Below are 57,671 nucleotides of genomic sequence, written 5' to 3' on the forward strand. Positions count from 1 at the left end.
CTTCACCTGTTTCGCCACTTGTTCAATCACCGCAGCGAGATCAATCGCATTTTGCTGAGTAATTACCGGTTTGCCGGTCTCTGCTTCCAAACTTTCTCTAGCCACTTTTGCAACATTTCCGCCCCGTTTGGCAACGGTTTTATTTTCTTCTAAGCCCTGTGGGTGGTTGATTTGAGCGATGTCTTTGGTGGCAGCCTCGGCAAGCATATTCAGTACCAACTCAGTAGTGGTCATATTGTCTCGTAGGCTTTCTTTTTTCAGCCCTTTGAAATCCTTGTATTGGCGGGTGGTCATACCGCTCCACGCCTGTGTGATTTCATTGGTGAGAATCGCAAATTCTCTGCCCGCTTGCACACCGTGATCTTGCCAAGTATCCGTCAGTTCTTTTCGCACCTGAATGGCTTGCAAGCGTTGGTTAATCCACTCACGGGAATATCCCTTTTTCAAGTAAGTAGCTAAGGCTCGGTCAATGGTCAATTCAGGATCGATAATTTCATCAATCCGCTCTTTGCCTACCTCTGCCAGCCACATTTTCAACGGCTCGGCTTTCGGGCTTGGTACAGACTGAATAATACGGAAAATGCCTTGTAAATCCGTGGCATCGGTTTCCCGCATTTTTCCGTCTGGGGCTTTTAATTTCAACTGTACGATTTTTTCGTACAGTTCAATTCCGCCCTCTTCGTCCTTGATTTTCCGCTTTAAATCACTCCAATAACGGCGTGGATTGCTACTTTGCGTCAGCACCTCGATGATGTCCACCACCGAGAAAAACCACTCTTCTTTTTCGCTATCCCACACCGAGCGGATTTGGCTGTTTTCAAATAGTTTGATTTCGTTCATTTCTCACCTTCTTTCACTGGTTAAATTAACAGTAATTTTGTCGAAATAAAGCGAGAAATCAAGCCCTATTTTCAAACTTTGCGATCCAGATCGCAAAATCAGACATTCTCCACAAAATTCTTGAGCAACTTTGCCCCAGCCTCGCCCGAACGCTCGGGGTGGAACTGTACGCCGTAGAAGTTTTGGCTGGCAATGGCAGCGGAAAACGGCACGCCGTAGTCGCAGGTGGCGATGGTGTTTTCATTCGGTAGCACGCCGTAGCTATGCACAAAATAGAAATGGCTGCCTTGCTCAATGTCGTGAAATAGCGGATGGTCGGCTTGGTATTGCACCTTGTTCCAGCCCATATGTGGCAACGGCAAACCGCATTCAGGCAAGCGTTCGGTTTTGCCACGCATCAGGTTCAGTGTTACCACATCGCCCTCGTGGGAAAATTCGGTCATTAACTGCATACCCAAACAAATGCCAAGCATCGGCTGAGTAGCGTTGCGAATGGTGTCAATAAGCTGGCGATCGTGCAAAATCGCCATCGCCGCCGCTGCCGTTCCCACACCGGGGAGCAGCAATTTATCGGCAGATTGGATTTTGTTGAGATCTCGCGAGATCTCAGCCCGAATGCCAAGGCGGTCAAAAGCAAATTTGACCGAAGACAGGTTGGCACAGCCTGTGTCGATGATGGTTAAGTCTAACATTTACTTACCTTTACATTGATTAATATTTTCAATCCTTGAAATTATAAAAATTATCCCTATTAAACTAAATTAAGTATATAGTAATAATAGTTCTATATATGAAGACACATAAGCAAATTAACAAAACTTTCTAAGGATAAATACTCATGAAATATATTTCTGGGCAAACTGTTCCAAAATCCGGAATTTATGGATTATTTTCACATACAGGTAAACAAGAAAACAGAGTAACTTGTGTAAAAGGTGAGCCATTCCCACCTACACCACGTTCCAATATGTACTATAAATTATTAGTAGCTGCTTGATTATTCATATAAATGGCTAGGTTATTCTAGCCATTCATTTTTCCTCTATTAAAATCGATCGAAATCCCGCAAAACTTTGCAAAATTCAACCGCGCTTTTGCACTCTCCCTCCAAAAATCCTTCGGATTTTTTCCACCCAAGACTCGCTACGCTTGCCTCCTTCGGAGCCGTTGGCAAAGCCAACGTTCAAATGCAAGCATTTGTCCCGAGCGGGCGAGGGGAAGATATGAGATTATAAAACCCCTTTGGAACTCGGCAACTCATTCCCTTCAATACGAATGCACTGTCTAAGCGTTCTGCCGAAGACTTTAAACAGGCTTTCGATTTTGTGGTGGTCATTGTCGCCTTTTGCCTTGATGTGTAGGGTAGCGAGCATCGTGAAGGCAATGGATTGGAAGAAGTGTTCCGTGAGTTCGGTGCTGAAATCGCCCACTTTGTCACGTTTGAAATCGGCTTTGAACTTGATGAACGGTCTGCCCGATAAGTCCATCGCACATTCTGCACGGCTTTCGTCCATCGGCAACACGAAGCCGAAACGGGCGATGCCGCGTTTGTCACCAATCGCTTGTTTTAATGCGGTGCCGAGGGCGAGGGCGGTGTCTTCCACCGTGTGATGTTCGTCAATCCACAAGTCGCCTTTGGTGGTGATGTTCATTCTAAAACCGCCGTGGGTGGCGATTTGGTCGAGCATATGGTCGAAAAAGCCCACGCCGGTGCTGATTTCGTTGTTGCCCGTTTCGTCCAGCCATACTTGCACTTTGATGTCGGTCTCTTTAGTTTTACGGATAACTTCGGCAAAGCGCTTTGGTCGCTCGCCAATGTTGGTCACGGCTTCGCCCAGCAGTTTTTCGGCAATCAAATCCCAATTCAGCTTTTCAGGGTGATATTGCAACGCCCGAATGCCAAGGTTTTCCGCCAGTTGCACATCGGTGGCACGGTCGCCAATCACAAAGCTGTTGGCAGGGTCGAACAGTTGGCGGTCGATGTATTTTTGCAGCAGTTTGGTGTGCGGTTTGCGGCAATCGCAGCCGTCTTCCGGCTTGTGCGGACAAATCAGCACATCATCAAATTCAATCCCTTGCGAGTTGAACAACGCCATCATCGCATTGTGCGGTTTGTCGAAATCTGCCTGTGGGAACGAACTCGTGCCTAAGCCGTCTTGGTTCGAGACCATTACAAAGCGGTATTTGCCCTTGAGTTTGAGCAGGGCTGGAATGACGTTTTTCTCGAATTTGAGCTTTTCAAGGCAGTCGATTTGAAAATCGGTTTTCGGCTCGTCAATCAAGGTGCCGTCACGGTCGATAAAAAGGGTGGGTTGCATATTTTTCTCCTGTATTCATTGTGTCAGTCGCGGAGCGACTGGGTTTATCGAGCCTAGGACGGCTCGTCCTAGGCACCCCGTACGAGCCGTACGGGGTTCTTTAATCCGAGCTACTCCGTAGCTCTGCAATACGATTAATTACCCTCAAATTCTCCTCTCTCGTCCCCACCGTAATCCGAATGCAATTTTGCAATCCTAACGCTTTGTGTTGGTCACGCAAAATAATGCCTTGCTCCCAAAGCGCTTTGAAGACTTTTTGTCCGTCTTGACACTTGAATAGGAGGTAGTTGGCTTCGCTGTCAAAAACTTGTTCTACAAGCGGTAAGTTTTCCAGATTTTTTTGCAATTCAGCACGCAGAGTGATCACTTCCGCCACTCGGGTTTTCATTTGCTCAATGCCTTGTGGCGAAAGAGCTTGGGCGGCGATGTCGGAAACAGGCACAGGCAGCGGATACGGGGCAATCACTTTTTGTAACACGCCAATCAGTTCCGCATTGGCAAGGGTGAAACCACAACGCAAGCCCGCTAAAGCAAAGGCTTTGGAAAGGGTGCGGATAATCGCCAAGTGTGGGAAGTTCGCCAGCTCGCTAACCAAGCTCGCTTCAGGGCAAAATTCGATGTAGGCTTCGTCCACCACCACAATCGCTTTGCCTGCGGTGATTTGCAAAAGTTCGAGCAAATCCGACCGCTTGATCAGGTTGCCTGTCGGGTTGTTCGGGCTGCACACAAACACCACTTTCACGCCTTCTAGGTTAGCTTTGATTTGGGCTAAGTCCAGCTGGAAATCGGCGGTTAAAGGCACGGTTTTGGTGGCAATGCCACAGGTATCGGCACTCACGGCGTACATTCCGTAGGTCGGTGGGCAGTAGAGAATGCTGTCGTTCGCCTCGCAAAAGGCTCGGATAATCAGCTCAATACTCTCATCGCCCCCACGAGACACCAGCACGTTTTCAGGTGCAACGCCTGCATATCGGGCGTAACCTTCAATCACCGCCTGTGGTTGCGGCTCAGGGTAGCGGTTAAAAGTGCGGTCGATTAAATCAAAGTTTGGCGAAAGGGCATATTCATTGGCATTCAGCCACACATCGCCACTGCCCCCCAAACGCCGTGCCGATTGGTAAGGGGTGAGAGCTTGAATGTTTTTGCGAGAGAGTTGTGAAATTGTCATATGGTGTTCCTGTATAATTTATACATAGTTTAGAAATTTTTTCGATATTGAATAATACCGCTATCATTAGCTAATTTATTATAAAGCTGTTGTGCTCGATGATTGTTTTTATCTGTTACCCAATATACTCGGTTATATCCTTTTTCCTGTGCATATCGATAAATATATTCAATTAATTCTTTTCCTATGCCTTGGTTGCGATATTCAGCTAAAACAAATAAATCTTCCAAATAACAGCATTCAGTTAAATTCCAAGTATTTGGGTGAATCACAATATGAACAAAACCAACCATTCTGTTATCAACAAAAGCCCCAAATCCCTTTACATTTTCACTCTCTGAAACTTTCTGCCAAGTTGATTGAATAATATCATCTGCTAAATTCACTTGATAAAAATCTAAATATTGTTGCCACAATAATTTCCATTCAGTGAGATTTTTGGAGGCTAACGGCGAAATATTAATACTCATATTTTTTCCTGTTATGCTTTTAATAAAATAAAGTGTTCAATCAGTTTAATCATCAGTTCTTTTTGTTCAGGCAAACTTTCTGCCACCAACAAGGCTAAGGCAACCAGTGTATTGACTGAGCAACCCAATCACCTGTTCAAACTCAATACCTCGCTCCTGCAAACGGCGTTCGTTGAGAGCATAGCCTTTTACCAGATAATCTTTTAGGCGAGCGGTTGCCCAAATACGAAACTGAGTGCCAGCCTTGGAATTCACCCGATAGCCAACAGAAATAATCGCATCTAGATTATAAAATTCCACTTGGCGGACGACTTCTCTAGCACCTTCAATTTGAACTGTTGCATTTTTTGCAACAGTTGCCTCACGATCCAGTTCACCTTCTTGGTAGATATTTCGTAAGTGCCGAGAAATGACAGATTTGTCTCGTCCAAAAATATCTGCCATTTGCTGTAAACTTAGCCATACCGTTTCCTTATCAAACTGCACGGAAACTTGGGTTTTGCCGTCTTGGCTTTGGTAAATTTCAATCGGGTTTTTCATATTATTCCCAAATTTTATCTATAAAAAAATCTCTCGAAAGTTGCCTTCCGAGAGATCTTTATTGATTTGCTACACTTGCTCGGAAGAGTTATCTTCCGCACACACCAAATGCCCGAAAGATATCAGGTTAAAGTGTGGTGGTGATGTAAAGTGTAGTTTAAATTCATTGCATTACTCCAAAACAGTATGAACAGAATTTACGTCAAGCCGGCAGAAATAGCAAGCACTTTTTTAAGCAAATATCGGCTTTTTTATAACCGTTTGTTCCGCCTATTATGCTCTTGCGGAATACACCTTAAACTTGGTGGATTTTGCCAGCACGTCGTGTTTGCCGAAGGCTTTATCGAGCAAATCAGGGTAAGGTAAGAACGCGTTTGCAACAATCCGCAGTTCACCGCCTTTGGTTAGGTGATTTTTAGCTTGGAAAATCAACTCCTCCACCGCTCGGTAGGCGGTATCGACCCCGTCGTGGAATGGTGGGTTGGAGACAATTAAATCAAACCGTTCATTAATGTGAGAGAACACATCACTTGCTACCACTTCCCCCTCTAACTGATTTTCCGCCAAAGTACGTCTGCCGGATTCCAACGCCATTGCGTGAATATCGCTCATCGTCAGTTTGATTTTCGGAAATTGTTGTTTGAGCGTTGCCCCAATCACGCCAGCCCCACAGCCTAAATCTAACACTTTGCCTTTTAGCCTGTCTGCTTTGTCAAAGGTTGAAAGCAATAATTTTGTGCCGTTATCCAGCTCTGCCGAGCTAAAAACTGCCGGCAGAGCGAACACATCTAAGGCTTGCAAGCGGTAGGATTTCCAGAATTTTTTGTAATCAAATGTCGGCACGCTTTGTAATTCAAAATGGTATAAACCACAACGGCGGGCAGAATCGATTTTGGCGATACTGCCGAAAGGTTCGAGCAGTTTTTCCACCGAACGCACACCTGCTCGATTTTCACCGATAATCAACATTTCTTGCCCCGCTTGGCATTGCGACAGCCATTGTAGCAGTTGGAATTGGCATTCCTGCTTGTTCTTCGTCCAATAAAACACGGCTAACTCGGCTTTTAAATTACATTCTAAGCCAAATTCAACCTCACTATGGTGGCGGGCGTAGTCAAAATAGCTACTGAATACCGCAACCTTTTCCGCACTAGATTGCAGTTGGCGGGCGAAATCATCTCGCACATCGCCAAACAATAGCACAGACTTGTTTTCAAACAACGCCAGGTGGCGTTCAAGCACTTCGCTTTCTAAAGAGAGCATTTTCTTACCTTATCTAAAAAATTTAGCGTGAATATACCGAATTTAAGTACAGAAATCTTGAATTTTTTGAAAAAAGTTTCTGTTCAAGCGGAGTTTTGATACTATTTGCAAAATTTGATGAGGTTTTAAATGAATCGTCGTGATTTACTGTTACAGGAAATGGGCATTTCACAATGGGTGCTAACCAAGCCCCAAGTGCTAAAAGGCGATGCTCAAATCCGCCTAAACAATGCGGTAAAATTGGTGGTAGTGTGTGAGGAAGATCACCAACACAGCCGGCTCTTTGCTGATATTCTGCGTGCTTTAAAGTTAAAAAACAGCGAATATCAATGGCTGACTGGCGAACAATCACAACGTTTGGTGTTTGAGCATTCGCCGATCTTTTGGCTGATTCAAGCGGAAGAACAAGCGGTCAAAATGGCAAAAAATTTTACTAATCAGACCGCTTGGAAAAACGAGTCTTGGCAAGATTTAGCCAAATCTACGCACAAACGCCAACTTTGGCAACAAATGGATACTTTTTCGGCGCAATTTGGAGAACAGCGTGATTGAGCAAATTCAAGCGGAAGATTTTGAGCAGTTATTTGAAATTGAGCAACAAGCCCATTTGGTGCCGTGGTCAAAGGGGACGTTATTAAATAATCAGGGTGAAAAATACCTGAATTTAAAAGTGGTAGAGCAAAACAAAATTGTGGCTTTTGCCATTAGTCATATCGTGCTAGATGAAGCAACCTTATTTAACATTGCAGTTGCTCCTGATTTTCAAGGCAAAGGCATTGGCAAGCGGTTACTTTCCGAATTAATTTTGCAACTGCAACAACGGAAACTCACCACCCTGTGGTTGGAAGTGCGGGAATCCAACCATTCTGCCAGAAAACTCTACGATTCACTCGGTTTTAATGAAGTTACCATCCGCAAAAACTATTACCCCACCCCAACCGGTAGCAAAGAAAATGCGGTGGTAATGGCGTTATATTTGTAGGGAATTTAAGACCAAAAGAGCGACCTCAGTCGCTCTTTTTTATCAGTTAGTGCGTGCTGGTACTGGTTGTAGTACGGCTTGCACGTTTACGGTCGTTTTCAGTTAATAAACGTTTACGAATACGCACCGATTGTGGTGTTACTTCCACTAATTCGTCATCGTCAATAAACTCTAACGCTTGTTCTAGAGTGAAACGCACCGGTGTGGTTAAAACGATGGCATCGTCTTTACCTGATGCACGCATATTAGTTAATTTCTTACCCTGTAAGCAGTTTACAGTTAAATCGTTTGAACGGCTGTGAATCCCGATAATTTGCCCTTCATATACATCAACACCGTGGTCGATCATTAATTTTCCACGCTCTTGTAAGCCGAATAAAGCATAAGCTAAGGCTTTACCAGTAGCATTTGAAATAAGTACCCCGTTTTTACGCTGACCGATTTCACCTGGTTTAACATCATCATAGTGGCTGAAAGTTGAATAGAGTAAGCCGGTTCCTGACGTCATTGTCATAAATTCATTACGGAAACCGATTAAACCACGGCTTGGAATCACATATTCTAAACGGGTACGTCCTTTGCCGTCTGGGATCATATCACGCACTTCGCCTTTACGAATACCGAGTGCTTCCATCACTGAACCTTGATGTTGCTCTTCAATATCAATGGTTACTTGTTCAAACGGCTCTTGTTTTTTGCCGTTTTCTTCACGGTAGATTACTTTCGGGCGAGAAACCGCAAGCTCATAGCCCTCACGACGCATATTCTCGATTAATACCGATAAGTGTAATTCTCCACGACCGGAAACACGGAATTCGTCCGGGTTTGGTGTTTCTTCTACACGAAGTGCCACGTTGTGAACTAACTCTTTGTTTAAACGCTCAAGAATTTGGCGAGAAGTAACAAATTTACCTTCCTGACCGCAGAATGGCGAGGTGTTTACACAGAAGAACATCGTTACCGTTGGCTCATCTACGCTTAATGCAGGTAAGGCTTCTACCGCATTAATATCACAAATCGTATCTGAAATATTTAATTCGCCTAAACCGGTAATCGCCACGATATCGCCGGCAAATGCCTCTGTTGCCTCAAAACGTTGTAAACCTAAATGCCCTAACACCTGACCGATACGGCCTTGGCGGGTTTTACCTTCGCTATCGACAATAGTAACCGCTTGGTTAGGTTTTACCGAACCACGTTTGATACGACCGATACCGATAACGCCTACATAGTTGTTATAGTCTAATTGCGAGATCTGCATTTGGAACGGAGCCTCTAATTCCACTTGTGGCGGCTGAACGTGTTCAACAATCGCCTCGTAAAGTGGAGTCATATCTTCCGCTAACTCTTCGTGTTCTAAACCGGCCACACCGTTTAACGCAGAAGCGTAAATGATTGGGAAATCTAATTGCTCGTCTGTTGCACCTAAATTTACGAAGAGATCGAACACCTGATCAACCACCCAATCAGGGCGAGCACCCGGACGGTCCACTTTATTGATCACTACGATTGGTTTTAAACCGTGAGCGAACGCTTTTTGCGTTACGAAACGGGTTTGTGGCATCGGGCCGTCAAATGCATCAACCACTAAAAGCACAGAATCTACCATTGAAAGTACACGCTCAACTTCACCACCGAAATCAGCGTGTCCCGGAGTATCTACGATATTGATATGATAGCCGTTCCAGTTAATCGCTGTGTTTTTGGCAAGAATGGTAATACCACGCTCTTTTTCCAAATCGTTGGAGTCCATCACACGCTCGTCCACGTCGCCTCGGGTGTCGCCAAAGGTGCCGGATTGTTGTAAAAGTTTATCAACCAGCGTTGTTTTACCGTGGTCAACGTGAGCAATAATTGCAATGTTACGCAATTTATTAATATCTACATTTTGCATTGGAATATCTTTTTTTATTGAGTGAAAATAAAAACTCTCGCCCATCAAAACCGGCGAGAGTCTAGAAATTGGAGGTCGAATTATACAGAGTTTTTCAGAATTTGGCTACAAAACAAGCGGTCTAAATTTGCAAAAATTTTACAATTTAAAACTGCTTGCCAGAATCATTCCTTTGTTATGCCGATAAATTTTAGCCATAATCCCTCGCCCCAAAAATCGCCGTGCCGATTCTCACCATCGTAGAACCACATTCAATAGCGGCTTGCATATCGTCAGACATTCCCATTGAAAGAGTGTCAATGCCCTCAAATTCTGCTTGCAAGCGGTGAAAAAGTTGCTGCATTTTGCAAAGAGCGATTTTTTGTTGCTCCGGCTCACTTTCCGGTTTTGGAATTGCCATTAAACCACGTAATTTCAAATTAGGTAATTGAGAAATCGCTTGGGCTAAAGATAACATTTCGCTTGGCTCAATGCCTGATTTTGAGGCTTCATCGCTGATATTAATTTGAATCAATACATTAAGAGGTGCTTTTCCTTTCGGGCGTTGTTCGCTTAAACGCTCGGCAATTTTGAGCCTATCCACCGTTTGAATCCAATCAAAATGAGTGGCAACCAGCTTGGTTTTATTCGATTGCAGTGGGCCGATAAAATGCCATTCCAAGTCAGCACGATTTGCAAAAAATTCGATTTTTTCGACCGCTTCCTGCACATAATTCTCGCCAAACGCACGCTGACCGCCCTCTATCGCCTCTTGAATGGCTTCTACCGGCTTGGTTTTAGAAACGGCAAGTAGCCGCACATTATCACGTTGGTGTTGTTGGGAAATTTGCTGAATTTGTTGATGGATTTGCGATAAATTCTCGGCAATCGACATTTCGGTTCCTTTGGTAAACGGAGGTAAAAAAGCTATAATGGCAAAATCATACCATATTTGAGGCAAAAAAATGTTAGATCTGACCAAGATTAAATTAGTGATTACCGATGTGGACGGTGTACTAACCGATGGCGGAATGTACTACACCGACCAAGGCGAAGTGATGAAACGTTTCCACGTTCACGATGGTTTAGGCGTTAAGATGTTGCAAAGTTGTGGCATTAAAGTGGCTGTACTCTCGGGCGGCGATACGGCTTTGCTCCGCAAACGGTTAGAGGTGCTGAAAATCGATCTGGCTTTATTAGGCAAAATGGAAAAACGCTCCGCCTGCTTTGAGCTAATGCAACAAGCCGGTGTTACCCCTGAGCAAACGGCTTACATTGGTGATGATACCTTAGATTTACCGGCTTTTGAGGTGTGTGGCATTGCGATTGCAACCCGTAACGCCCACGATTACATCAAAGAAAAAGCAGATTGGGTATTGCAAAAAGCCGGTGGTGAGGGGGCATTTCGTGAAGTCTCCGACCAAATTTTGGAGGCTCAAGGCTTCGGTGAAATTTTTAAAACCGCAGATGGTTTTTTAGCCATTGCACAGAAAATGGCTCAGTAGCCCCAATAAAGCCAAAGGCGGTTTAATCCGCCTTTTTCCCTTCAATATATCGCTCAAAATTTTGGATATACTCTTCTAAATTCGCCGTGAGCATTTCTTTGTATTGCTCCACAAAATACTGAATGACCTCATCTTTAGAATCGACCAACTGTTGCTTATATTCCGCTTTGCTGGCAGCAACATAGGCGTTAAATCTGGCACAGCCAAACAACATCGCATTGCTGACTTGGTTTGGGGCAATGTTTTTTAAATGAGCGTTGGCAACGTTAATAAAGCCATCAGCACGCTGGTAGAAAGTTGGGTCAATTTGTTTATCGGTAATGTTAATCATCGTATCCTCATTTTTAGTCAAAATACAAGCGGTACTTTTTGCGTAAAATTTTGCACAAACGCTTGCGTTTGAACGTCGGCTCTGCCGACGGCACGAAGTGCGAGCGTAGCGAGTAAAAAAATCACCGCTTGTAGGCATTTCTAGTCATCTAATGAAATCGCTTCCTTGATTTTCTTCAATGCAGCATTTTCAAGCTGTCTTACCCGCTCTGCCGAGATGTTATATTTATCAGCTAAATCTTGCAGTGTGGCTTTATTGTCATCTAACCAACGGGTTTTGATGATATCTTGGCTACGCTCATCAAGGGTGGCTAACGCATAGGCAAGTTGAGCGGTTGCCTGCCCATTATGTTGTTCGTCTTCCAAGTCATCGGCGAAATTGGAGCTGCTATCTTCAATATACATAGAAGGAGCGTAGCTGTCTTCATCGTCGTCACCGGCAGGTAAGTCAAAACCTAAATCTTGCCCGGTCATTCGAGATTCCATTTCTCGCACTTCTTCCACTGACACACCTAAATCATCGGCAACTTTTTTGATCTCTTCTTCATTAAACCACGCCAAGCGGTTTTTATTTTTGCGTAAATTAAAGAATAATTTACGTTGAGCTTTGGTAGTCGCTACTTTCACAATTCGCCAGTTTTTCAGCACATATTCGTGAATTTCCGCTTTCACCCAATGCACCGCAAAAGAAACTAAACGCACGCCCACATTAGGATCAAACCGTTTTACCGCTTTCATCAAGCCGATATTACCCTCTTGAATCAGATCCGCCAGCGGTAAACCATAGCCCAAATAGCCACGAGCAATGTGGATCACAAACCGCATATGGGAAAGGATCAGCTGTTTTGCTGCCTCAACATCTTCATCATAATAATAACGCTCCGCCAGTTCTTTTTCCTGCTCGGCGGTGAGAATCGGATACTGATTTGCCATTCGGATATAGCTATCCAAATTGCCCTGCGGCACAGGCATTGAGCCGGAAACCAAAGCCGGGTGCATTGCCTCTACCGATGTTTCTTCTTCATCTATCTCATCAACATCAATCGGTTCGGCATCAACAATTTCAGCATCTTCAATCTCGTTTTCGTTAAATTTTTTCATTCTATTTCTCTTCACTCTCAGCAAGGTTTACATTATAACAGCGTTAAATCTATCTGGTGTGGGATTTGTATGATTTTATTTCGAGCTATTCAATACCGCTAAGTTCCGCCACTTGCAAAACTTTTTGCAAATTCGACCGCTTTCCTTTAGAATACCGCTACTTTTGGGGCTGATTTTGGATTCGACGGGATTGGCGAAGCCCAAGGTGCATGTCGAGGTGCGGTAGGCCTCGTAAACAAACCGCAAAATAATAGTCGCAAACGACGAACAATACGCTTTAGCAGCTTAATAACCTGCTTTAAAGCCTTATCTCCTCAGCTTCCGCTCGTAAGACGAGGGCAAAGATAAGTCACCCAAAACGAGATCGTGTGGACGCCGCCGCTTTAGGATCGAAACACTAAATTAAATAAAGCTAGTTTATTCATTGCGTGTCTGTCCGCTGTGAATAAGCGAAATTAAAGACTAGACTAAACATGTAGTACTGAAGGTAGAGAAATTTCGGACGGGGGTTCAAATCCCCCCAGCTCCACCAAATTATAATCCTATACGGTTCAACCGATACCTAAAAAGCCTTGAAAATCAATGTTTCAAGGCTTTTTTAGTAACATTATGTTTGAACCGATTCAAGTGTAGCTTCAGGTTACATAAAGCTTACCACTCATATCCAACTTTGAGTGAAATGAATTTTTGTTCTTGCAATGTATTTCCTTTTGTAAAGCCAGCATGCATCGAACTTGATACCCCTTTATAATGGAGTCTAATCCCTACTTCTTGCTTAAAATAACGACCTATATTTTGATTTAAGGAAAATTCATTTAACTTAGTTTTAAGTGTTCCGTGGCTTGCATCAACAAAATAGCTCCCTAATTCAGGTTTTACCTTTAATTCATTAAAGGTAAAAGTTTTATTTAATGCTAAACCAGCTTGAATAGCCAAAAGATCTACCCTATCAGTCTCAAATTTTGTGTTCTCTAATTGAGCATTTGCAGCTGTTAAATGGTGATAGCGCATACCAAATGACGGTTGTAGGTTAAAACTTGCAACTTCCAACGTTTTACCTACCGTTAATCCTAAAGAATATACATTTCTGGCTAGTTTTATCGTCTGGCTTTGATGGCTTAATTTGTTATTCGCACGCCCAATGCTACCATCAACCCCTACATAAATGCCATTTTCCCATGTTTTCTTACCATAAAAAGAGAGCATAGTTAAATCCCCTTTACCATTATAGTAGTTCTGAAAATCATTATTCGCTCTGGATTGAGATAAGATAGTACCAATAACTAGGTTATGATCATCCAAATATTTCTCTGCTCCAACTTGTACCAAGCTGAAATCTTGTTTGAAAGCACTGTTTCCAGACTGATATTTTGTTGTTTGATACTCATATTTCGACCAAACATTAGCTCGCTCATCTTTATCTTTACGAACTAAAAGATCTAATGCAGAAGTCACACCTAAAACAGCATTAATTTGTGCAGCAAGTTCTGAACTAAGAGATACAGCTCTAGCTTTTCCCGCTTCTTCTGCAGCTTTACGTGCAGCTTCTTCTTGCGCAAGGCGCGCTTTTTCTGCCTCTTCTGCAGCTTTGCGTGCAGCTTCTTCTTGCGCAAGACGGGCTTTTTCTGCCTCTTCTGCAGCTTTACGAGCGGCTTCTTCTTGCGCCAGACGAGCTTTTTCTGCCTCTTCTGCGGCTTTGCGTGCAGCTTCTTCCTGCGCAAGACGGGCTTTTTCTGCCTCTTCTGCGGCTTTACGTGCAGCTTCTTCTTGCGCCAGACGAGCTTTTTCTGCCTCTTCTGCAGCTTTACGTGCTGCTTCTTCTTGCGCAAGGCGTGCTTTTTCTGCCTCTTCTGCGGCTTTACGTGCTGCTTCTTCTTGCGCCAAACGAGCTTTTTCCGCCTCTTCTACTGCTTTACGAGCGGCTTCTTCTTGCACCAGACGAGCTTTTTCTGCCTCTTCTGCGGCTTTACGTGCAGCTTCTTCTTGCGCCAGACGAGCTTTTTCTGCCTCTTCTGCAGCTTTACGTGCTGCTTCTTCTTGCGCAAGGCGTGCTTTTTCTGCCTCTTCTGCGGCTTTACGTGCTGCTTCTTCTTGCGCCAAACGAGCTTTTTCCGCCTCTTCTGCTGCTTTACGTGCTGCTTCTTCTTGCGCAAGACGGGCTTTTTCTGCCTCTTCTGCGGCTTTACGTGCGGCTTCTTCTCTTGCTTTAGCCTCTTCTGTTTTTTCTGGGCTTAAATAGTAAGCTAGCCCCTCTTTTTTTAATGTATAACGAAAATCTCCCCTCACAATATCAGAGTCATCTAAAGTAAAATTAAAGTTATTCTCTGATTTTGCTTCTAATAATTTGATTTTCTGATCATTAGTGGGTGTGCCAATTTGGGAAATTTTTGCCTTAAAAGCACCGCTTGCATGCTCTACATTTATCAAATCACTTATTGTTTGAGCAAAGTAAGTGATAAAGTTAATAACCCCACTTCCGCTAAGACTATTAATATTTAAAGTATTTGGCTCACCCACATTATTGTCTAAGGTGATTGTCGCATTATCTACATTCAATTTATTGACATTGCTGTTTCCTGTCATTACCCAGCTAGAACCATTTTGCAAGTTTATTTGGCTATCGCCATTGCTTTCAATTGTCCCAATAAGATCAGCCTTACTACCTAATTCAAAACGTGCATTCTGAGTTAATTTAATATCACTATTGACTGTAGTACGTTGCCAGCTATGTAAATCCTTATCAGATAACACAGATAAATTACAACTTGCTATGCCAGTACGATCTGAACGAATACACGATTGAGATTTCCCTTGTGTGAAACCTACTTGTGCTGTTGCATTGTCACTCAAATTAAAATTACCGTTTACTTCAACTACATTACGGCTAACTTCAATTTTCCCATTATCCTTAGCTTGAAAGGTTGTTGCGCTAAAGGTTCGATTAATCCATTCACCTTCTTTTATAATTTCCTTATTAATTGTTTTTTTATTTTCATCAAGAACTTGGCGTGCATATGGAATCGGGCGGCCGGATAAAATAATTTCAGCATCATTTTCTGCCGACAAAATCCCATCTAATGCGGTCCCCCCAGTTAAAAGAAGCTTCCCTCCTGCATTAATAGGCTTGAAGTGAATATTTAACTTTCCGTTCTCTCTGCTTGAGTCAGATTCGCCAAAATAGCCATTGTAAGCATAAAGTTGATTTTCTAGTGCTTTATTTTTCTTTTCAACGACATACTTTTTAGCATCATCATGATTCCAACTTATAAACTTCCACGCATTGTTCTCAAGCACAAAATAGGCGCCTTGGCTACGAAACAGATCAGCATTATAGCCTTCTCCAAAATTAATTGTACGAACATCATTATCTGTAAATACTTGGCCTACCAAAGAAATATTCGCAGCAACACCAGCATTATTATTAACAATTCTCGCTCCATCATCGACATTCTGGATCCGATTAAATGTTAAGCTGTTACCGTTTAAATCTAAACGACCGCCACGATAACCAAAATAAATACTGTTAGGATCTACTTGATCAGCGCTATTTAGAATTACAGTTGGTCGTCCACTAACGATCCCAACTTCACTAAATGCAGATTTTTCACCATTTTCGCCCGCTTGTTGGTTAAGAATCACTGTGCCATCTCCAACACTAATTGATCCTAAATTCTTGCCTTTACCAGAAACAGTTAGCGTTCCTTCTCCAATTTTAGATAATCTATCTCCCACCGGATTATGAACTTGCCATTCTACATTCTTATTTTTATCTACAGATATCCCAGCCCCAAGCCACGTTGTCATTTCATTAGCACCGGTTACAACCGCATTACCTGAAAAATATAGCGCTCCGGCTCCCTGATTAATATTATTAGCTAAATTAAGGGTATTTCCATCTCCGGAAATTTTAAGCGTTTTCCCATGGTGTAAAGATGGCTTATGTGGCTTACCTGTTGTTGGGTCAGGCAATGAGGTATCAGCTAAATCAACTACTAATTCAGCCGTGGCCCCCGTAATCTTGCTACTATTTCCAAGTGCAGTCCAAGTGAGAGTCTTTCCACTATCACTTATAGTACCTGCCGTATCTTCTTGCTCTAGTAAATCACCATATTCAGGATGGTTTACAACTGACACGGTAAAATCATCATTACCTGATTGTAATGTAGCAATATATACCCAACGATTCAGACGATTATCCCATGCAAACATGCCTGAGCCACTATCGCCTTGCTGTGGATGAGAGCTAAGAGGGCTGTAACTATCATCAAATACATTGCCTTTAAAAACAAAGGTATTAGCATTATTGCTCGTTAACTTTAATGTGGTTCCACCAATTAGGTAAGCATACGGATCCGCAAGTTTTTCCTTTACAGCATTCTTTTCAGCTAAAATGTATTGTGTACCTGAACCTGCACGAATAAACATTGGAAAAATACTTGCATCACGATACAGATCATAATTTTTCTCTTGGGATTGCTCTGCTGGTGCTGTTTCTGTTACTAGTTTATGCAAACGAGGCGTTTGATAGTCATTATGCGTAAATCCCTGAATGGCTTTACTCCCTTTTGGGTCATAATCATTGCGTGAAACCAATTGATAATTAAAATGGTGATTATCTGGGTTTTCACTACCAGAATCACCAAACTGCACTGTTCGATAGCCTCTGTTGTGCTCTACACTCACAATATATTGTGGTTTAGTCAGGGTTGCATAACCTCCCCCCCGTGTAATCACAGAGAAGTCAATCATGGGAATATTTTCTAAAGCAATACCTATCTTGTCACCTTGCTTATTAAATATTTCAACATTTTTCGCTCCGACATAAAATTTTCCTTTATTTTCCGCAAGATCTCGGAAATATTGGTAATCTATATCGCCACGAACAGTAGAACTGTAACTAAGCTGTGCCAATGACAGCCCTACGAATGCAGAAATTAAAGAGAGTTTAAAAGAGGCTGGTTTCATATATTTATCATCCAAAAAATAGAATTTGGCGAATTCTAGCACTAATTGATGACAAAATAAGCATTCAATTACAACGATAGGAAATACATAGCAAATAGTGAAAATAGTAAGCCCGCTTAAGAGCGGGCAAAACATTTGAATAAAGGTTAATTGCAACTTGTACTTAGCAATGTCTAAATCATAAATTAAAGGAATAACTCTTACCTAAATCCCATCACCACATAAACCTTGCTCATCTTCAAAGTATTGATTCATATCGAAAGCCGGTTTTTGTTCGGAGGATTTGCCAATAATGCGAGCCGGCACACCTGCTGCGGTGGCGTGATCAGGCACAGGTTGTAACACCACTGAATTTGCCCCGATTTTAGAATAGCGTCCGATTTCAATATTACCGAGAATTTTTGCACCGGCTCCAATCATCACGCCTTCACGGATTTTCGGGTGACGATCGCCATTTTCTTTACCTGTGCCGCCTAGTGTTACACCTTGTAAAATCGAAACATCATTTTCGATTACAGAGGTTTCGCCCACCACAATTCCGGTGGCGTGGTCAAACATAATCCCACAACCGACTTTTGCTGCAGGGTGAATATCCACATCAAAGGCAACGGAAATTTCATTTTGTAAATAAACCGCTAATGCTTTTCTGCCTTGATTCCAAAGATAATGTGTCACCCGATAACTTTGGAGGGCGTGAAATCCCTTTAAGTACAGCAATGGCGTACTCCATTTATCCACCGCCGGATCTCGAGTTCTAACCGCATTAATGTCACAAGCTGCACTGGCGATAATTTGTGGGTCGGCTTGATAAGCCTCCTCGATGATCTCTTTTAATGCAATTGCCGGCATAATCGGGTTGGCTAATTTATTCGCCAAAATATAGCTTAACGCATCACCTAGATGATGATGTTTTAAAATTGTGGCGTGGAAAAAGCTTGCTAACATAGGTTCACAATTCGCCAGCTCTTTGGCTTCATCTCGAATTGCTTGCCAAATCTGATTAATTTCACTCTGCTGCATTTTATTCTCCTTTCTTTATTCGCCTTTTCGTTCACGCCCCAACAAGGTTTTCACCACATCCGAAGCCTGTTTGCCACAAAATAACATTTGGTAAATTTGTTCTACAATCGGCATTTCAACGCCCTGTGTTTGAGCGAGCAAATAGGCTTCTTTGGTATTATAAAATCCTTCTACCACTTGACCGATTTCCGCAATCGCGACTTCTGCCGATTTTCCTTGCCCTAACGCCAAACCAAATCGGCGGTTTCGGGATTGGTTATCGGTACACGTCAGCACTAAATCACCAAGCCCCGCCATTCCGGTAAAGGTTTTCGGATCTGCCCCGAGTGAAACACCTAAACGGCTAATCTCAGCCAGCCCTCGAGTAATCAAAGCAGTGCGAGCATTTGCCCCGAACCCCATTCCGTCTGAAATACCTGCACCAATCGCAATCACATTTTTAATAGCCCCACCGAGTTGCACGCCGATAATATCATTGTTGAGGTAAACTCGGAACGCTTTGGAACAGTGAATCCGTTGTTGCATTTGATCGGCGAAAACAGGATCGGTTGATGCAAGGGAAATGGCTGTCGGTAAGCCAGCTGCCAGTTCTTTGGCAAAAGTCGGACCGGAAAGCACCGCAAGCGGGTAAATTTCCCCCAAAATTTCCTTAGCTACCGTTTGCAACAAACGCCCGGTATCCCGCTCCAGCCCTTTGGTTGCCCACATTATACGGTGATCTTGGGACAAAAAAGGCTTGATTTGAGCCAATACTTCAGAGAATACATGACTTGGCACCACAATCAGCAGATCTTTCGATTTTTGTACCGCTGTAGCAAGATCTGCGACAATTTCTAAGGCTTCTGGGAATACAATATCAGGCAGAAAATCTTGGTTCATTCGCTCTGATGCCAAAACGGCCATTTTGTCGGGATTATGCCCCCATAAATAGGTTTTGTGACCATTTCGAGAAAGGGCAATGGCTAAAGCTGTTCCATAAGAACCTGCACCTAATACCGTGATTGGGGCAGAATAGATTTCACTCATATTTCCTCTGTTCGGCTTATTTAGAAAATTGCAAAAAATAGTAGAAAAATAACCGCTTGTAAAAAAATAGGTATGCCTTGCATACCTATTTTCTATCTAAAATGCTTAGTTCGCTAAAGCCGGCTCTTCTGCACTTTCTTCTTGGCGTTGGAGGTAATCCATAAATAACGCATCAAAGTTCACCGGTGAAAGATTTAATGCCGGGAAAGTACCACGATTCACAAGACTTGAGATTAGCTCACGAGCATAAGGATAAAGCACATTCGGGCATTGTGAAGCTAGGCAGTGAGCAAGTTGAATGCCTTCTAAACCTTTAATAGTGAACACACCTGCTTGTTTTACTTCACAAATGAAAGCGACATCATTACTGTCTTCTAACGTAGTTTGCACCGTAATGTGTAAGGTAACTTCGTATAGATCTTCACCAATTTCTTTGGTTTCAGTATCTAACTCAAAGCCTAATTGTGGTTTCCACTCTTGTTGGAAAATAGTCGGTAAATTTGGTGCTTCAAATGAAACATCTTTTACATAAATGCGTTGAATTTGAAGCTCAAAAGGGGTTTGTGTAGCTTCTTCTGTTGATGCAACTTGATTTTCTTCTGACATAAAATTTCCTTAATAATAGATTATTTATGTTTTTTAATAGTTGGTAGGCTTGCTGCACGCCAGCCGCCAATCCCTTCTTTTAATACATAAACTCTGCTAAAGCCTTGTTTAGCAAGATCTGCCGCAACACCACCTGAAGTGAAGCCATTAGTATCTACTACAATTACCGGGCGAGCTTTGTATTTATCAATCTGATTGATTTTAGCTGCTTTAATGTCTGACGGTAACATGTGAATGCTATCAATAATATGACCGGCACGGAACTCTTCATCAGAGCGCAAATCAATCACTACCGCATCTTCTTTATTGATTAGCTGTGTAGCTTGTGCGTTATCAACAATCTTATATTTTTGCGTTGCACTTTTATAAAAACTAAAAATCACCGCAATCAATAATGCGACCCAAGCAAAAACCATCAAGGTATGATTGGCAAAAAATTGCTCCAATTGTTGAGCAAAAGTCAGTTGTTCCATAATTCAATTTCCTTAAAATTAAAAATAAGCGATCTTTTTATGCAAATTTAACCGCTTGTAAAAGTAATAAAAGGTGAGCATTAGCCCACCTTATAAGGAAATTATTGAGCTTGTTGTGACATTACTTCGTCAAATGACATTGTTTTTTCAGTCACTTTTGCTTTCGCTAATACCGCATCAACCGCTTGCTCTTCTAATACCACATTGCGGATATTTTCAGTTAATTGACGGTTTTTCGCATAGTGAGCAACCACTTCAGCCGGTTGTTCGTAAGCAGAAGCGATATCTGCGATCATATCTTCAACACGTTTTTCATCTACTTTTAATTCATTAGAACCGATGATTGACGATAATAATAAACCTACTTGAACACGGCGTTTAGCTTCTGCTTCAAATAATTCAGCCGGTAATTGAGCAGCCATTTCAGGCTTACCACCAAAACGTTGCACCGCTTGTTGGCGTAACACGTTGATTTCTTCTTCAACCGCAGCAGCCGGTACTTCAACATCATTTTGAGCAATTAAGCCGTTGATTACTTGAGTTTTCACGCGTGAAGTTACCGCATTTTTAAGCTCACGTTGCATATTTTTCTTGATTTCTGCACGTAATTCTTCCACTGATTTTGCATTACCGAATTTTTTCACAAACTCTTCTGTTAATTCAGGTAATACCATCTCTTCTACTTTTTTCAAGGTAATTGCAAATTTAGCTGCTTTACCTTTTAAGTTTTCAGCGTGGTATTCTTCCGGGAAAGTTACATCAATGTCGAATTGCTCACCCGCTTTACGACCTACGATTCCGTCTTCGAAGCCTGGGATCATACGACCTTGACCCATAAATAATACGAAGTCTGATGCTTTACCGCCTTCAAATTCTTCGCCATCTACTGAACCAACGAAATCAATGGTTACACGAGATTCGGCTTTTGCAGCCTCTTGGCTTTCTGCCCAAGTCGCTTGTTGTTTGCGTAATACATCTACCATTTTGTCTAAATCAGCGTCTGCGATTTCAACAACCGGTTTTTCTACTTCGATATTCTCTAAACCTTTTAATTCCACTTCTGGGAAAACTTCAAATTCTGCAGTAAAGCTGAAATCTTGACCTGGCTGGTAGTTGTTTGGCGTGAAAGTAGGGCGACCTGCCAAGTTAATTTTTTCAGCAATAACTGCTTCAAAGAATGCACGTTGCATTTCATCAAATAACACATCTTGACGAGCTGCAATACCAAAACGTTGCTCGATAATTGAGTGTGGCACTTTACCTTTACGGAAGCCATCTACACGAGCATTTTTCGCATAGCCTTTTAATTGTTCTTTGTATGCTGCTTCGATTTTATCAGCTGGTACGTTAATAGTAACACGGCGTTTTAAGCCTTCTAATGTTTCAATTGAAAATGACATTCTTAAACCTCGGTTTAGGGATATAAAAAAGATATACAAATAGACGGTTATTGTAGCGTTCTATCAAGAAACTGTCGAGAAGAAACTCATTCGCAAATAAACAGTTTTGTAAAAAATCCCTAAAATCTGACAGTTTGTCAATGGGCTTGCCTACAAGCGGTCTTTTTTCACCGATTTTTTGCAAATGAAATGATATGGCTAGCTTAATCGGCATAAAAGCAAAAGAGGCATACCTTTCGATATGCCTCTTTCTTTGTGTTTAGCTTTTCGCTTATCAAACAATCTTAATTATTTGATGATTTTCGCTACAACGCCCGCACCTACTGTACGACCACCTTCACGAATCGCAAAACGTAAACCTTCGTCCATCGCGATTGGGTGAATTAGGCTAACAGTCATTTTGATGTTGTCTCCAGGCATTACCATCTCTACACCTTCCGGTAATTCGATTGTACCTGTTACGTCCGTTGTACGGAAGTAGAACTGTGGACGGTAACCTTTGAAGAATGGAGTGTGACGACCACCTTCTTCTTTTGATAATACGTAAACTTCTGATTCGAAGTCTGTGTGTGGAGTGATTGAACCCGGTTTCGCTAATACTTGACCACGTTCGATTTCTTCACGTTTAGTACCACGTAATAATGCACCTACGTTCTCACCCGCACGACCTTCGTCTAATAATTTACGGAACATCTCAACACCTGTTACGGTTGTTTTCGCTGTATCTTTGATACCTACGATTTCAACTTCATCACCAGTGCGGATGATACCACGCTCAACACGACCTGTTACTACTGTACCACGACCTGAGATTGAGAATACGTCTTCGATTGGTAATAAGAATGGTTTATCAATCGCACGCTCAGGCTCTGGAATGTATGTGTCTAAGTGATTTGCTAATTCAAGGATTTTCTCTTCCCACTCTGCTACGCCGTTTAACGCTTGTAACGCTGAACCACGTACGATTGGAGTGTCATCACCCGGGAAGTCGTATTGTGAAAGAAGTTCACGCACTTCCATTTCAACTAATTCTAATAACTCTTCGTCATCAACCATATCGCATTTGTTTAAGAATACGATGATGTATGGAACGCCTACTTGGCGACCTAATAAGATGTGCTCACGAGTTTGTGGCATTGGACCGTCAGTTGCTGCTACTACTAAGATAGCGCCGTCCATTTGTGCCGCACCGGTGATCATGTTTTTAACATAGTCCGCGTGTCCCGGGCAGTCAACGTGTGCGTAGTGACGAGTTGCTGTATCGTACTCAACGTGTGAAGTGTTGATAGTGATACCACGCGCTTTTTCTTCCGGTGCATTGTCGATTTGGTCAAATGCACGAGCTGCACCACCGAAGTGTTTTGCTAATACGGTAGTGATTGCTGCTGTTAAAGTTGTTTTACCATGGTCAACGTGGCCGATTGTACCCACATTAACGTGCGGTTTTGTACGTTCAAATTTTTCTTTAGACACTTTAATATCTTCCTAAAAAATGAGCCATAGCCCTATTGCTATGGCTCAGGTTAAACAAATTATTTTCTACGAGCTTCAATAATTGCATCAGCAACGTTTTTCGGTGCTTCAGCATATTTTAAAGGTTCCATAGAGTATGATGCACGACCTTGAGTTTGTGAACGTAAGTCTGTTGCATAACCAAACATTTCTGAAAGTGGAACTTCAGCATTGATCTTAACAACGAACTCGTTCGCTTCTTGACCGTTAACCATTGCACGACGACGGCTTAAGTCACCGATTACATCACCCACGTAATCCGGTGGAGTTTCAACTTCCACTTTCATGATTGGCTCAAGTAATACCGGGCTTGCTTTTGCGAACGCCGCTTTAAATGCTAATGATGCAGCAAGTTTAAACGCAAGTTCAGATGAGTCAACATCGTGGTATGAACCGAAGTGTAAACGCACACCTAAATCTACTACCGGGTAACCTGCTAACGGACCAGATTTAAGCTGTTCTTGGATACCTTTATCAACCGCAGGAATGTATTCACCAGGGATTACACCACCTTTGATTTCGTTCACGAACTCGTAGCCTGGACCTTCAGCATCTAATGGGTATAAGTCGATAACAACGTGACCGTACTGACCGCGACCACCAGATTGTTTTGCGTGTTTACCTTCAACATCGTTAACACGAGTGCGGATAGTTTCACGGTAAGATACTTGTGGTTTACCGATGTTTGCTTCCACTTTGAACTCACGTTTCATACGGTCAACGATGATGTCTAAGTGTAACTCACCCATACCTGAAATGATCGTTTCGCCAGATTCTTCATCGGTGTGAACACGGAATGAAGGGTCTTCTTGTGCTAAACGACCTAAAGCTAAGCCCATTTTTTCTTGGTCAGCTTTGGTTTTTGGTTCAACCGCAACAGAGATTACCGGCTCAGGGAATTCCATACGCTCAAGAATGATTGGTGCATCGATTGCACATAATGTGTCACCTGTACCAACATCTTTTAAACCGATTGCTGCAGCGATATCACCCGCACGAACTTCTTTGATCTCTTCACGTTTGTTTGCGTGCATCTGTACGATACGACCAAAACGTTCACGTTTTTGTTTTACTGAGTTGTAAACTGTATCACCAGAGTTAATTACACCAGAGTAAACACGGAAGAAGGTTAAGTTACCTACGAATGGGTCTGTTGCAATTTTGAATGCTAATGAAGCAAATGGCTCATCGTCGCTTGCGTGACGCTCGCCTTCAGTTTCATCTTCATTGATACCTTTAATTGCAGGAATATCAGTTGGTGCCGGTAAGTAATCAATTACCGCATCAAGCATTGCTTGTACACCTTTGTTTTTGAATGCAGAACCACAGCATACAGGGATTACTTCACCTGCTAATACGCGTTGACGTAACGCTGCTTTGATTTCATCTTCAGTTAATTCTTCACCAGAGAAGAATTTTTCCATTAATTCTTCAGACGCTTCAGCTGCTGCTTCAACAAGCATTGCACGGTGTTCTTCACAAGCATCAAGCATCTCTGCAGGAATATCTTCGTAAGTGAAGGTCATACCTTGGTCAGCTTCATTCCAGTTGATTGCTTTCATTTTGATTAAATCAACAACACCTTTGAAACTGTCTTCTGCACCGATTGGAAGTTGTAATGCAACTGAGTTACCACCTAAACGGGTTTTGATTTGCTCAACAACACGTAGGAAGTTTGCACCTGTACGGTCCATTTTGTTTACGAACGCAATACGTGGTACTTTATATTTGTTAGCTTGGCGCCATACAGTTTCAGATTGTGGTTGAACACCACCTACTGCACAGTAAACCATTACCGCACCATCAAGTACACGCATTGAACGTTCTACTTCGATAGTAAAGTCAACGTGTCCCGGAGTATCGATAACGTTGATACGGTGTTGTGGATATTGTTGTGACATACCAGACCAGAATGCTGTTGTTGCAGCAGATGTGATCGTGATACCACGCTCTTGTTCTTGTTCCATCCAGTCCATTGTTGCAGCACCATCGTGAACTTCACCGATTTTGTGACTTACGCCTGTATAGAACAAGATACGCTCTGTAGTAGTTGTTTTACCCGCATCGATGTGCGCACTGATACCGATGTTACGGTAAAGTGAAATAGGGGTTGTACGAGCCATTTTTATTTATTACCTTGTTTGGGGTTTAAATTAAAATTCTTAATAAGGGTAAGGCTTCACCGCAAACTGAGATGAAGCCTTCTATAAGCTTACTTAAACGATTACCAACGGAAGTGAGCAAACGCTTTGTTAGCTTCAGCCATACGGTGAACGTCTTCACGTTTCTTCACTGCTGAACCTTTGTTGTCTGCTGCATCCGATAATTCGTTAGCTAAACGTAATGCCATTGATTTGTCACCACGTTTACGAGCGGCTTCTACGATCCAACGCATTGCTAAAGCATTACGACGGGTTGGGCGAACTTCTACAGGAACTTGGTAAGTAGAACCACCCACACGGCGAGATTTAACCTCAACAGTTGGACGTACGTTTTCTAATGCGATTTCGAAAGCTTCTAACGCTTCTTTACCAGAACGTTGTGCTAAAGTTTCTAATGCACCGTAAACGATTTTTTCTGCAGTAGATTTTTTACCATCTACCATTAACACGTTAATAAATTTTGCAAGTAATTCTGAACCGAACTTCGGATCTGGAAGAATTTTGCGTGGTTCAATACTACGACGACGTGGCATTGGAAATTTCTCCGTATATTAAATCTTCAGGATATCCAAAACTCATCTAATCTGCCTTAAGGCATCTTGACTGGAGTTTATGGTTTAAATATTAAAATTTAGACGTTTGGCCTTACTCAACGGAGAACCATTAAGCTTTAGGACGTTTAACGCCGTATTTAGAACGACCTTGTTTACGATCTTTAACGCCTGCACAGTCAAGTGCACCACGTACAGTATGGTAACGAACACCCGGTAAGTCTTTAACACGACCACCACGGATTAATACAACACTGTGTTCTTGAAGGTTGTGACCTTCACCACCGATGTATGAAGTTACTTCAAAGCCATTTGTTAAACGAATACGACATACTTTACGTAATGCTGAGTTCGGTTTTTTAGGTGTAGTAGTGTATACACGAGTACACACGCCACGTTTCTGCGGGCAAGCCTCTAATGCAGGAACGTTACTTTTTACAACCTTTTTCACACGCGGTTTGCGTACTAGCTGGTTGATAGTTGCCATTAAAAAAGCTCCAGTTAAAATTATTAAAAATAAAATTAAAAACATCCTTTCACACGAAAGGACGGTAAATTTTAAATTGAACGTGGATAAAAGTCAAGCACAGTAAGAGAACAACAATGATCATTTGTTAATCAATGGAAGTAATTTTTCTAGCACTTGTGAAGAGGTAATATTTTCCATTTTATCCGCTTTTAGATAAAACTGATTTTGCCCGTAAGCCCCTATTAATTGAGGATCGGTTGCTCCGTATAAAATCACATTTGGCTTATCTAACGCAGCCGCCAAATGGCTCAAGCCGGTATCCACCGATACCACTGCCGCTGCTCCCGCAAGTTGAGTAGCAATATCGGTTAAGCTCATTTTTGGTAATACCTTAGCATTATTCGCCACACTCGCTAAACGCTTAGCCCGTTCTTTTTCGGCTTGGTTTCCCCAAGGCAATCTGACTTCCAAATTGAGTTTACTTAACGCTTGAATCAGCTCAGCCCAATAGGCTTCTTTCCAATGTTTATCCTCTCGGGTTGTGGCATGAATCAGCATAATGTAAGCGGTCGTTTTTGTCGCATTTTTTGCAAAATGTTGTGCAATGCGGTAATCGCCTTTCTCTTCAGGTAAAGCATAACCCAATGATTTTGCACATAATTTCCTGATACGTTCTACAGCGTGTTGTTGGTAAGGGATATCAAACTTTTCATCGTAAAATAGACTACTTAGGCCTTCACGAGCAGAGCTTTTATCATAACCTAACTTTTTGCCATTTGCTTGGCGAGTTACTAACACCGCACTTTTAATCAGCCCTTGAGCATCAATTACCGCATCATACTGCTCACTTTTTAGCTGTTTTAAAAACTGCTGCCATTCTACCCAAGTCTGTCTTTGGCAAAGGTTTTTCCGCCAGCGGCGAATAGCCACCGGAATTACTTTATTTACCGCTGAATGCCATGCAGGAATTTCGGTAAAATTCTCCTCCACCACCCAATCTACTTTTAAATCGGGAATAGCATTTTGCATATCGGTTATGGCTGGAAGCGTATGTAATACATCTCCCATTGATGAGGTTTTAACGATTAAAATTTTCATCTTTTATAAACAAACAAGCGGTCTTTTTTTGCAAAAAATTGGCAAAATTCAACCGCTTGTTATCCATTTAAACTAACAGTTCAGCTAATTTGTCCATCACCATTTCAGGCTGAATATCAATTAAACTTTGGTGATAGCCCTCTGCCCCTTCGCCTTTGCGGATTTTAATCAAACCGCCTTCAATTAAGCGAATGATCTCGGCATTTTGGGATAACGGCGGCGTATATTGTGGGCTGGTCGGTCCATATAAGGCGACCAGCGGTTTATTTAGTGCTGCGGCAATGTGCATTAAGCCGGAGTCATTGCTCACGACTGCATTACAATCTGCAATCAAATCTACCGCTTGGTTTAAATCGGTTTGCCCGGCTAAATTCAGGCAATAGCGTTGTAAATTTTCAGGTAATGCCAAGCGAATTTGCTCACCGGCGGCTTCATCTTTTTTCGAGCCAAATAACCGTACCGAATAACCTTGCTCAATCAACATTTTTGCCAATGTTGCATAATGATAATGCGGCCAACGTTTTGCCGGTCCAAATTCAGCCCCCGGACAAAAGCCGATGGCAGGACGGTTTTCCGCATAAGCCAACTGTTTTTCAAATTTCGCTTTGGTCTGCTCAATTTGTTCGCTATCAGTTGTGAGGTATGGATAAGCAATCGGCAACTGTTGTGCGGTTGGAACAGTAGCCTTTTCAAACGCCAAGGCTACATAGCGTTGCGCCATCATTGGGTAGTCGTTTTTATTACTGCGAAGATCATTTAAGAAAAAATATCTACTTTCCCCTTTCCAACCACGACGTCTCGCAATTTTCGCAAACAGTGGAATAAAGGCAGACTTTAATGAATTAGGCAATACAATCGCCATATCATATTGATTTCTCAGGGATTTTCCGAGTCGGTAGCGTTCACACACACGAAATGAACCGTGTCCAATCGGCATTGAAATCGCATTACGCACCTCAGGCATACGGGCTAAAAGCGGACGACACCAATCTGGTGCCATTACATCAATTTGGCAATTCGGATACTGTATTTTAAGCTGTTGATAAAGTGCGTGCGACATCATCATATCGCCCACCCAAGACGGTCCTATAACTAAAATATTCATTTACAAAATTCTCTTAAAAATTTATTCACAATCCTTGTAAGGATTGTTCACAGCTTCGCTGCCGTTGGCAAAGCCAACGTTCAAAAAGCGATGCTTTTGTGTCCGCTTGTTACTGCTTTATACAATTTGCCGCTAACGTTTTTTTAGTGTTGTTATACAAAAATGCTTTACCACTACGGGTTTCATGCCAAGTCCAACGGATATTAGTGTATTTTTTACCATCTCTCGTTACAGAAGGTGAAAGCTGATGCGTTGTCCCTTGATAACTCACTGTGACTATTTCCTTTTTTAACGCTTTTTTTGTTCGTCCCTGGCGTTCAACTTCAACCTTCTTATCATTCTCACAACGATATAAACTCACTTTAGGTGCTTGCGCTATCAGTTTAGTCACTTTCTTTACTGGCTCTTTTTCCTTTTGTACTTGATGAATTTGCTCAACAGGGGTAACCACTGTACTACAAGCAACTAACATCGCTGAGCTTAGCGTTAAGTAGATAAGTTTGTAAGAGGGGCAAAATAAATTCATCCTTTATCTCCTTTTTAAATAAAAGAGCAACGTTTGTAGCGTTGCTCTTTTTCTTCATTTTATTTATTTAAAAGTATAGCTACCGTTTGCTTGACGGGTAAATTTGCCGCCTGAGCCAATGCTCATTTCAACCACACGGTTATTTTTATCTAAACGAACGGTTACTCGCTCGCCTACTTTTAAATTACTCACCACGTTATTGACTTTGCTCATCGCATTAACGTCTGAGATATTTAAATTGTTATCACGGAACACTTGCATTAGTGATACACCTTTTGGCACAGTCATTGTTTTGGTTGCTACCGCATTTGCCGACTCGGCAGCCGGTGCTGCTTTTACCGCTTCAGTTTTTGTCGGAGCTTTCTCAACCGGTTTAGCTGCTGTTTTTGCCGTTTCTTTTGCTGCCAGTGTAGCACGTTCGGTTTTCACTTCAGTTTTAGCAGGGGCTTTAGGCTGTTGTTTTACCGTTGTTTCAGGTTGGAACACCACGCTATTTTCCGTTTTAGGCTTAATCGCCGGTTGTGCAACAACAGGTTTATTTTCCACCGGTTTCACCGCAACAGGTTGCTCAACTACTGCTTGTGATTGTGTTTGCGACTGGCTATCTTGTGACGGTTTAGCCATTGTTTGCTCGGTTTGGGCTGGAGCAACTGTTACAGACTCTTGTTGAGCGGCTTGAGCTTGTTCTTGAGCTTCTGCAGCTTCAGCGGCTTCTTGTTCTGCACGAGCTTGTTCTTCCGCACGTTTCGCTTCAGCTTCATCAACCGGTCGGAATTCAATCGGCAAGCTACCACCTTGCTGAGATTGTAGCTCTTCGACAGTTTCCGGCGTACTTGGTTTTAACAAGAAAAACAGTACCAATAATGCTAACGCCAACAATGCCACTAATAATAAACGGCGGGTTTTAGGTGGCATTTTAGCTTTAATCTCTTTGGTTTTAGTGGCTGCAGCTGCCGCAGTGGCTGCTGCGGCAGCTGTTGCCGCATTTGGAATAATACGCTCAGTAGTGAAACTCTCGGGTGCAGGTTTAACCACTTCTTTTTCCACATTTTCTTGTGCTTCAACTGTGTTAAAAGATGTGGTTGATACACTTTCTTCAACCGAATGAATGGTATTATCCGGCTCTACTGCTTCTGTAGCTTCTGAACTTGGAGTAAATTGGAATTCTTTTGCCTGCTTAGCCGAAAAGACATCAGCCGTATGATCTTCTACTTTAGCATCAGGTCTTTTCATAATTGGGGTAAACGTATGCCCCGGTGCATTGGTTGAACGCAACGAAACATAAGGGGCTTGAGCTGTATCTGCTTTGGTTGCTTCAGCGTCTTGAGAGGTAACCGAAGATTCACCAAAAACCGGTTCTTTGCGAAAATTATTTTGTGTCATATTAATTCCAAATAATAGCGTTGTTAATGAGTATAAAAATGGCGATATTCTAAAGCAATTCAGCCGCTATTTGAATTTATTTAACTAAATTTACGCAACTAGCGGTCATTTTTGCCTAATTTTTTGCAAATCTATTTACTTTCATTGAATTTCAGACCAAATGCAAGTCTAGAAGTTTAGCCATTTTCTATTTTTTCGATCTGTGTCGAAAAATTCATTTTTGCCGGTTGAGTTCTATTTCATTCCCTCTTAATCTTCCTTTCGACCTTTCAACAACTAATAAGGAAATCCTATGAAGAAAATCAAACAACTTGGTCTAACATTCTTGTTTGGCTTAAATGCAATGGCTTTTGCCCAAACACCGCCAACTACAATGCCTGTTGAACAAAATGAAGTCACTCAACCCGTACAGCAAACACAAATCACCAACGCTAATGCGGTAAATATCAATACTGCTAGTGCTGCTGAATTGCAAGACAAGCTAGTGGGAATTGGGCAGAAAAAAGCTCAAGCGATTGTCGATTACCGTACTAAAAACGGCAATTTTAAAAACATTGAGCAACTTGCTGAAGTCTCCGGAATTGGGCAAGCAACGGTAGAAAAAAATCGAGCCAATATTATTTTAGAATAAGACAACCAAATTGTTGAAGTGGAATTCCTACAAAGCCCCTATCTGTTTTTTTCTTTGTAGCCACTTCAACACCTTAAAGATTTTTTATCTATTTTGCATTGTATTTGCTATACTTCGCCCCCAATTAAACGCAAATTCTCGTTTTTAAATAAAAGGAAAACGCAATGCAATTAAAAAAACACCCTACGCCAACCTACTTCCAACGAGTAAAAATCGCTCTGCATTATTTACTGCCACAACTGGCAATTACCCGTGCAGCAGGTTGGTTAGCAGAACAAAAATGGGGCGTAGTGACTCACTTTATCATCAAGCTGTTTGCAAAACAGTACAAAGTTAATTTATCTGAAGCGGTAAAAACCGAGCCGTCAGATTATGCCACTTTTAATGAATTTTTTATTCGTGAATTAAAAGAAAACGCACGCCCGATTAATAACGAACCAAATACACTTTGCTTACCGGCAGACGGTAAAGTCAGCGAATCAGGCGAAATTTCGGATAACCGTTTATTACAAGCAAAAGGGCATCATTTTACGCTAGAAACCTTATTGGCAAATGATGAAGAAATGGCGGCAAAATTTAAAGACGGCACATTTATTACCACCTACTTATCGCCAACTGATTACCATCGTGTACATATGCCGTGCGATGGAACATTGCGTAAAATGATTTATGTGCCGGGCGAATTGTTCTCCGTCAATCCGTTTTTAGCCGAACACGTTCCAAACTTATTCGCTCGCAATGAACGTGTGATTTGTGAATTTGACACCGCATTCGGACCAATGGTACAGATTTTGGTCGGAGCAACGGTTACCGCAAGTATGAGTACGGTTTGGGCTGGCGTAATTAATCCGCCTCGAGCTGATGAAGTGGTAGTTTGGAATTACGAAACCGAAGGCGAAAAAGCCATCAAACTCCAAAAAGGCGAAGAAATGGGCGCTTTCCGTTTAGGCTCAACCGTAATTAACCTCTTCCCAAAAGGAAAAGTAGAACTCAACCCTGCACTTGTTGCAGGAATACAAACCCGAATGGGGGAAGAATTGGGTAGATTAAATTAAACCTGACTATTTACTAAGCCCTTTAATCGCAGAATATCTGCTCAGTTAAAGGGCTTTCTTATAACCAAATCATCTACTTCATTCCAATAAACTAAAACCCACTATTTCACTAAGTCTTTCATTTGTGCTATTGTGCCGATACATTTTTTTGACTAAAAAGGATAGATGATGAAACTACAAAAACTTATCCGAGAAAATCATTTAGCATTGCTGTTTCAACAAGGCAATTTTGGGCTTGAGAAAGAGAGCCAACGGGTTGATCGCAACGGCAATATCGTTACTACTCCCCACCCTGCCGTATTCGGTAATCGCTCTTACCACCCTTATATTCAAACCGATTTTGCCGAAAGTCAGCTAGAGTTAATCACTCCACCGAATGCTAAATTAGAAGACAGTTTTCGTTGGCTCTCTGCTATTCACGAAGTGGTATTGCGTTCGTTGCCGGAGGAGGAATATATCTTCCCTCTCAGTATGCCGGCAGGCTTGCCGCCGGAAGAGCAAATTCAAGAAGCACAATTTGACAACCCTGAAGATGTGCAATATCGCCAACACCTTTCCAAAAACTATGGAAAATATAAGCAGATGGTAAGCGGCGTGCATTACAATTTCCAACTTTCAACGGAATTTGTCGAAAAAGCCTTTGCTTTACAAACGGAATATTCTGAGCTGAAAGCCTTCCAAAACGCACTTTATATGAAGTTAGCCAATAACTTTTTGCGTTATCAATGGATTTTGCTCTATTTATTGGCTGCCACGCCTACAGTGGAATCGCAATATTTTTATGAAAAATCACCGCTTGCGGGAGGGCAACTTGTCCGCAGTTTGCGTTCAAGCCCCTATGGTTATGTGAATTCGGAAAAAGTGGTGGTTAATCACGACAGCTTAGAAAGCTATGTTGAAAGCCTTGAAGCCAATGTTGCCAACGGATTATTAATTGCCGAGAAAGAATTCTATTCCAACGTGCGTTTACGCGGTGGCAAGAAAGCCCGTGAGCTATTGGAACAGGGCGTGAAATACGCCGAATTCCGCTTATTTGATTTAAACCCTTTCGCCCCTTACGGTATTGAACTGAATGATGCCAAATTTATCCATTACTTCTTACTCGGTATGCTTTGGCTGGAGGAAACAAGCGGTCAAAAAGAGGTGGAAATCGGCAAACAGAAACTCTACCAAGTAGCCCTTGAAGATCCAAGAACAGAAACCGCTTTCCGTGCCGAAGGCGAAGCCATCTTAAATCAACTTTTAGCGATGCTTGCAGAATTGGGTGCTGGTCAGGAAAGCCTAGATCTGGTGCGGGAAAAATTAGCTCAATTTGCTGACCCAAGCAAAACCTTGAACGGACGTTTAATTGCAGCAATAGAGGAAGCCGGCAGTTATAAAGCACTAGGTGCTAAACTGGCTCAAGCGTATAAAGCACAAGCCTTTGAGCGTTTTTATGCGTTATCGGCATTTGATAATATGGAACTTTCCACCCAAGCCCTGTTTTTTGATTTGATCCAACAAGGGATTGAGGTGGAATTACTGGACGAAAACGATCAATTCCTCGCTCTGAAATTTGGCGATCATCTGGAATATGTGAAAAACGGCAATATGACCAGTCACGACCAATACATTTCACCCCTGATTATGGAAAACAAAGTGGTGACGAAAAAAGTATTGGCAAAAGCTGGCTTTAACGTCCCGAAAAGCGTTGAATTTACCAGCCTTGAACAGGCGGTGGCACATTATCCGCTATTTGAAGGCAAAGCGGTGGTGATTAAGCCGAAATCGACTAACTACGGTTTAGGCATTACCATCTTCCAACAAGCGGTTAAAAATCGGGAAGATTTTGCAAAAGCGGTTGAAATTGCCTTCCGTGAAGACAAAGAGGTAATGGTGGAAGACTATTTAGTCGGTACGGAATACCGCTTCTTTGTGCTGGGCGATGAAACCCTTGCGGTGTTACTGCGTGTACCGGCGAATGTAGTGGGAGATGGCATTCACAGTGTAAAAGAGCTGGTGGAGCGTAAAAATGACGATCCGCTGCGTGGCGATGGCTCTCGTAGTCCGCTGAAAAAAATCGCATTAGGTGAAATTGAGCAGTTACAACTTAAAGAGCAAGGCTTAACCGTAGATTCCGTACCGGCGAAAGGTCAAACCGTTCAACTGCGTGCCAATTCCAACATCAGCACCGGTGGCGATTCGATTGATATGACCGACCAAATGCACGAAAGCTATAAACAAATTGCGGTGGGAATTGCTCAGGCAATGGGTGCTAAAGTGTGTGGGGTTGATTTGATCATTCCTGATCTCACCAAACCTGCCGAGCCAAATTTAAGCTCTTGGGGCGTAATTGAAGCAAATTTCAACCCAATGATGATGATGCATATTTTCCCTTATCAAGGCAAGTCCCGCCGTTTAACTAAAGCTGTGATCAAAATTCTGTTTCCTGAGATAGGCAATTAAATTTTCTCTCTATACCTCTTTTAAGGAGAATTTACTCAAGAATTCTCCTTAATTTATTTCTAAAGTTTTACTCCAATTAAATTTCACTTTGTGCAAAACACTCCAAAAGAAGAATTTTTTTGTATAAGTAAAAACGATCGAAAATATCTCCGTTAACAAAATGTTATAAAGAAAAGACATTTAGCCCAATTTATAGCCAAAAAAGCTTATTGTCTGTGATATAGATCACACTTTTGTAATTAATACATTGTGTGAAATAATTATCATATTAAAATCTCGCCCCAGTAAATAAACAACTTAAAAAACCGCAAGGAGTAACAAATGAGCATTGCTATTATCATAGCAACCCATGGTGTTGCTGCAGAGCAACTTCTCAAAACAACTGAAATGTTGATTGGTGAACAAGAAGATGTCGCTTACATTGACTTTGTTCCCGGCGAAAATGCAGAAACGATTATGGGCAAATATCAAGCATTGGTGGAAGGTCCACTATCACACTGTGACCAAGTGCTGTTTTTGGTGGATATGTGGGGAGGAAGCCCATTCAACGCCGCAAACCGATTCCAAGATGGAAAATCGGGTATGGACGTGGTTGCGGGTGTGAATATTCCTATGCTAGTGAACACCTGTATGGCTCGCGATGATGTGGAGTCGTTGGAAGAATTGGTGGAAGTTGCATTAGAAGCCGGCTCAACCGGGATTCGTTCACTTAATCACCAACCTGAAGTGGCTGAGGTGCAAACCGCTACTCCGGCACAAGAAACTGCAGCTGTTCAACAGCCTGAAATTGTTGATGACGGACGTCGTATGACCATTGCCCTTGCCCGTATTGATGACCGCTTGATTCACGGTCAAGTTGCGACGGTTTGGACAAAAGAAAGTAAAGTCAATCGCATTATTGTGGTAAACGAAGGTGTAGCAAAAGACAGCGTGCGTACCACTATGCTAAAAAGTGTTGCTCCTCTTGGCGTAACGGCTCACGTTGTTGATGTACCTAAAATGATTCGTGTCTATAACAACCCTGAATATGCCGATGATCGTGTAATGTTACTCTTTACTAACCCAAGTGATGTCTTAGCCTTAATTGAAGGTGGTGTACCACTCAATAGCATTAACGTGGGCGGTATTTCGCATAAAGAAGGGAAACAAATGGTTAGCCACGCTGTTGCTGTTGATCAAAAAGATATTGATGCCTTCAAAGCAATTGATGCGAAAGGCGTTGAATTAGAAGTACGCAAAGTCTCAAGCGATAGCCGTCAATATATGATGGATTTATTGAAAAAACATAACTTAATCTAAAGGAAATTACTATGGAACTTTCAGCATTACAAATTGTGCTTTTATTCCTCGTTGCCTGTATCTCAGGTATGGGCTCAATTCTTGATGAATGGCAAACCCACCGTCCGTTAATTGCCTGTACGATGATAGGCTTAGTGCTTGGTGATGTGACTACCGGCGTTATTGTTGGTGGTTCATTAGAGTTATTAGCTTTAGGTTGGATGAACATCGGTGCCGCTGTTGCACCAGATGCGGCATTAGCCTCTATTGTCTCAACCATTTTAGTCATTGTAGGTCGTCAAGATATTTCAACCGGTATCGCCATCGCTATTCCGCTTGCAGCTGCCGGTCAAGTATTAACCTATGTTGTGCGTGCAATCACCGTAGGTTTCCAACACGCAGCAGATAAATCAATTGAAGACGGTAACTTAAGCCGTTTAGACTGGTTACATCGTGGTGCTTTATTGCTTCAAGCAATGCGTATTGCCATTCCAGCATTAATTGTGGCATTAACAGCAGGTACAGATGCGGTTCAAACAATGTTAAATGCCATTCCTGAAGTGGTTACAACCGGGCTGAAAATTGCCGGTGGCTTCATCGCCGTGGTGGGTTATGCGATGGTAATCAATATGATGCGTGCAGGTCATTTAATGCCGTTCTTCTTCGCAGGCTTTGTGATTGCAGGCTTTACCGATTTCAACCTTGTTGCCCTTGGGGTATTAGGTACGGTTATTGCGATGGTTTATATCCATATGCACCCTAAATATAACAAAAGCCAGCAGGTAGTAGTGGCAGCTGCACCAAAAAATGATTTAGACAACCGTTTAGACTAAGAGGGCATTTAAAATGACAACTGAAATCAAAAAAGTAACAAAAAGCGATTTGAATGCCGTTGTACGTCGTTCAAACTTATTCCAAGGTTCGTGGAACTTTGAGCGTATGCAGGCTCTTGGTTTTGCCTATGCGATGGTACCGGTTATCAAACGTTTATATCCGGATCCAAATGACCCGGGTCGCAAAGAAGCGATTAAACGCCATTCTGAGTTCTTTAACACCCAACCCTTCGTCGCTGCACCGATTTTAGGGGTAACCATTGCGATGGAAGAGGAACGTGCCAACGGTAAAGAAATCGACAATGCCGCAATTAACGGTATTAAAGTTGGTTTAATGGGACCATTAGCCGGTGTGGGTGATCCAATTTTCTGGGGAACCATTCGCCCTGTATTTGCTGGGTTAGGGGCAGTCTTAGCCTTAAAAGGCGAGCTTTTAGGTCCAATCCTGTTTTTCGCCTTATTTAACATAGTGCGTTTAGCCGCACGCTATTATGGCGTAGTGTATGGCTATAAAAAAGGGTTAGATGTTGTACAAGATATGAGCGGCGGTTTATTGCAAAAATTAACCGAAGGTGCTTCAATCTTAGGTCTGTTTATTATGGGGGCATTGGTACAAAAATGGACAAGCATTAACGTTCCACTTGTGCTTTCAACCATTCAAAAACAAGACGGTACCATCGAAGTTACCACCGTGCAAAGCATTCTCGACAGCTTAATGCCGGGCTTACTCCCATTATTATTAACCTTTGCTTGTATGTGGTTACTGCGTAATCGAGTAAATGCTATCTGGATTATCCTCGGTTTCTTTGTTATCGGTATCCTCGGTGCTGCAACCGGTGCATTAGCTTAGTTGCAAAATTTTCTGTGAAAAAGACCGCTTGAACTTGAACATTCAGGCGGTTTTTTATACGCTTTAGCCCAAATAAATTCACTTGTTTAATTATGACCAATACCATCCTTATTCTCTTTATTTTACTTGGCTTAGTATTCGCCATTTATGACCAAGTTTTTATGCACAAACTCAAAGGCACAACCTTACTGGAAATCCGCTTAAAAAAGCAAAAAACAATTGATACTTGGCTATTGATTGGTTTAATTATATTGTCAATTAGCTATGGCGTACAAAATCAAATCCAGCCCTTTACACTTTATCTACTGGCGACGTGCATTATTCTGTCGGTCTATCTCACCTTTTTCCGCTCCCCTCGCTTGTTATTAAAACAGCACGGTTTTTTCTTTGCGAATGTCTTTTTTAATTACAACAAGATTTATCAAGTCAATATTGCAGAAGGAAAAGCAGATGAAAAAATTTTAGTCATTGATTTACATAGTGGAAGAAGGCTGCTTGCCTATGTTGAAAATGCGGAAGATCTTCAACAGGTAGTGGATTTTTTTGGCGGTTATAAAAAGGAAAGTGAGTAGAAATAGTTTGCAAACAAAACAACAAGCGGTCATTTTTCCCTGAAATTTTGCAAAAAATCGAGGAAATATGACCGCTTGTAAAATCGGTTAGATTAGGCTCTAGCAGTCGCTGCCGCTTTAACGATCACCGCAAAAGCAGGTGCTTTAAGTGAAGCACCACCCACTAATGCACCGTCAATATCCGGTTGGGTAAATAACTCTGCTGCGTTAGCATCGTTTACAGAGCCACCGTATTGAATAATTACTTGATCTGCCACCGCTTGTGATTTAGCCGCAATATGGTCACGAATAAATTTATGCACAGCTTGTGCTTGTGCCGGAGTGGCTGATTTGCCGGTACCGATTGCCCAAATTGGTTCGTAAGCAATAACTGCACCGTTGAACGCTTCCACACCGTGTGCGTTGATGACCGCATCAATTTGTCTTGCACACACTTCTTCGGTTTTACCTGCTTCATTTTCAGCTTCAGATTCACCGATACATAATACAGGCACTAAGCCGGCATCTTTTAATACTTTGAATTTTTGAGCAATAAATTCATCGCTTTCTTTGTGGTAAGTACGGCGTTCTGAATGCCCGATAATAATATATTTCGCCCCAAACTCTTTTAACATTTCAGGTGAAATATCACCGGTGAATGCCCCTTTTACGTTCACATCCACGTTTTGTGAACCAAGTGCGATTAAGCCTTTATCACTGCAACCACAGCCACAACCGGCTAGAGATGCTTCAGCGTGTGCCAAATACATCACCGGTGGTGCGATTGCCACATCACAGCCTTCAACGCCGTGTAATTCTGCTTTTAAATCTGCAATCAGGGTTTTGGTAAAGGCTTTATCACCGTTTAATTTCCAGTTACCCATTACAAGTGGACGACGTGCCATTTTGTTTCTCCTATATGAAGTTGAACTTAAATCTAACATCAAGCACTATACCAAATTTTGTAGCCGTTTTGTGCTTTTTATTTTGCTTTTTATGATCTAGATCGAAAGGTTTAACGTATAATTTCTCAATCTTATGTATATCCTTAATATGAGAACCTGATGAAACTGAATTATTTATACTCTCCTCCTCAAGCCGTTGGGCGTTTAAAAGCTGAATATGCGGATTTTATTGTGCGTGAAGAACTGGGCTACGAACTAGCGGGTGAAGGGGAATTTGTGGCGGTTAAAATCCGCAAAACCAACGCCAACACGCTGTTTGTGGGGGAAAAGTTAGCCAAATTTGTCGGCATTTCCGAGCGTGAAATGAGTTATGCAGGCTTAAAAGACCGCCACGCCGTGACTGAACAATGGTTCTGCTTGCATTTAGCAGGCAAAGAAACGCCCGATTTCTCTACCTTTGAATGCGAAGGTGTGGAAGTGCTAGAAGTTACCCGCCATAACCGCAAAATTCGTGTTGGTTCGCTCGCCGGCAATCATTTTGAATTATTACTGCGTGATGTAGCAGAAAGCGAAGACTTGATTTACCGTTTGCAACAGTTACAAGCAGTCGGATTTCCCAATTATTTTACCGAACAACGTTTCGGGCGAGACGGACATAACCTGACTCAAGCTCTGCGTTGGGCAAATGGGGAAATTAGCGTGAAAGATCGCAAAAAACGCAGTTTCTACCTTTCTGCTGCCCGCTCGGAAGTCTTTAATTTAGTGGTTTCACAGCGGATTAGTGACGGCTTAACCCAAAAAGTATTAAAAAATGATTACGTTCAACTTGCCGGTTCTAACAGCTTTTTCTGCGTGAAATCGGACGAAATTGCCGAAACTCAAGCCCGTTTAGCACAGCAAGATCTACTTCTCACCGCCCCGTTGATAGGCGAAAGATCGCTTGAATTAGAATGCAATCCTGCTGAAAAAACTATCATCGAACAACACGCTCAACTGGTTGCATTAATGCAAAAAGAGCGTATGGCAGCCGCTCGGCGAGCAATGCTTTGTAAGCCACAAAATTTAGAATGGCAATTTGAACAAGAAGGGCTACGGTTAAAATTCTTTTTAGATTCAGGTAGTTATGCCACTGCACTGGTGCGAGAGTTAATTCTACTTGCCGAAGAAAACGAAGCCTAAGCACTCACAAGCGGTAAGATTTAAATGATTTTTTGCAATTTGTAAAACTTTGGTAAAATCTTACCGCTTTTTACACTTTAGACTAAAAAAAGTGTCGAAAAATTGTTAGAATTGCGATCTTTGTATTTAGACTCTATCAAGATGTAAGATCTAAAGGAAATTATGCGAATTTTAATTAGTAATGACGATGGTTTTCACGCTGTTGGCATTCAAACCTTAGCCAAAACCTTGCGTGAGGCCGGACATAGCGTGACCATTATCGCACCGGATCGTAACCGCAGTGCAGCTTCAAGTTGCTTAACCTTAGTCGATCCGCTACGAGTGCATCGTTTTGATGAATATAATTATGCAGTGATCGCCGGCACGCCTGCCGATTGCGTACATTTAGCCTTAAACGGCTTATTTGACGGCAAATTTGCAGAAAAATTTGATTTGGTGGTCTCCGGCATTAATCACGGGGCAAATTTAGGCGATGATGTGGTTTACTCCGGTACGGTAGCGGCAGCATTGGAAGGTCGCCACTTGCCATTACCAAGTATTGCAATATCACTGGTTGGGCGTAAACACTCTTCGTTTTTAGACGGTGAAAATCATTTTGGAACGGCAGCACAGGTAGTGTTAGATTTATTGGAAAAAATGGAAACGCAACGTTTTCCATCAAACCACGTTCTCAATGTTAATGTGCCGAATTTACCTTATGCCGAGCTAAAAGGCACAATGATCACCCGCTTAGGTGAACGTTCACCCGCTGCGGAAATTGTGAAGCAAAAAGATCCTCGTAATGCTGATGTCTATTGGATTGGTGTAACAGGTGAACCACTGGATGAAAGTTTTGGTACTGATTTTTATGCATTAAACCGAGATTGCGTTTCTATCACACCAATTCAAGTGGATATGACAGCTCATAAAACCATTGCAACCCTAAAAGGCATTTTTAATGAAACTGTTTGAAACAATTTATGACAAAACAATGCAGTGGTCTAAGCACCGCTTTGCTGCCTTTTGGTTGAGTTTTGTCAGTTTTATTGAGGCGATCTTTTTCCCGATTCCGCCGGATGTGATGTTGATTCCGATGTCGATGGCAAAACCGCAAAATGCGTTTAAATATGCACTTTACACTACCCTTGCTTCGGTTGCCGGTGGTGTTATCGGTTATTTTATCGGCTTATATGCTACCGATTGGGTGCAAGGTGTCATCGCAAATTGGGGAATGCAAGCAAACTTTGATAAAGCGAAATCATGGTTTGAAACTTGGGGGGTCGCAGTTGTGTTTTTAGCCGGATTTTCACCTATTCCCTATAAGGTATTTACAATTTGTGCCGGTGTAATGCAGATGGCTTTCTTCCCGTTTGTGATTACTGCTGCGATTTCTCGCTTTGCCCGTTTTATTTTGGTAGCAAAACTCTCTGCTTGGGGTGGCAAAAAATATGAAGAAAAAATTCGCCGCTCTATCGAATTAATTGGTTGGGGAACAATCGTTATAGCCGTTGTTGCCTATGTAATTTATACATTAATGAAATAAATTTTAAGGATATAAAAATGAAAAAATCACTTTTTGTTTTATCTCTGATTTCTTTTGCTTTAGTGGGTTGTTCAAGCAATTCGGGGGAATCCACTTCTACGGTAGAAACAACAGAAGCAAATGCAACTTGGCAATCAGCAGATAGCATTCAAACTGCACCAATGCCTGCCTCAATGAATCAACCTATTGCAACTCAGCCAACCTATCAGCAGCCGACTTACTCTGCACCACAACCAATTTCGGCAGCACCAGCACCAATGCCTGTTTCAAGTGGTAGTGATAGCTCTCAAGTTGAAACAGTAGGGAACTGTCAAGTGGTGCGTGATGCAAATAATGCCCCTATCTATTCACAAATTACCAAAGGCTGCTACACAGAAAGTCACTATACGGTAGGTAAAAGTGATACGCTTTATTTAATCGGTTATCTAACCGGCACCAATGCCAATCAAATTGCACAGCTAAATGGTTTAAATACCGGCTCTCCACTGAAAGTCGGGCAAGTCTTACGTGTTCGTTAATAGGCAGAGAAAATGAACAGAACCCTTTTGGCATTTGCAATTTCTTGTGCATTTTTGACCGCTTGTAGCTCGCCTACTCAGCCACAAGTTGAAGATCCAAATATGTTACCTGCAGGCACATTACAACCGATTGAAGGCTCAGGCGCAAGCCAAGACAGTTACAGTTGGCCGTCTGATATTCAATCAACGTCAATGCCTGACAGTATGAAATAATTTTAGGACAATCATTTAATGAAAAAACAATTTATTCTTCTCCCTTTAGTTTCTGCTGTTTTGGCAGCCTGTTCTTCAAACAATCCAGCACCGGTGGTGAATGCTTCCGGTAATAACGAATTAAGCCCGGGCGTGATGCAGCCTGTTGATGTGAGTGCAGGTGCAATTAATTCAAGCGGTGGCTGGCAGTCTGATATTCAATCTGCACCAATGCCAAGCTCGATGAATACCACTCCGGTGCAAACAATGCCCCAGCTGGTTTCAGTGCCACAACCTGTGGCGACTGTACCGCAGCCAATTACCAATCCGGTGATTACCGAGCAACCACCACAGCCGACCACCACGACTAAAATCGTGAAAAAAACGAAAACGGTCGAGAAAAAAGTGGATCAAAATTTTGAGATCCCGCGTGATGCCAACAATGCCCCAATGTACAACCAAATTCAAAAAGGGTTCTACGATGGCTCTACCTATACCGTACGCAAAGGCGACACAATGTTCTTGATTGCCTATATTGTGGGTAAAGATGTAAAAGAAATCGCCGCTCTTAATAATATGAGCGAACCTTACCAATTAAGCGTAGGGCAAAAACTCAAAACCGGCAAATCTGCAACGGAAACTATTACCGTGGAAGAAAAAGTCACCGTACCGGTTGAACCACAAATTACCTACCAACAAGGTGCAAACGGCACAACCTATGCTTCTGACGGTAATATTACTGGGCCGGTAAAAGCAGGCACAGCCAACGCTGATGTCACGCCGGTTAATAACGGTATTAAAGCAACAACTGCAACTGCTCCGGCAGTAACTGCTTCTGTCGGTACAGTAAATGCAACAGAGGACCGTACTGCCTCCACCATTCGTGCTACAGATGGCACAGCAGGTGGTGCCGTACAAAGTAGTAATACTGTTTCTGCACCAGCTTCATCAATTAAATGGCAATGGCCAACCAGCGGGCGTGTAATTTCAGGCTTCTCCTCAGCAGAAGGAGGTAATAAAGGCATTGATATTGCCGGCAATAAAGGACAAGATGTACGTGCTGCCGCCGCAGGTAAAGTGGTATATGCCGGTAATGCCTTGCAGGGTTACGGTAACTTAATCATCATCAAACATACCGATGATTTCTTAAGTGCTTATGCACACAACAATACTATTGAAGTTGATGAGCAAGAAACGGTGAAAGCCGGTCAGAAAATCGCGACTTTAGGTAGTACAGGAACCAATACGAATAAATTACATTTTGAAATTCGTTATAAAGGAAAATCTGTCGATCCGACTCGTTATTTACCAAGAAAATAAGAGTAACTTTTTAGCATAATCCGACCGCTTGTGTACTACAAGCGGTCAATTTTTAGGAAAACTATGCAAATGAAAAAATATATCGCACACATGATAAGTTCGTTACTGCTGATAGCCTGTTCGGACTACCGAGCAACACCAACTAGCCCAAGCGATGCTTACACTTGCTCTCCTTCTTTTCGCTACTCTTTCTTAAAAAAAACGTGCATACCTTTATTCAGTATAGCCGACATTCAATTATTGGATCCAACCGAGCCTTCACATCGTATTTATATTTTGTTATCTGAAGAGCGATTTCAAGCCGAAGTCTTCTCAACGAAGCTCTCTAAATCTTCTATGTTATTGGAGGCTGTTAAAGGAGGTTATATTTCAAAAGATGGAAAAGTTCGTTTACTCAAAAAAGCTGAAGGTTGGAAAATTTACTATGAGTGAGACTAAAATACGTTGTGATTGGTGTAAAAGCAGTGAAATTTATATGAAATATCACGACGAAGAATGGGGAAAACTGGAGTTTGACAGCCTAAAACTGTTTGAGAAAATCTGCCTTGAAGGGCAACAAGCCGGACTTTCTTGGATTACTGTGTTGAAAAAACGGGAAGCCTACCGCCAAGCATTCCATCAGTTTAATCCTGAAAAAATTGCCAAAATGGGTGAAGAAGAAATTGATTTGTTGATGCAAAATGCTGGCTTAATCCGCCACCGAGCAAAGTTAGAAGCCATTATAAAAAATGCGAAAGCTTATATCACAATGCAGCAAAATGGCGAAGACTTCAGTCGGTTTATTTGGTCTTTTGTGAATTATCAGCCGCAAATTAATGATGTACCAACACTTGAAGCCGTTCCTGCTCATACAGAAACCTCAAAAGCAATGTCAAAAGCGTTGAAAAAACATGGGTTTGTTTTTGTAGGCGAGATCACTTGCTACGCTTTTATGCAGTCAATGGGGCTGGTTAACGACCATTTGAATAATTGTTCCTTCAAACATAAATAAAAACAAAAAAATTAGGCGACCATTCGGTCGCCTAACATTAATTCAGATTATTGATTGTTTTGAACGTAATCAATTGCTGATTGAACTGTCGTAATTTTTTCAGCTTCTTCATCTGGAATTTCGATATCGAATTCTTCTTCTAAAGCCATTACTAATTCAACAGTGTCTAAAGAATCTGCACCTAAATCTTCAATGAATGAAGCTTCTGGTTTTACATCTTCTGCTTTCGCGCCAAGTTGATCAACAATGATTTTTTTTACGCGTTCTTCAATGCTCATTTTGTTTTTCCTATAGTGAATATCGCATAAGTGCGAGAGTTAAATAGTGTAATCGAAATAAGTTTAAATACAACCTTTTATAAAAAGGTCAAACCAGACTATTCCTATACACCAGAATATATCTGTTTTTCCATTCTATCATTATGTTTATGTTTAATCTATAGAGATAAATCAAATTTCATTTGATTACCCTACTTTCCGTAATTCATCTCGCATTTGTGCAATCACTGCTTGATAATCTGGCTGGTCAAAAATCGCAGAACCTGCCACAAACATATCTGCTCCTGCGGCTGCAATGTCGGCAATGTTATTTATTTTCACACCACCATCAACCTCTAAGCGAATGTTATAACCGCTCTCATCAATACGACGACGGACTTCTTTCAATTTATCTAAGGTGGACGGAATAAATGATTGTCCGCCAAAGCCCGGATTCACAGACATCAATAAAACCACGTCAACTTTATCCATCACATAATCTAAATAGCTCAATGGCGTTGCCGGGTTAAACACCAAGCCTGATTTACAACCTAAATCACGGATAAGCTGTAAATTTCGATCTATATGTTCCGTTGCTTCAGGGTGGAATGTAATATAATCCGCTCCGGCTTTGGCAAAATCCGGAATCAAACGCTCAACTGGTTTTACCATTAAATGCACATCAATCGGGCATTGAATGCCGTAATCACGTAAGGCTTTGCAGATCGCCGACCCGAAGGTTAGATTCGGCACATAGTGATTATCCATCACATCAAAGTGAATTAAATCTGCACCAGCTTTTAGCACCTCTGCCACATCGTCACCCAAGCGAGCTAAATCGGCAGATAAAATAGAGGGTGCAATTAAATAAGGATTCTGACTCATATTTCCTCACTATCAAAAAATAAACCTACGTTAGATTACCATAATTTTAACAGCGAAAAGAGCCTCTCTTCCTAAAAATCCGTTTTTTTACAAAACACCATAAAAAAGTTATGGAATTGTATTTAAAGTTCGTATATTATGTATCCCATATTTTAATTATGGTTAATGACCTTATCTAAATTCTGGAGTAAATATGAAAAAAGGGATTCATCCTGAAAATTATCGTGAAGTGTTGTTCTATGATGCCTCAGTGCAACAAGGCTGGGTTATCCGTTCTTGTGCGGCAACCAATAAAACAATGGTATGGGAAGATGGCAAAGAATACCCACTTTACACCTTAGATACCTCATCGGCGTCTCACCCTGTTTACACAGGTAAACGCCGTGAAGTGAATACAGAAGGTCGTGCAAGTCAATTTAAAGATAGATTTAAAGGCTTTGCTTCAACGCTTTCAAATCAAAAATAGAGGATAAAATGAAAATCTTAAACTCACTTAAAACCGCAAAATCACGCCACCCGGATTGCCAAATTGTCAGACGCAAAGGCAAACTTTATGTGATTTGCAAAACCAACCCGAGATTTAAAGCTCGTCAGCGTTAAAAACCAGCACCTTAATAAGCTAATTTATTAAGGTGTTTTTTATTTCATCTTCTCAATATTACCTATTTTAACCACATCAACGATTTTATTATTTCTTATTCCATTTAGTTATTTGCAAGCGGTCAATTTTCCCCTTAAATTTGCAAAAAATTTGTTTTACCAATTAAAAGGAAATGATTATGTTGAAAAAATTATCAATTGCTGCATTAGCTCTTACCCTTTCTGTTTCTGCATTTGCTAAAGAGAGCCTACTTGAGCGTATAAACAACAAAGGGGCTATTACTGTGGGTACGGAAGGAACTTATGCCCCTTACACCTATCACGATGCGAGCGGTAAATTAACCGGTTACGATGTAGAAGTAACCCGTGCAGTGGCTGAAAAATTAGGCGTAAAAGTGGAATTTAAAGAGACACAATGGGACGCTATGTTAGCCGGTTTAAAAGGTGAGCGTTTTGACTTAGTGGCAAACCAAGTGGCTTTAACCAGCCCGGAACGTCGAGCGACATTTGATAAATCCGAATCTTACAGCTGGGACGGTGCCGCCTTATTAGTGCGTGAAGATGAAGCAAAAATCAAAACGCCTACCGATATTAAAGGCGTGAAAACTGCCCAAACTCTCAGCTCAAACTATGGTGAGATTGCCCGTGAAAACGGTGCAGACATCGTGCCGATTGACGGTATGGCTCAAGGCTTACTGTTAATTCAACAAAAACGTGCTGATGCGACCTTTAACAGCCACTTATCGCTATTAGATTACTTGAAAAAGAACCCGAATTCCGGCTTAAAAATTGTGTGGGAAAAAGAAGAAAAAGTGGGTGCAGGCTTAATTGCGAACAAAGGCAATGATGAAGCATTAGCCAAAATTAGCAAAGCAATCGTAGAATTACGTGAAGACGGTACGCTAAAAAAATTAGGCGAGCAGTTCTTCGGTAAAGATATTAGTGTACAATAATCCACATTGGATTAGGCTTGGGGGCGAATTCGCCCCTTTTATTTTTAAATCTCCCTCAAAACGGGAGATTTTAGGTTTTTCAGATGTTAAACGATCTACTACTCTCAATCCCCTTTATGACCCAAGCTCGGGTCGATTTAGTGCTAAGCGGTTTTTGGCCGATGGTACAAGCGGCATTTTTAGTCTCTATTCCGCTGGCAATCGCCTCATTTATTATCGGTATGTTAATTGCCGTTGCGGTTGCATTAGTGCGAATTAGCCCCACAACAGGCATTTTTCATCGCCTGCTACTTTGGCTGGTAAAAGGTTATATCTCGATTATTCGCGGCACGCCGATGTTGGTTCAGATCTGTATTGTGTTTTATGGTTTGCCTGCAATCGGCATTTTTATCGATCCAATTCCGGCGGCAATTATCGGGTTTTCACTCAATATCGGGGCTTATGGCTCGGAAACGATCCGAGCTGCGATCTCCTCTGTGCCAAAAGGACAATGGGAAGCCGGTTATACTATCGGTATGACCTATATGCAAACTTTTCGCCGTATCATTGCCCCGCAAGCGTTTCGAGTTGCTGTTCCGCCACTTAGCAACACTTTTATCGGTCTGTTTAAAGATACCTCTCTTGCCTCCGTTGTTACCGTAACCGAAATGTTCCGAGTTGCTCAACAGGTAGCAAATATGTCTTATGACTTCCTACCTGTTTATATTGAAGCCGGTTTGATTTATTGGTGCTTCTGCTGGGTGCTATTTTTAATTCAGGCGAGATTGGAAGTCCGCTTTAACCGATTTGTGGCGAAATAAGGAGGAATTGTGCTTAAAATTCGCAATATTCATAAAACCTTTGGCAACAACACCATTTTACGCGGCATTGATTTAGATATTCAAAAAGGGCAAGTGGTGGTAATTTTAGGCCCTTCCGGTTCAGGCAAAACCACCTTTCTTCGTTGCTTAAATGCACTAGAAATGCCCGAGCAAGGCACATTAGAATTTAGTGGTAATGCTCCGCTGAAAATTGATTTTGCCGTAAAACAGAGCAAAAAAGAGATTTTAGCGCTACGCCGCAAATCCGGTATGGTGTTCCAAAACTACAACCTTTTTCCGCATAAAACCGCATTGGAAAATGTGATGGAAGGGCCGGTATTTGTGCAACAACAAGCGGTCGAAATTGCACAAAAAAATGCAAAAGCGTTGTTAGAAAAGGTCGGACTGGCAGATAAAGCAGAACTCTACCCGTTTCAGCTGTCAGGCGGGCAACAACAACGAGTAGGTATTGCACGAGCATTAGCAATTCAGCCGGAGCTGATGCTATTTGATGAACCGACTTCGGCACTTGATCCTGAGTTAGTGCAAGACGTGCTAAATACGATGAAAGAACTGGCAAATGAAGGATGGACAATGGTCGTGGTTACTCACGAAATCAAATTTGCCCTTGATGTTGCCGATGTAGTCGTGGTAATGGACGGCGGTGAAATCGTTGAACAAGGCTCGCCACAGCAACTGTTTAACCACCCACAACACGAACGAACCAAACGCTTTTTAAATCAAATCAGAGCGGATAAATAAGAAACGATAGCGCTAGCGTCCACGCTAGTGCTATCTAATAAATGGTACAAGCGGTTAATTATGTGTAAATTGTTATAACTGTTTTGGCACGAGCCTGGACGCTCGCGCCATCGTACAGTAAAATCAGCTGACAAGGTTTCCCCATAAAGGATAACAAGACAAGGCTCCTTAATCTTTTAGATTAAGGAGCCTCATTTTTAGATTTTAGAAATCCGATTTAAGCAGCCGCCCATAGTCCACCGAAAATTTGGTAGAACAAGCTGTTTAACAGCAATAAGCCGAAACCTAGCACCATTACCGAGAAATCTAACATTCCCGTTCTTGGCAGGAGTTTGCGGATAAAGCCTAACACCGGTTCGGTAATTTGTGCTACCGTGTAGTCTAACGGGTGGTTGCCTTGTGTGACCCAGCTCATTAATGCACGAATCAAGGTGGTGAAAAATAGAATTTGCCCGAAAGTTTTGACCACACTTAATAAGCCGATTAATACTGCTCTGGGTAAATCTACACCAAACAGAATAAACTGCAAGGTTACTAAAGCGGCGGCAATTAGCAGTGCCGGAAAGCAAATATTTTTAACGGTCGGAATCAGTTTCCCAACCGGTGAAACCATCGGCTCGGTAATTTTAAGTAAGGTTTGTGAAATCGGTAAGCGAGGATCAACCCGACAAAATTGCAGCCAAGTTCTTAATACCAGCACAAAACTTAAAAAGCCAACAATGAGCGAAATAACAGGAGCTAAAAATTCCATCTCTTTTTCTCTTTCTATACAAAACAAGCGGTCGTTTTTAAGAAAAAATTTGCAAATTTTCAGTAAAATCTAACCGCTTGTATTGAGTCAAATTAGTCTAGGTAAATTAAGCTTGTGCCGGGTAATCCCACCAGATATCAAATAATTCGCTGACTTGAACCTCTTTTAAGCCGTTAGTTTCTAACCAAGTTTTCACTAATTGGCGGTGAGATTCGTCACATTTGCCTAATTTTTCTAAGCAAACTAAACCTTCCCAGTTTAGGTAGCCGTTCGCTTCAAGGGCTAAACCGTTTGGTCGAATCACTTCATCGATAAAACGATCTACGGTTTCATCAATTTGGTCAATGCCTGTGCCTTCAGCAAAGGTAAATTTAATTAAGAAACCTAATTCTTGGTATTCGCCTAAGTGCATTTTTTTACGTTGGCGTGCGTTACGTTGAATAGCCATTTTTTCTCTCCTCTATGAATAAATCATTTCTTTGTAAAATATAAATCCCACACTCCGTGTCCTAAACGATGCCCTCGCTCTTCAAATTTGGTTAGCGGGCGGAAATCCGGACGTGGAATAAAATCATTGGTTGCTGACGTATTTTGCAACTCGCTTTCAAATTGGCGTAATACTTCAAGCATATGTTCTGCGTAATTTTCCCAGTCGGTAGCAAAATGAATAAAGCCATTAGGGCTTAATTTGCTGATCACACGGCTGATAAATTCAGGCTGCACAATACGGCGTTTATGGTGTTTTGCTTTTTGCCAAGGGTCTGGGAAGTAGAGCTGTAAGCCACCTAATGTACCATCAGCAATGCTGTCTCGCAAAATTTCAGTGGCATCGTGGCAAATCACTCTTAAATTCTTCACGCCTTTTTCTAACGCATAAGCGATACAAGCTCCCACCCCCGGTGTGTGCACCTCAATGCCGATATAGTTGCGATTCGGGTTTTGTTCCGCCATTTCCACCAGCGATTTTCCCATTCCGAAGCCGATTTCTAATACCACAGGGTTGTTGTTGCCGAAAATCTGCTCAAAATTAAACGGGGTTGGCTGGTAGTCTAAGCCTAAATTTGCCCAGTTGTTATTCATCATATCACGTTGATAATCGCTCAAACGACCGGTACGTAATACAAAACTCCGCACTTTTCGTAAATAACGTCCATCTTCGGTAAATTCGGCTTGCTCAACGGTTTTACGTTTTTTATCTGCAAAAGTCTGTTTTTCTGACATTTTCTTGCCTTAAAACTTCACTAATACCGAACCCCAAGTCCAGCCACCGCCAAATGCCTCAAGGAGCAATAATTGACCACGTTGAATACGCCCGTCACGCACGGCTTCATCAAGTGCCACCGGCACTGTTGCCGCACTGGTATTGGCATATTTATCAAGCGTAACCACCACTTGATCCATTTCCATCTCTAATTTTTTTGCCGTTGCGGTAATAATGCGTAAATTCGCTTGGTGCGGAATCAGCCAATCTAAATCGGATTTTTGTAGATTATTCGCTTCTAAAGTTTCTTCTACCACGCTTGAAAGCTGGTTGACCGCAATTTTGAAGGTCGCATTGCCTTGCATTTCAATAAAGCCGGAACGCTCTTCGCCACGCTTTTGGCTTCTTAAGGTTAAGTTATTTTCTAAATCCGGCGAAGCGTGTAAATGGGTCGAAATAATCCCCGGCTCTTCACTCGCCTCTAAAATCACAGCCCCCGCACCGTCACCAAATAACACGACTGTGCTGCGGTCGGTTTCGTCTAACATTCTGGAATTGATGTCTGAACCAATAACCAATGCCTTTTTCACTTGCCCGTTACGCACGAATTGATCGGCGACAGTTAAGGCATACACAAAGCCGGTGCAAGCCGCTGCCACGTCAAAAGCAATCGCATCTTCAATCTGAAGTAAGCCCTGAATTTGGCAAGCTGCACTTGGGTAAGCATGGGAATTGGTGGTTGTTCCTACCACAATTAAATCAATGTCATTTGCTGCAATCCCTGCCATTTCCAGTGCTTTTTGAGCGGCTTTTGCCCCCATAGTTGCCACTGTTTCATCAGCCTCGGCAATACGGCGTTCACGAATGCCGGAACGGGTTACGATCCATTCATCAGAGGTATCGACCATTTTTTCTAAATCAGCATTGGTACGCACCTTTGTTGGCAAATAGCTTCCCGTTGCTAAAATTCTACTGTTCATATTTTTATTTTTCTCAATCAATTAAATGATAATCCGTTATTATAGCTTGAAAACCAACAAATATATAGGCTTTACAAGCGGTCATTTTTAGCAAAAAAGTTGCATTCACGAACGATTTTGCACTAGAACCACCGCTTGCTAGTATTTATTTCGCTTGAGCCTCTTCGTATAGCCACTTCGCTACTCGCTTGGCGAAATAGGTTAGAATACCGTCTGCTCCTGCCCGTTTAAAGCAGAGTAATCCCTCCATAATGCACTCACGCTCTTTCAGCCAGCCGTTTTGGATTGCCGCCATATGCATCGCGTATTCGCCCGAAACTTGGTAGGCGAAGGTTGGCACGCCAAAATTCTCTTTCACACGCCACACCATATCCAAATAAGGCATACCCGGTTTCACCATCACCATATCTGCCCCTTCTTGAATATCCATCGCCACTTCGTGCAAGCCTTCGTTGCCGTTAGCCGGATCGACTTGGTAAGTATATTTATTGCCACCTTTTAAATTACCGGCAGAGCCGACCGCATCACGGAACGGTCCGTAATAATTAGACGCATATTTAGCCGAATACGCCATAATTTGCGTGTTGATAAAGCCATTTTGCTCCAGAGATTCACGAATTTTACCGATTCGACCGTCCATCATATCGCTCGGTGCAACAATATCCGCCCCCGCTTCTGCGTGGGATAATGCCTGTTTTACCAACACCTCGGTAGTCACATCATTCAGTACATAGCCGGTTTCATCAATAATGCCGTCTTGCCCGTGCGTGGTAAACGGATCTAACGCCACATCGGTAATCACACCTAATTCGGGAAATTGAGCTTTTAAGGCTCGCACTGCACGCTGTGCCAATCCTTGCGGATTATAAGCCTCTTCCGCCATTAATGATTTTTTCGCATCGCCGACTACAGGAAAAAGTGCCACTGCCGGCACACCATATTTAACCAGTTCTGCGGCTTCAATTAAAAGCTGATCGATAGTTAAACGCTCTACACCCGGCATAGAAGGCACTTGTACTCGCTGATTTTCACCCTCGATGACAAAAACAGGGTAAATCAAATCATTGGCGGTAAGTTGGTTTTCTGCCACTAAGCGACGGCTGAAATCGTGCTTGCGTAAACGACGCATACGGCGTAAAGGATATTGGGATTGAATTACTTGCATTTTTAATTTCCTAATTCTTAAAATACCTATTCTTGAAATAAGAAAGGCATAGCAAACAGGTGCTATGCCTTTTCAAAATATTACTGTGCAACCTGCTCTGATGGCTCATCATCATCTTTGGGGCGATAAAACCGAGCAAATAGCACACCAACTTCAAACAATAAACACATTGGAATTGCCAATAATGTTTGCGAGAAAATATCTGGTGGAGTGAGCAACATACCAATTACAAATGCTGCCACAATAATATAAGGGCGTTTTGCCTTTAAATCTTCAGGTGTGGTTACGCCTGCCCAACATAACAAGATAATCGCAACCGGCACTTCAAAGCAGATCCCAAATGCCATAAAAATGGTTAAGACGAAATCAAGGTAACTGCTAATATCCGTTGCCATTGTAACGCCTTCCGGTGCGGTTGAAGTTAAAAAGCCAAATACCAAGGGGAACACAACGTAATAGGCAAACGCCACGCCACAATAAAACAGCAATGTGCTAGACACCAGTAACGGATAAACTAAGCGTTTTTCCTGTTTATATAACGCAGGAGCTACAAACGCCCAGATTTGGTACAAAATAAAGGGAACCGATAAAAATACCGACACCACAATAGTTAATTTAATTGGCGTAAAAAACGGAGTGGCTACATTGGTTGCAATCATTGTTGCACCGTCTGGTAAATTGTCCGTTAAAGGTGTTGCCAATAAGGTGTAAATATCATTGGCCCAGTAAACCAATCCGCAAAACACCAAGAGCACACAGATAAAACTACGCAGTAATCGGTTTCTCAGCTCAATTAAATGTGTAATCAGAGGTTGAGACTCATCAACTTGCGACATTATTTGCCTCCGATTTCTGCGCTGATTCTGATGATTGAGGCGTAGCTAAATCATCATCTGGCGGATAGTAAGATTCCAACGTTAAAAGCGATTCGTCCATTTCTGCTTGTTCAGCCAGCTCATCAGCCGAAAGTGGCTTTTCTGTCCGCGTAACATTAAGTTGCTCAGATAAACTATCCACTTCAAGCGGTTTATTTTGCGCATTTTTTTGCAATTCTTGCGCCTCTAGCACCTGGCTTTCTTGCTCGATTTTTTGCTGAATTTCTGCGACTTGCTCATCGGTTAATTTAGGAATTGTGCTACTTTCCGCAGCCGTTTTTTCCAACTCATTTTTTGCAGAATTAAGCGAATCTTGCAACTGGGTGGCTGACATTTTCAGATCTTCCACCGTTTTATTTAATTCTGGCGAAAGGGAGCTTAAATTTAGCTCTTCCGCCTTTTTAATGCTCTCTTTTAACTCTTGCAGTTTCAGCTCTTGAGCCAGTTCATTTTGTACGTTTGCGGCTAAACCTCGAATAGTACTGACCCAGCCCATTACGGTACGAATCGCAATCGGCATACGTTTAGGGCCTAGCACTACCAAGCCCACAATCATAATCAGTACTAATTCAGAAAAACCTATATCAAACACGGGTTAAACCTGCTCTTTATCTTTTACTACTGTGGTTTGTTGCTCGGTTGTAACACGCTCTTTTACTTCAACCACGTCCACTTTTTCTGCATTGGCAAATCCAGCGTCTTTTTTCTCATCTGCCATTGCTTTTTTGAAGCCTTTTACCGACTCACCTAAATCTGAGCCTAAAGTGCGTAATTTTTTCGTGCCGAAAAGTAATACAATAATTGCAACCACAATCAGAAGTTGCCAGATACTAATACCACCCATAAAAACTCCTTTCATTTAATAGGGAATAGATAACGTAAAACGTTGGTTATTATATGTTACTTTGACATATAAAAAAGCGATTTTGCAAAAAATTTATTAAAAACGACCGCTTATTTGCGTTGGCTCAAAATCAAAATGAGCGGAAACACGGTTAATAATGGCACACTTAGCCATATCGGCAAAGATTCAAATTTCCAAAATGTGCCACAGATCACAACCGCCGAAATTGACAGCATAAGAAAACGGCTATTTGCGTTTGAATTCTGTGCTTTTAAACTTTCGTTAATTTCCGCTAAACGGAAATTAATTTGCTTTTGCTCTTGTAAGGCTTTAAACAATGCCTCCGGAAACTCCGCAAAATGCTCCCGATATTGCGGTAAACGTTGCTTAATGTCTCGAACCATCGCTTTCACACCTACCTGCTCATTCAGCCAGTTTTGTAAAAACGGTTTTGCGGTTTGCCATAAATCCAACTGTGGATAAACCTGCCTGCCCAAACCTTCAATATAAAGAAGTGTTTTTTGCAACAACACCAACTGCGGCTGCACTTCCATATTAAATTCTCTTGCCACATTAAACAGGTTGAGCAAAACGTGTCCGAATGAAATTTCCGATAACGGCTTAGCAAAAATCGGCTCACATACCTCACGAAAGGCTTGCTCAAATTTATCAATATCGGTATCCGGCGGCGTCCAGCCCGATTCCACGTGCATTAAGGCAACACGGCGGTAATCTCGGTTGAAAAATGCGACAAAACTTTCGGCTAAATAGCGTTTATCATTGTGGTTCAGTGTGCCGACAATCCCGCAATCAATGCCGATATATTGCGGATTTTCCGGGTGTTCTCTGTTTACAAAAATATTACCGGCGTGCATATCGGCGTGGAAAAAGCTGTCACGGAATACTTGGGTAAAAAACACCTGCACACCTCGCTCTGCCAGCAATTTCATATCAGTACCGTTCGCTTCCAACTCTGCAATGTTAGACACCGGAATGCCGTAAATCCGCTCCATCACAATCAAATTTTTATGGCAAAAATCTTGATACATTTCAGGCACATACAGCATTTCACTGTTTTCAAAATTCGCCCGAAGCCGAATGGCATTGTGCATTTCTTTGCGTAAATCCAGCTCATCTAAAATGGTTTTTTCATACTCTCGCACCACTTCAACCGCCCGTAGCCGTTTGCCGTCATTCGATAATTTAGGGATAAAGTGAGCAATTTCATACATCAATTCTAAATCCGCCTTAATCACCGACTCAATGCCCGGGCGAATCACTTTTAAAACCACATCTTTGCCTGCAAGCGGTTGATTTTGGTTAAATTTTGCCGTGTGAACCTGAGCAATCGAGGCAGAAGCTAGAGCCGTTTCATCAAAGTTTTCAAACCAAGTTTCAAGCTTGCCGCCCAAAGCCTGCTCGATAATTTGACGAGCAATTTTGCCGTCAAACGGTTCAACATTATCTTGTAATAATGCTAGTTGGTCGGCAAGCTCGGGGGCAAACAGATCGCGTCTGGTGGCTAACATTTGCCCGAGCTTGATCCAAACCGGCCCTAACTCTTGCAACGCCAAACGCAAACGCACGCCATAGGGTTTATCTGAATGTTGATTCTTCACCCAAAACAGAGCCTTACGCCCTAATTTTATTTTGCGGGTAATCGGCAGATTCGGAACGGCTTCATCAATGCCATAGCGAAGAAAAGTGCGGATAATATGGTAAAAGCGGTTAAGATTTTTGATGTTCATTGAAATATAGATTTAAGAGTAATTAGGAGGATTTTAGCAAAATTCTGTAAAAATTTAACCGCTTGTTAGGCTACTGTGGGTATTTCTGCTCAAAATTCTCAATTTCTTTCTGCACTTCCGCAATCAGCGTTTGTTCAGAGGGGAGGTAAAGTTGGTATTGGCTGGCAAAAATTTTATTCTGATTTTCAGGTAGCGAAAATTTTACCACCGCATCATTTTTATCGGCACAAAGCAAAACACCAATAGTGGCATTTTCGTGCCGCAGTTTTTCAACTCGGTCAAAATAATTGACGTACATTTGTAGTTGCCCCAAATCTTGATGGGTGAGCTTGTGAGTTTTGATTTCAAAAATCACAAAACATTGAAGTAAACGGTTGTAACAAATCAAATCGACAAAAAAATCATCACCGTCCAGGTGCAAACGCTTTTGGCGTGCAACAAACGAGAAACCGTTACCCAGCTCTAATAAAAAGTCTTGCAAATGGGTAATAATGGCTTGCTCTAAATCCTTTTCGTAATAGGCACTTTCCCGTTTTAGTCCGAGAAATTCCAACACCATCGGGTCTTTAATGATCTGTTTCGGATCAATCGGCTGCAGCTCATTTCTGGCAACAGCAAGCACACTTTCCTTATCATTACTGAGCAATAATCGCTCGTATAGACTGCTATTAATTTGCCGTTCCAGCTGGCGTGAACTCCAATTATTCTTACAACTTTCAGCCAAATAAAATTCCCGTTTGTCAGAATCGGAGATTTGAATAAGCTGACGATATTGTGTCCAATTTAATTGCGATCGCAGTGCGTTCGCAATTGGAAATGCACGATAAAATTGGCGAAATAGCTCTAATTGCCGCCTTCCAAACCCACTTCCAAATTCAGGTTCTAACTCTTTGG

General features: G+C 42.0%; 61 protein-coding genes, 1 other RNA gene, 1 pseudogene and 1 other annotated feature (2 of these 64 cut by a window edge). Of the genes and pseudogenes, 25 read left to right on the forward strand and 38 right to left on the reverse strand.

What is annotated here, in order from left to right; translation table 11 throughout:
- A protein-coding gene (locus EL242_RS00620; protein WP_126301110.1) for a BRO family protein crosses the window boundary here: on the reverse strand, positions 1-840 show its 5' portion. 6 nt of this gene lie to the left of the window's left edge; the window shows 840 of its 846 coding nt (coding positions 1-840); it begins with the start codon at positions 838-840; the stop codon falls past the left edge of the window.
- Between the two features lie 98 nt (positions 841-938).
- Positions 939-1,532, reverse strand: a complete 594-nt coding sequence (gene hisH, locus EL242_RS00625) for an imidazole glycerol phosphate synthase subunit HisH (protein WP_126301111.1) — start codon at positions 1,530-1,532, stop codon at positions 939-941.
- A gap of 146 nt (positions 1,533-1,678) precedes the next feature.
- Here hisH and EL242_RS00630 point away from each other — a divergent pair, with 146 nt between their 5' ends.
- Complete coding sequence (locus EL242_RS00630; protein WP_126301112.1) at positions 1,679-1,837, forward strand: YjzC family protein; 159 nt, start codon at positions 1,679-1,681, stop codon at positions 1,835-1,837.
- 232 nt (positions 1,838-2,069) lie between these two features.
- Here the strand turns inward: EL242_RS00630 and hisB are convergent, their stop codons facing one another.
- The 5 genes and pseudogenes from hisB to rsmC all read right to left on the reverse strand — a co-directional run bounded on the left by hisB (position 2,070) and on the right by rsmC (position 6,599).
- Positions 2,070-3,158: a bifunctional histidinol-phosphatase/imidazoleglycerol-phosphate dehydratase HisB gene (gene hisB, locus EL242_RS00635; RefSeq protein WP_126301113.1), complete on the reverse strand. Its 1,089-nt coding sequence runs from the start codon at positions 3,156-3,158 to the stop codon at positions 2,070-2,072.
- Between the two features lie 100 nt (positions 3,159-3,258).
- Positions 3,259-4,326, reverse strand: coding sequence for a histidinol-phosphate transaminase (hisC, locus tag EL242_RS00640; protein ID WP_126301114.1), 1,068 nt, complete (start codon positions 4,324-4,326; stop codon positions 3,259-3,261).
- Between the two features lie 29 nt (positions 4,327-4,355).
- A complete protein-coding gene (locus tag EL242_RS00645; protein ID WP_126301115.1) occupies positions 4,356-4,796 on the reverse strand; it encodes a GNAT family N-acetyltransferase in 441 nt (146 codons plus the stop codon).
- A gap of 87 nt (positions 4,797-4,883) precedes the next feature.
- A pseudogene (locus EL242_RS00650) lies at positions 4,884-5,336 on the reverse strand (virulence RhuM family protein); the annotation flags it as partial.
- Between the two features lie 21 nt (positions 5,337-5,357).
- Positions 5,358-5,480: a sequence feature (His leader region), on the reverse strand.
- 129 nt (positions 5,481-5,609) lie between these two features.
- Entirely contained in the window at positions 5,610-6,599 is a 990-nt protein-coding gene (rsmC, locus tag EL242_RS00655) for a 16S rRNA (guanine(1207)-N(2))-methyltransferase RsmC (RefSeq protein WP_126301117.1), read from the reverse strand.
- 129 nt (positions 6,600-6,728) lie between these two features.
- Between rsmC and EL242_RS00660 the strand changes: the two genes are divergently transcribed.
- Together EL242_RS00660 and rimI are read left to right on the forward strand one after the other, a co-directional pair.
- Positions 6,729-7,151, forward strand: a complete 423-nt coding sequence (locus tag EL242_RS00660; RefSeq protein ID WP_126301118.1) for a DNA polymerase III subunit psi — start codon at positions 6,729-6,731, stop codon at positions 7,149-7,151.
- Complete coding sequence (gene rimI, locus EL242_RS00665) at positions 7,144-7,581, forward strand: ribosomal protein S18-alanine N-acetyltransferase (protein WP_126301119.1); 438 nt, start codon at positions 7,144-7,146, stop codon at positions 7,579-7,581. Before EL242_RS00660 ends, rimI begins: the two co-directional genes overlap by 8 nt.
- 46 nt (positions 7,582-7,627) lie before the next feature.
- On the opposite strand, the gene typA is transcribed toward rimI, so the two are convergent.
- Both typA and EL242_RS00675 read right to left on the reverse strand, forming a co-directional pair.
- Positions 7,628-9,475 (reverse strand): translational GTPase TypA, encoded by a 1,848-nt coding sequence (gene typA / locus EL242_RS00670; protein ID WP_126301120.1) that lies wholly within the window; start codon positions 9,473-9,475, stop codon positions 7,628-7,630.
- Between the two features lie 190 nt (positions 9,476-9,665).
- Positions 9,666-10,349, reverse strand: a complete 684-nt coding sequence (locus EL242_RS00675) for a YggS family pyridoxal phosphate-dependent enzyme (RefSeq protein WP_126301121.1) — start codon at positions 10,347-10,349, stop codon at positions 9,666-9,668.
- Positions 10,350-10,419: 70 nt separating this feature from the next.
- Between EL242_RS00675 and EL242_RS00680 the strand changes: the two genes are divergently transcribed.
- Positions 10,420-10,959, forward strand: coding sequence for a KdsC family phosphatase (locus EL242_RS00680; protein WP_126301122.1), 540 nt, complete (start codon positions 10,420-10,422; stop codon positions 10,957-10,959).
- 22 nt (positions 10,960-10,981) lie between these two features.
- On the opposite strand, the gene EL242_RS00685 is transcribed toward EL242_RS00680, so the two are convergent.
- Together EL242_RS00685 and rpoH are read right to left on the reverse strand one after the other, a co-directional pair.
- Positions 10,982-11,290: a DUF3144 domain-containing protein gene (locus EL242_RS00685; RefSeq protein WP_154703417.1), complete on the reverse strand. Its 309-nt coding sequence runs from the start codon at positions 11,288-11,290 to the stop codon at positions 10,982-10,984.
- Positions 11,291-11,430: 140 nt separating this feature from the next.
- Positions 11,431-12,390, reverse strand: a complete 960-nt coding sequence (rpoH, locus tag EL242_RS00690) for an RNA polymerase sigma factor RpoH (RefSeq protein WP_126301124.1) — start codon at positions 12,388-12,390, stop codon at positions 11,431-11,433.
- A 165-nt stretch (positions 12,391-12,555) separates the two neighbouring features.
- Here rpoH and ssrA point away from each other — a divergent pair.
- Positions 12,556-12,922, forward strand: a transfer-messenger RNA (tmRNA) gene (gene ssrA, locus EL242_RS00695).
- Positions 12,923-13,041: 119 nt separating this feature from the next.
- Here the strand turns inward: ssrA and EL242_RS00700 are convergent.
- From EL242_RS00700 to EL242_RS00765, 14 genes are all read right to left on the reverse strand, one after another.
- Positions 13,042-17,511: a S6 family peptidase gene (locus tag EL242_RS00700; RefSeq protein WP_126301125.1), complete on the reverse strand. Its 4,470-nt coding sequence runs from the start codon at positions 17,509-17,511 to the stop codon at positions 13,042-13,044.
- A gap of 48 nt (positions 17,512-17,559) precedes the next feature.
- A complete protein-coding gene (cysE, locus tag EL242_RS00705; RefSeq protein WP_126301126.1) occupies positions 17,560-18,375 on the reverse strand; it encodes a serine O-acetyltransferase in 816 nt (271 codons plus the stop codon).
- 15 nt (positions 18,376-18,390) lie between these two features.
- Entirely contained in the window at positions 18,391-19,401 is a 1,011-nt protein-coding gene (gene gpsA / locus EL242_RS00710; protein WP_126301127.1) for an NAD(P)H-dependent glycerol-3-phosphate dehydrogenase, read from the reverse strand.
- Positions 19,402-19,506: 105 nt separating this feature from the next.
- Positions 19,507-20,007: a protein-export chaperone SecB gene (secB, locus tag EL242_RS00715; protein WP_006250294.1), complete on the reverse strand. Its 501-nt coding sequence runs from the start codon at positions 20,005-20,007 to the stop codon at positions 19,507-19,509.
- Positions 20,008-20,027: 20 nt separating this feature from the next.
- Positions 20,028-20,480, reverse strand: a complete 453-nt coding sequence (locus EL242_RS00720; RefSeq protein ID WP_126301128.1) for a rhodanese-like domain-containing protein — start codon at positions 20,478-20,480, stop codon at positions 20,028-20,030.
- Positions 20,481-20,581: 101 nt separating this feature from the next.
- A complete protein-coding gene (gene tig, locus EL242_RS00725) occupies positions 20,582-21,880 on the reverse strand; it encodes a trigger factor (RefSeq protein WP_126301129.1) in 1,299 nt (432 codons plus the stop codon).
- Between the two features lie 288 nt (positions 21,881-22,168).
- Positions 22,169-23,353 carry an elongation factor Tu gene (tuf, locus tag EL242_RS00730; protein WP_006249832.1) on the reverse strand — a complete coding sequence of 395 codons (1,185 nt, stop codon included), beginning with the start codon at positions 23,351-23,353 and terminating at the stop codon, positions 22,169-22,171.
- Between the two features lie 59 nt (positions 23,354-23,412).
- Positions 23,413-25,515 (reverse strand): elongation factor G, encoded by a 2,103-nt coding sequence (gene fusA / locus EL242_RS00735; RefSeq protein ID WP_126301130.1) that lies wholly within the window; start codon positions 25,513-25,515, stop codon positions 23,413-23,415.
- 101 nt (positions 25,516-25,616) lie between these two features.
- Positions 25,617-26,087, reverse strand: coding sequence for a 30S ribosomal protein S7 (gene rpsG / locus EL242_RS00740; protein WP_006251653.1), 471 nt, complete (start codon positions 26,085-26,087; stop codon positions 25,617-25,619).
- Positions 26,088-26,217: 130 nt separating this feature from the next.
- Positions 26,218-26,592, reverse strand: a complete 375-nt coding sequence (rpsL, locus tag EL242_RS00745; protein ID WP_005543325.1) for a 30S ribosomal protein S12 — start codon at positions 26,590-26,592, stop codon at positions 26,218-26,220.
- A 120-nt stretch (positions 26,593-26,712) separates the two neighbouring features.
- Positions 26,713-27,672 carry a lipopolysaccharide heptosyltransferase RfaC gene (gene rfaC, locus EL242_RS00750; RefSeq protein WP_126301131.1) on the reverse strand — a complete coding sequence of 320 codons (960 nt, stop codon included), beginning with the start codon at positions 27,670-27,672 and terminating at the stop codon, positions 26,713-26,715.
- 67 nt (positions 27,673-27,739) lie between these two features.
- Positions 27,740-28,777, reverse strand: coding sequence for a lipopolysaccharide heptosyltransferase II (gene waaF, locus EL242_RS00755; RefSeq protein WP_126301132.1), 1,038 nt, complete (start codon positions 28,775-28,777; stop codon positions 27,740-27,742).
- Positions 28,778-28,886: 109 nt separating this feature from the next.
- Positions 28,887-29,303, reverse strand: a complete 417-nt coding sequence (locus tag EL242_RS00760; RefSeq protein ID WP_020824267.1) for an MliC family protein — start codon at positions 29,301-29,303, stop codon at positions 28,887-28,889.
- A gap of 63 nt (positions 29,304-29,366) precedes the next feature.
- Complete coding sequence (locus EL242_RS00765) at positions 29,367-30,686, reverse strand: LysM-like peptidoglycan-binding domain-containing protein (protein WP_126301133.1); 1,320 nt, start codon at positions 30,684-30,686, stop codon at positions 29,367-29,369.
- 292 nt (positions 30,687-30,978) lie between these two features.
- Between EL242_RS00765 and EL242_RS00770 the strand changes: the two genes are divergently transcribed.
- The 7 genes from EL242_RS00770 to EL242_RS00800 all read left to right on the forward strand — a co-directional run bounded on the left by EL242_RS00770 (position 30,979) and on the right by EL242_RS00800 (position 38,350).
- Complete coding sequence (locus tag EL242_RS00770; protein ID WP_126301134.1) at positions 30,979-31,317, forward strand: ComEA family DNA-binding protein; 339 nt, start codon at positions 30,979-30,981, stop codon at positions 31,315-31,317.
- 164 nt (positions 31,318-31,481) lie between these two features.
- On the forward strand, positions 31,482-32,372 hold the full coding sequence (asd, locus tag EL242_RS00775) for an archaetidylserine decarboxylase (protein WP_126301135.1): 891 nt from the start codon (positions 31,482-31,484) through the stop codon (positions 32,370-32,372).
- A 168-nt stretch (positions 32,373-32,540) separates the two neighbouring features.
- Positions 32,541-34,817, forward strand: coding sequence for a bifunctional glutamate--cysteine ligase GshA/glutathione synthetase GshB (gene gshAB, locus EL242_RS00780; protein WP_126302679.1), 2,277 nt, complete (start codon positions 32,541-32,543; stop codon positions 34,815-34,817).
- A gap of 321 nt (positions 34,818-35,138) precedes the next feature.
- On the forward strand, positions 35,139-36,116 hold the full coding sequence (gene manX, locus EL242_RS00785; RefSeq protein ID WP_006251954.1) for a PTS mannose transporter subunit IIAB: 978 nt from the start codon (positions 35,139-35,141) through the stop codon (positions 36,114-36,116).
- An 11-nt stretch (positions 36,117-36,127) separates the two neighbouring features.
- Positions 36,128-36,928 (forward strand): PTS mannose/fructose/sorbose transporter subunit IIC, encoded by an 801-nt coding sequence (locus tag EL242_RS00790; RefSeq protein WP_006249466.1) that lies wholly within the window; start codon positions 36,128-36,130, stop codon positions 36,926-36,928.
- Positions 36,929-36,941: 13 nt separating this feature from the next.
- Positions 36,942-37,778, forward strand: a complete 837-nt coding sequence (locus EL242_RS00795) for a PTS mannose transporter subunit IID (protein WP_126301136.1) — start codon at positions 36,942-36,944, stop codon at positions 37,776-37,778.
- Between the two features lie 92 nt (positions 37,779-37,870).
- Positions 37,871-38,350 carry a DUF986 family protein gene (locus EL242_RS00800; protein ID WP_126301137.1) on the forward strand — a complete coding sequence of 160 codons (480 nt, stop codon included), beginning with the start codon at positions 37,871-37,873 and terminating at the stop codon, positions 38,348-38,350.
- A 92-nt stretch (positions 38,351-38,442) separates the two neighbouring features.
- Here EL242_RS00800 and tpiA read toward each other — a convergent pair whose 3' ends face one another.
- Positions 38,443-39,234, reverse strand: a complete 792-nt coding sequence (gene tpiA, locus EL242_RS00805; protein WP_126301138.1) for a triose-phosphate isomerase — start codon at positions 39,232-39,234, stop codon at positions 38,443-38,445.
- A gap of 159 nt (positions 39,235-39,393) precedes the next feature.
- On the opposite strand from tpiA, the gene truD reads away from it, so the two are divergent.
- The 8 genes from truD to EL242_RS00845 all read left to right on the forward strand — a co-directional run bounded on the left by truD (position 39,394) and on the right by EL242_RS00845 (position 44,956).
- On the forward strand, positions 39,394-40,413 hold the full coding sequence (gene truD / locus EL242_RS00810; RefSeq protein WP_126301139.1) for a tRNA pseudouridine(13) synthase TruD: 1,020 nt from the start codon (positions 39,394-39,396) through the stop codon (positions 40,411-40,413).
- Between the two features lie 162 nt (positions 40,414-40,575).
- Positions 40,576-41,364 (forward strand): 5'/3'-nucleotidase SurE, encoded by a 789-nt coding sequence (gene surE / locus EL242_RS00815; RefSeq protein WP_126301140.1) that lies wholly within the window; start codon positions 40,576-40,578, stop codon positions 41,362-41,364.
- Positions 41,351-41,935 (forward strand): YqaA family protein, encoded by a 585-nt coding sequence (locus EL242_RS00820; protein ID WP_126301141.1) that lies wholly within the window; start codon positions 41,351-41,353, stop codon positions 41,933-41,935. Before surE ends, EL242_RS00820 begins: the two co-directional genes overlap by 14 nt.
- A 17-nt stretch (positions 41,936-41,952) precedes the next feature.
- Positions 41,953-42,453, forward strand: a complete 501-nt coding sequence (locus EL242_RS00825; protein ID WP_126301142.1) for a LysM peptidoglycan-binding domain-containing protein — start codon at positions 41,953-41,955, stop codon at positions 42,451-42,453.
- 12 nt (positions 42,454-42,465) lie between these two features.
- Positions 42,466-42,666, forward strand: a complete 201-nt coding sequence (locus EL242_RS00830; protein WP_006249474.1) for a hypothetical protein — start codon at positions 42,466-42,468, stop codon at positions 42,664-42,666.
- Between the two features lie 18 nt (positions 42,667-42,684).
- Positions 42,685-43,965 carry a peptidoglycan DD-metalloendopeptidase family protein gene (locus EL242_RS00835; protein ID WP_126301143.1) on the forward strand — a complete coding sequence of 427 codons (1,281 nt, stop codon included), beginning with the start codon at positions 42,685-42,687 and terminating at the stop codon, positions 43,963-43,965.
- 69 nt (positions 43,966-44,034) lie between these two features.
- Complete coding sequence (locus tag EL242_RS11515) at positions 44,035-44,397, forward strand: hypothetical protein (protein ID WP_230311382.1); 363 nt, start codon at positions 44,035-44,037, stop codon at positions 44,395-44,397.
- Positions 44,390-44,956: a DNA-3-methyladenine glycosylase I gene (locus EL242_RS00845; protein WP_126301144.1), complete on the forward strand. Its 567-nt coding sequence runs from the start codon at positions 44,390-44,392 to the stop codon at positions 44,954-44,956. The genes EL242_RS11515 and EL242_RS00845 overlap by 8 nt, the downstream gene beginning before the upstream one ends.
- A gap of 47 nt (positions 44,957-45,003) precedes the next feature.
- Here EL242_RS00845 and acpP read toward each other — a convergent pair whose 3' ends face one another.
- Both acpP and rpe read right to left on the reverse strand, forming a co-directional pair.
- Positions 45,004-45,234, reverse strand: coding sequence for an acyl carrier protein (gene acpP / locus EL242_RS00850; protein ID WP_006249478.1), 231 nt, complete (start codon positions 45,232-45,234; stop codon positions 45,004-45,006).
- A gap of 186 nt (positions 45,235-45,420) precedes the next feature.
- Positions 45,421-46,098, reverse strand: coding sequence for a ribulose-phosphate 3-epimerase (gene rpe / locus EL242_RS00855; protein WP_126301145.1), 678 nt, complete (start codon positions 46,096-46,098; stop codon positions 45,421-45,423).
- Between the two features lie 193 nt (positions 46,099-46,291).
- Between rpe and EL242_RS00860 the strand changes: the two genes are divergently transcribed.
- The 5 genes from EL242_RS00860 (at position 46,292) to EL242_RS00880 (ending at position 49,213) form a co-directional block, all read left to right on the forward strand.
- Positions 46,292-46,564, forward strand: a complete 273-nt coding sequence (locus tag EL242_RS00860) for a type B 50S ribosomal protein L31 (RefSeq protein ID WP_006249480.1) — start codon at positions 46,292-46,294, stop codon at positions 46,562-46,564.
- Between the two features lie 8 nt (positions 46,565-46,572).
- Entirely contained in the window at positions 46,573-46,698 is a 126-nt protein-coding gene (ykgO, locus tag EL242_RS00865) for a type B 50S ribosomal protein L36 (RefSeq protein ID WP_006249481.1), read from the forward strand.
- 179 nt (positions 46,699-46,877) lie between these two features.
- Positions 46,878-47,651 carry an amino acid ABC transporter substrate-binding protein gene (locus tag EL242_RS00870; RefSeq protein ID WP_126301146.1) on the forward strand — a complete coding sequence of 258 codons (774 nt, stop codon included), beginning with the start codon at positions 46,878-46,880 and terminating at the stop codon, positions 47,649-47,651.
- An 83-nt stretch (positions 47,652-47,734) separates the two neighbouring features.
- Positions 47,735-48,451: an amino acid ABC transporter permease gene (locus tag EL242_RS00875; RefSeq protein WP_126301147.1), complete on the forward strand. Its 717-nt coding sequence runs from the start codon at positions 47,735-47,737 to the stop codon at positions 48,449-48,451.
- 9 nt (positions 48,452-48,460) lie between these two features.
- Positions 48,461-49,213: an amino acid ABC transporter ATP-binding protein gene (locus EL242_RS00880; protein WP_126301148.1), complete on the forward strand. Its 753-nt coding sequence runs from the start codon at positions 48,461-48,463 to the stop codon at positions 49,211-49,213.
- Positions 49,214-49,430: 217 nt separating this feature from the next.
- Here EL242_RS00880 and EL242_RS00885 read toward each other — a convergent pair whose 3' ends face one another.
- From EL242_RS00885 to EL242_RS00930, 10 genes are all read right to left on the reverse strand, one after another.
- Positions 49,431-49,964 (reverse strand): YggT family protein, encoded by a 534-nt coding sequence (locus tag EL242_RS00885; RefSeq protein WP_006249485.1) that lies wholly within the window; start codon positions 49,962-49,964, stop codon positions 49,431-49,433.
- A gap of 106 nt (positions 49,965-50,070) precedes the next feature.
- Positions 50,071-50,412 carry a YggL family protein gene (locus EL242_RS00890; protein ID WP_006249486.1) on the reverse strand — a complete coding sequence of 114 codons (342 nt, stop codon included), beginning with the start codon at positions 50,410-50,412 and terminating at the stop codon, positions 50,071-50,073.
- A 23-nt stretch (positions 50,413-50,435) separates the two neighbouring features.
- Entirely contained in the window at positions 50,436-51,185 is a 750-nt protein-coding gene (gene trmB, locus EL242_RS00895; protein WP_126301149.1) for a tRNA (guanosine(46)-N7)-methyltransferase TrmB, read from the reverse strand.
- A gap of 9 nt (positions 51,186-51,194) precedes the next feature.
- Positions 51,195-52,145: a beta-ketoacyl-ACP synthase III gene (locus tag EL242_RS00900; RefSeq protein WP_126301150.1), complete on the reverse strand. Its 951-nt coding sequence runs from the start codon at positions 52,143-52,145 to the stop codon at positions 51,195-51,197.
- A gap of 145 nt (positions 52,146-52,290) precedes the next feature.
- The gene (hemB, locus tag EL242_RS00905; protein ID WP_126301151.1) at positions 52,291-53,310 is read right to left on the reverse strand and encodes a porphobilinogen synthase; all 1,020 of its coding nucleotides are present in this window, start codon (positions 53,308-53,310) and stop codon (positions 52,291-52,293) included.
- A gap of 80 nt (positions 53,311-53,390) precedes the next feature.
- Positions 53,391-54,146: a twin-arginine translocase subunit TatC gene (gene tatC, locus EL242_RS00910; protein WP_006249491.1), complete on the reverse strand. Its 756-nt coding sequence runs from the start codon at positions 54,144-54,146 to the stop codon at positions 53,391-53,393.
- Entirely contained in the window at positions 54,133-54,777 is a 645-nt protein-coding gene (gene tatB, locus EL242_RS00915) for a Sec-independent protein translocase protein TatB (protein ID WP_006249492.1), read from the reverse strand. The genes tatC and tatB overlap by 14 nt, the downstream gene beginning before the upstream one ends.
- A gap of 3 nt (positions 54,778-54,780) precedes the next feature.
- On the reverse strand, positions 54,781-55,029 hold the full coding sequence (gene tatA, locus EL242_RS00920) for a Sec-independent protein translocase subunit TatA (RefSeq protein WP_126301152.1): 249 nt from the start codon (positions 55,027-55,029) through the stop codon (positions 54,781-54,783).
- 110 nt (positions 55,030-55,139) lie between these two features.
- Positions 55,140-56,777 carry a ubiquinone biosynthesis regulatory protein kinase UbiB gene (gene ubiB, locus EL242_RS00925; protein WP_126301153.1) on the reverse strand — a complete coding sequence of 546 codons (1,638 nt, stop codon included), beginning with the start codon at positions 56,775-56,777 and terminating at the stop codon, positions 55,140-55,142.
- A 70-nt stretch (positions 56,778-56,847) separates the two neighbouring features.
- Positions 56,848-57,671, reverse strand: the 3' portion of a protein-coding gene (locus EL242_RS00930; RefSeq protein ID WP_126301154.1) for a PDDEXK nuclease domain-containing protein. It continues 187 nt past the right edge of the window; 824 of the gene's 1,011 nt are visible here — the last part of the coding sequence; its start codon lies beyond the right edge, outside the window — the gene reads right to left on this strand; it ends in the stop codon at positions 56,848-56,850.

The sequence above is a fragment of the Mannheimia haemolytica genome, assembly GCA_900638155.1.
Lineage (GTDB): Bacteria > Pseudomonadota > Gammaproteobacteria > Enterobacterales > Pasteurellaceae > Mannheimia > Mannheimia glucosida.

Coding starts and splice junctions, on each gene's coding strand:
- hisB (WP_126301113.1), bottom strand. CDS start 3,158: ATGCAACCCACCCTTTTTATCGACCGTGACGGCACCTTGATTGACGAG.
- rpe (WP_126301145.1), bottom strand. CDS start 46,098: ATGAGTCAGAATCCTTATTTAATTGCACCCTCTATTTTATCTGCCGAT.
- EL242_RS00860 (WP_006249480.1), top strand. CDS start 46,292: ATGAAAAAAGGGATTCATCCTGAAAATTATCGTGAAGTGTTGTTCTAT.
- EL242_RS00900 (WP_126301150.1), bottom strand. CDS start 52,145: ATGAACAGTAGAATTTTAGCAACGGGAAGCTATTTGCCAACAAAGGTG.
- hisC (WP_126301114.1), bottom strand. CDS start 4,326: ATGACAATTTCACAACTCTCTCGCAAAAACATTCAAGCTCTCACCCCT.
- tig (WP_126301129.1), bottom strand. CDS start 21,880: ATGTCATTTTCAATTGAAACATTAGAAGGCTTAAAACGCCGTGTTACT.
- tatA (WP_126301152.1), bottom strand. CDS start 55,029: ATGGGTGGTATTAGTATCTGGCAACTTCTGATTGTGGTTGCAATTATT.
- EL242_RS00645 (WP_126301115.1), bottom strand. CDS start 4,796: ATGAGTATTAATATTTCGCCGTTAGCCTCCAAAAATCTCACTGAATGG.
- EL242_RS00885 (WP_006249485.1), bottom strand. CDS start 49,964: ATGGAATTTTTAGCTCCTGTTATTTCGCTCATTGTTGGCTTTTTAAGT.
- EL242_RS00760 (WP_020824267.1), bottom strand. CDS start 29,303: ATGAATTTATTTTGCCCCTCTTACAAACTTATCTACTTAACGCTAAGC.
- EL242_RS00875 (WP_126301147.1), top strand. CDS start 47,735: ATGTTAAACGATCTACTACTCTCAATCCCCTTTATGACCCAAGCTCGG.
- rpoH (WP_126301124.1), bottom strand. CDS start 12,390: ATGAAAAAATTTAACGAAAACGAGATTGAAGATGCTGAAATTGTTGAT.
- rsmC (WP_126301117.1), bottom strand. CDS start 6,599: ATGCTCTCTTTAGAAAGCGAAGTGCTTGAACGCCACCTGGCGTTGTTT.
- cysE (WP_126301126.1), bottom strand. CDS start 18,375: ATGCAGCAGAGTGAAATTAATCAGATTTGGCAAGCAATTCGAGATGAA.
- asd (WP_126301135.1), top strand. CDS start 31,482: ATGCAATTAAAAAAACACCCTACGCCAACCTACTTCCAACGAGTAAAA.
- EL242_RS00685 (WP_154703417.1), bottom strand. CDS start 11,290: ATGATTAACATTACCGATAAACAAATTGACCCAACTTTCTACCAGCGT.
- EL242_RS00800 (WP_126301137.1), top strand. CDS start 37,871: ATGACCAATACCATCCTTATTCTCTTTATTTTACTTGGCTTAGTATTC.
- rfaC (WP_126301131.1), bottom strand. CDS start 27,672: ATGAAAATTTTAATCGTTAAAACCTCATCAATGGGAGATGTATTACAT.
- gpsA (WP_126301127.1), bottom strand. CDS start 19,401: ATGAGTGAAATCTATTCTGCCCCAATCACGGTATTAGGTGCAGGTTCT.
- waaF (WP_126301132.1), bottom strand. CDS start 28,777: ATGAATATTTTAGTTATAGGACCGTCTTGGGTGGGCGATATGATGATG.
- EL242_RS00825 (WP_126301142.1), top strand. CDS start 41,953: ATGAAAAAATCACTTTTTGTTTTATCTCTGATTTCTTTTGCTTTAGTG.
- EL242_RS11515 (WP_230311382.1), top strand. CDS start 44,035: ATGAAAAAATATATCGCACACATGATAAGTTCGTTACTGCTGATAGCC.
- hisH (WP_126301111.1), bottom strand. CDS start 1,532: ATGTTAGACTTAACCATCATCGACACAGGCTGTGCCAACCTGTCTTCG.
- ykgO (WP_006249481.1), top strand. CDS start 46,573: ATGAAAATCTTAAACTCACTTAAAACCGCAAAATCACGCCACCCGGAT.
- EL242_RS00660 (WP_126301118.1), top strand. CDS start 6,729: ATGAATCGTCGTGATTTACTGTTACAGGAAATGGGCATTTCACAATGG.
- truD (WP_126301139.1), top strand. CDS start 39,394: ATGAAACTGAATTATTTATACTCTCCTCCTCAAGCCGTTGGGCGTTTA.
- surE (WP_126301140.1), top strand. CDS start 40,576: ATGCGAATTTTAATTAGTAATGACGATGGTTTTCACGCTGTTGGCATT.
- hemB (WP_126301151.1), bottom strand. CDS start 53,310: ATGCAAGTAATTCAATCCCAATATCCTTTACGCCGTATGCGTCGTTTA.
- tpiA (WP_126301138.1), bottom strand. CDS start 39,234: ATGGCACGTCGTCCACTTGTAATGGGTAACTGGAAATTAAACGGTGAT.
- ubiB (WP_126301153.1), bottom strand. CDS start 56,777: ATGAACATCAAAAATCTTAACCGCTTTTACCATATTATCCGCACTTTT.
- rpsL (WP_005543325.1), bottom strand. CDS start 26,592: ATGGCAACTATCAACCAGCTAGTACGCAAACCGCGTGTGAAAAAGGTT.
- EL242_RS00680 (WP_126301122.1), top strand. CDS start 10,420: ATGTTAGATCTGACCAAGATTAAATTAGTGATTACCGATGTGGACGGT.
- EL242_RS00835 (WP_126301143.1), top strand. CDS start 42,685: ATGAAAAAACAATTTATTCTTCTCCCTTTAGTTTCTGCTGTTTTGGCA.
- rpsG (WP_006251653.1), bottom strand. CDS start 26,087: ATGCCACGTCGTCGTAGTATTGAACCACGCAAAATTCTTCCAGATCCG.
- EL242_RS00630 (WP_126301112.1), top strand. CDS start 1,679: ATGAAATATATTTCTGGGCAAACTGTTCCAAAATCCGGAATTTATGGA.
- EL242_RS00820 (WP_126301141.1), top strand. CDS start 41,351: ATGAAACTGTTTGAAACAATTTATGACAAAACAATGCAGTGGTCTAAG.
- EL242_RS00675 (WP_126301121.1), bottom strand. CDS start 10,349: ATGTCGATTGCCGAGAATTTATCGCAAATCCATCAACAAATTCAGCAA.
- secB (WP_006250294.1), bottom strand. CDS start 20,007: ATGTCAGAAGAAAATCAAGTTGCATCAACAGAAGAAGCTACACAAACC.
- fusA (WP_126301130.1), bottom strand. CDS start 25,515: ATGGCTCGTACAACCCCTATTTCACTTTACCGTAACATCGGTATCAGT.
- EL242_RS00845 (WP_126301144.1), top strand. CDS start 44,390: ATGAGTGAGACTAAAATACGTTGTGATTGGTGTAAAAGCAGTGAAATT.
- EL242_RS00790 (WP_006249466.1), top strand. CDS start 36,128: ATGGAACTTTCAGCATTACAAATTGTGCTTTTATTCCTCGTTGCCTGT.
- EL242_RS00870 (WP_126301146.1), top strand. CDS start 46,878: ATGTTGAAAAAATTATCAATTGCTGCATTAGCTCTTACCCTTTCTGTT.
- EL242_RS00890 (WP_006249486.1), bottom strand. CDS start 50,412: ATGGCTATTCAACGTAACGCACGCCAACGTAAAAAAATGCACTTAGGC.
- EL242_RS00830 (WP_006249474.1), top strand. CDS start 42,466: ATGAACAGAACCCTTTTGGCATTTGCAATTTCTTGTGCATTTTTGACC.
- tatC (WP_006249491.1), bottom strand. CDS start 54,146: ATGTCGCAAGTTGATGAGTCTCAACCTCTGATTACACATTTAATTGAG.
- gshAB (WP_126302679.1), top strand. CDS start 32,541: ATGAAACTACAAAAACTTATCCGAGAAAATCATTTAGCATTGCTGTTT.
- EL242_RS00795 (WP_126301136.1), top strand. CDS start 36,942: ATGACAACTGAAATCAAAAAAGTAACAAAAAGCGATTTGAATGCCGTT.
- EL242_RS00765 (WP_126301133.1), bottom strand. CDS start 30,686: ATGACACAAAATAATTTTCGCAAAGAACCGGTTTTTGGTGAATCTTCG.
- manX (WP_006251954.1), top strand. CDS start 35,139: ATGAGCATTGCTATTATCATAGCAACCCATGGTGTTGCTGCAGAGCAA.
- typA (WP_126301120.1), bottom strand. CDS start 9,475: ATGCAAAATGTAGATATTAATAAATTGCGTAACATTGCAATTATTGCT.
- EL242_RS00720 (WP_126301128.1), bottom strand. CDS start 20,480: ATGGAACAACTGACTTTTGCTCAACAATTGGAGCAATTTTTTGCCAAT.
- EL242_RS00770 (WP_126301134.1), top strand. CDS start 30,979: ATGAAGAAAATCAAACAACTTGGTCTAACATTCTTGTTTGGCTTAAAT.
- trmB (WP_126301149.1), bottom strand. CDS start 51,185: ATGTCAGAAAAACAGACTTTTGCAGATAAAAAACGTAAAACCGTTGAG.
- acpP (WP_006249478.1), bottom strand. CDS start 45,234: ATGAGCATTGAAGAACGCGTAAAAAAAATCATTGTTGATCAACTTGGC.